Source organism: Iodidimonas nitroreducens (assembly GCA_000710935.1).
Lineage (GTDB): Bacteria > Pseudomonadota > Alphaproteobacteria > Sphingomonadales > Rhodothalassiaceae > Iodidimonas > Iodidimonas nitroreducens.
Window position 1 is genome coordinate 1 of record BAYV01000102.1, and the last position, 50,424, is coordinate 50,424.

The 50,424-nt window shown below is 55.5% G+C and carries 48 protein-coding genes, 1 tRNA gene and 2 pseudogenes; 20 read left to right on the forward strand and 31 right to left on the reverse strand.

The features are described 5' to 3' along the window. Positions 1 to 2: 2 nt before the first annotated feature. The 11 genes and pseudogenes from AQ1_RS15555 to AQ1_RS15565 all read right to left on the reverse strand — a co-directional run bounded on the left by AQ1_RS15555 (position 3) and on the right by AQ1_RS15565 (position 7,653). Entirely contained in the window at positions 3 to 395 is a 393-nt protein-coding gene (locus tag AQ1_RS15555) for a hypothetical protein (RefSeq protein WP_462687146.1), read from the reverse strand. 23 nt (positions 396 to 418) lie between these two features. Continuing rightward, positions 419 to 568: pseudogene (locus AQ1_RS15560) on the reverse strand (helix-turn-helix domain-containing protein); the annotation flags it as partial. After that, positions 568 to 1,743, reverse strand: a complete 1,176-nt coding sequence (locus tag AQ1_RS12560; protein ID WP_042087921.1) for a phage portal protein — start codon at positions 1,741 to 1,743, stop codon at positions 568 to 570. The gene AQ1_RS12560 and the pseudogene AQ1_RS15560, both read right to left, overlap by 1 nt. Next, on the reverse strand, positions 1,740 to 2,276 hold the full coding sequence (locus AQ1_RS12565) for an HK97 family phage prohead protease (RefSeq protein WP_042087923.1): 537 nt from the start codon (positions 2,274 to 2,276) through the stop codon (positions 1,740 to 1,742). Before AQ1_RS12565 ends, AQ1_RS12560 begins: the two co-directional genes overlap by 4 nt. 3 nt (positions 2,277 to 2,279) lie before the next feature. Next, the gene (locus AQ1_RS12570; RefSeq protein ID WP_042087926.1) at positions 2,280 to 3,569 is read right to left on the reverse strand and encodes a phage major capsid protein; all 1,290 of its coding nucleotides are present in this window, start codon (positions 3,567 to 3,569) and stop codon (positions 2,280 to 2,282) included. Between the two features lie 160 nt (positions 3,570 to 3,729). Continuing rightward, entirely contained in the window at positions 3,730 to 4,491 is a 762-nt protein-coding gene (locus AQ1_RS12575; protein WP_042087927.1) for a hypothetical protein, read from the reverse strand. Between the two features lie 92 nt (positions 4,492 to 4,583). Continuing rightward, positions 4,584 to 6,179 carry a terminase large subunit gene (locus AQ1_RS12580; RefSeq protein ID WP_462687145.1) on the reverse strand — a complete coding sequence of 532 codons (1,596 nt, stop codon included), beginning with the start codon at positions 6,177 to 6,179 and terminating at the stop codon, positions 4,584 to 4,586. A 118-nt stretch (positions 6,180 to 6,297) separates the two neighbouring features. Further along, positions 6,298 to 6,594 (reverse strand): HNH endonuclease, encoded by a 297-nt coding sequence (locus AQ1_RS12585; RefSeq protein ID WP_052371272.1) that lies wholly within the window; start codon positions 6,592 to 6,594, stop codon positions 6,298 to 6,300. Next, on the reverse strand, positions 6,594 to 6,770 hold the full coding sequence (locus AQ1_RS15355; RefSeq protein WP_161760613.1) for a hypothetical protein: 177 nt from the start codon (positions 6,768 to 6,770) through the stop codon (positions 6,594 to 6,596). The genes AQ1_RS12585 and AQ1_RS15355 overlap by 1 nt, the downstream gene beginning before the upstream one ends. Continuing rightward, entirely contained in the window at positions 6,767 to 7,522 is a 756-nt protein-coding gene (locus AQ1_RS12590) for a hypothetical protein (protein WP_042087930.1), read from the reverse strand. The genes AQ1_RS15355 and AQ1_RS12590 overlap by 4 nt, the downstream gene beginning before the upstream one ends. Next, entirely contained in the window at positions 7,519 to 7,653 is a 135-nt protein-coding gene (locus AQ1_RS15565; RefSeq protein WP_313982054.1) for a hypothetical protein, read from the reverse strand. The genes AQ1_RS12590 and AQ1_RS15565 overlap by 4 nt, the downstream gene beginning before the upstream one ends. A gap of 365 nt (positions 7,654 to 8,018) precedes the next feature. On the opposite strand from AQ1_RS15565, the gene mobC reads away from it, so the two are divergent. From mobC to AQ1_RS12605, 3 genes are all read left to right on the forward strand, one after another. Continuing rightward, entirely contained in the window at positions 8,019 to 8,405 is a 387-nt protein-coding gene (mobC, locus tag AQ1_RS12595) for a plasmid mobilization relaxosome protein MobC (RefSeq protein WP_042087971.1), read from the forward strand. Further along, on the forward strand, positions 8,402 to 9,832 hold the full coding sequence (locus AQ1_RS12600; protein WP_042087931.1) for a relaxase/mobilization nuclease domain-containing protein: 1,431 nt from the start codon (positions 8,402 to 8,404) through the stop codon (positions 9,830 to 9,832). Before mobC ends, AQ1_RS12600 begins: the two co-directional genes overlap by 4 nt. 286 nt (positions 9,833 to 10,118) lie before the next feature. Next, a complete protein-coding gene (locus tag AQ1_RS12605; protein WP_042087933.1) occupies positions 10,119 to 10,298 on the forward strand; it encodes a hypothetical protein in 180 nt (59 codons plus the stop codon). A gap of 167 nt (positions 10,299 to 10,465) precedes the next feature. Here the strand turns inward: AQ1_RS12605 and AQ1_RS12610 are convergent, their stop codons facing one another. The 3 genes from AQ1_RS12610 to AQ1_RS12620 form a co-directional block, all read right to left on the reverse strand. Next, complete coding sequence (locus tag AQ1_RS12610) at positions 10,466 to 13,759, reverse strand: calcium-binding protein (RefSeq protein WP_042087934.1); 3,294 nt, start codon at positions 13,757 to 13,759, stop codon at positions 10,466 to 10,468. Positions 13,760 to 13,771: 12 nt separating this feature from the next. Continuing rightward, positions 13,772 to 14,284, reverse strand: a complete 513-nt coding sequence (locus AQ1_RS12615) for a hypothetical protein (protein ID WP_150007341.1) — start codon at positions 14,282 to 14,284, stop codon at positions 13,772 to 13,774. A 394-nt stretch (positions 14,285 to 14,678) separates the two neighbouring features. After that, entirely contained in the window at positions 14,679 to 15,578 is a 900-nt protein-coding gene (locus tag AQ1_RS12620) for an ArdC family protein (RefSeq protein ID WP_042087936.1), read from the reverse strand. A 465-nt stretch (positions 15,579 to 16,043) separates the two neighbouring features. Here AQ1_RS12620 and AQ1_RS12625 point away from each other — a divergent pair, with 465 nt between their 5' ends. Continuing rightward, positions 16,044 to 18,524: a DEAD/DEAH box helicase family protein gene (locus AQ1_RS12625; RefSeq protein ID WP_042087972.1), complete on the forward strand. Its 2,481-nt coding sequence runs from the start codon at positions 16,044 to 16,046 to the stop codon at positions 18,522 to 18,524. Positions 18,525 to 18,533: 9 nt separating this feature from the next. Here AQ1_RS12625 and AQ1_RS12630 read toward each other — a convergent pair whose 3' ends face one another. The 7 genes from AQ1_RS12630 to AQ1_RS12660 all read right to left on the reverse strand — a co-directional run bounded on the left by AQ1_RS12630 (position 18,534) and on the right by AQ1_RS12660 (position 28,947). Next, complete coding sequence (locus AQ1_RS12630; protein WP_042087937.1) at positions 18,534 to 19,946, reverse strand: argonaute/piwi family protein; 1,413 nt, start codon at positions 19,944 to 19,946, stop codon at positions 18,534 to 18,536. Then, on the reverse strand, positions 19,943 to 21,715 hold the full coding sequence (locus tag AQ1_RS12635) for an SIR2 family protein (protein ID WP_052371273.1): 1,773 nt from the start codon (positions 21,713 to 21,715) through the stop codon (positions 19,943 to 19,945). Before AQ1_RS12635 ends, AQ1_RS12630 begins: the two co-directional genes overlap by 4 nt. Positions 21,716 to 21,741: 26 nt before the next feature. Beyond that, the gene (gene hsdR / locus AQ1_RS12640) at positions 21,742 to 24,072 is read right to left on the reverse strand and encodes an EcoAI/FtnUII family type I restriction enzme subunit R (RefSeq protein ID WP_042087939.1); all 2,331 of its coding nucleotides are present in this window, start codon (positions 24,070 to 24,072) and stop codon (positions 21,742 to 21,744) included. Beyond that, on the reverse strand, positions 24,069 to 25,892 hold the full coding sequence (locus AQ1_RS14725; protein WP_052371274.1) for a restriction endonuclease subunit S: 1,824 nt from the start codon (positions 25,890 to 25,892) through the stop codon (positions 24,069 to 24,071). The genes hsdR and AQ1_RS14725 overlap by 4 nt, the downstream gene beginning before the upstream one ends. Continuing rightward, the gene (locus AQ1_RS12650) at positions 25,889 to 27,334 is read right to left on the reverse strand and encodes a class I SAM-dependent DNA methyltransferase (protein WP_042087975.1); all 1,446 of its coding nucleotides are present in this window, start codon (positions 27,332 to 27,334) and stop codon (positions 25,889 to 25,891) included. Before AQ1_RS12650 ends, AQ1_RS14725 begins: the two co-directional genes overlap by 4 nt. Then, the gene (locus tag AQ1_RS12655; RefSeq protein ID WP_042087976.1) at positions 27,327 to 27,509 is read right to left on the reverse strand and encodes a hypothetical protein; all 183 of its coding nucleotides are present in this window, start codon (positions 27,507 to 27,509) and stop codon (positions 27,327 to 27,329) included. Before AQ1_RS12655 ends, AQ1_RS12650 begins: the two co-directional genes overlap by 8 nt. Positions 27,510 to 28,380: 871 nt before the next feature. Next, positions 28,381 to 28,947 (reverse strand): recombinase family protein, encoded by a 567-nt coding sequence (locus tag AQ1_RS12660; RefSeq protein WP_042087940.1) that lies wholly within the window; start codon positions 28,945 to 28,947, stop codon positions 28,381 to 28,383. 245 nt (positions 28,948 to 29,192) lie between these two features. On the opposite strand from AQ1_RS12660, the gene AQ1_RS12665 reads away from it, so the two are divergent. Next, positions 29,193 to 29,849 carry a hypothetical protein gene (locus AQ1_RS12665; RefSeq protein ID WP_152550438.1) on the forward strand — a complete coding sequence of 219 codons (657 nt, stop codon included), beginning with the start codon at positions 29,193 to 29,195 and terminating at the stop codon, positions 29,847 to 29,849. Positions 29,850 to 30,067: 218 nt separating this feature from the next. Here the strand turns inward: AQ1_RS12665 and AQ1_RS12670 are convergent, their stop codons facing one another. Further along, the gene (locus tag AQ1_RS12670; protein ID WP_042087942.1) at positions 30,068 to 30,562 is read right to left on the reverse strand and encodes a hypothetical protein; all 495 of its coding nucleotides are present in this window, start codon (positions 30,560 to 30,562) and stop codon (positions 30,068 to 30,070) included. Between the two features lie 734 nt (positions 30,563 to 31,296). Continuing rightward, positions 31,297 to 31,860, reverse strand: coding sequence for a helix-turn-helix domain-containing protein (locus tag AQ1_RS12680; RefSeq protein ID WP_042087944.1), 564 nt, complete (start codon positions 31,858 to 31,860; stop codon positions 31,297 to 31,299). A 156-nt stretch (positions 31,861 to 32,016) separates the two neighbouring features. On the opposite strand from AQ1_RS12680, the gene AQ1_RS12685 reads away from it, so the two are divergent. Continuing rightward, positions 32,017 to 32,403 (forward strand): hypothetical protein, encoded by a 387-nt coding sequence (locus tag AQ1_RS12685; protein ID WP_313982038.1) that lies wholly within the window; start codon positions 32,017 to 32,019, stop codon positions 32,401 to 32,403. Between the two features lie 11 nt (positions 32,404 to 32,414). Here the strand turns inward: AQ1_RS12685 and AQ1_RS12690 are convergent, their stop codons facing one another. Next, positions 32,415 to 32,912 (reverse strand): hypothetical protein, encoded by a 498-nt coding sequence (locus AQ1_RS12690; RefSeq protein ID WP_150007338.1) that lies wholly within the window; start codon positions 32,910 to 32,912, stop codon positions 32,415 to 32,417. A 167-nt stretch (positions 32,913 to 33,079) separates the two neighbouring features. Between AQ1_RS12690 and AQ1_RS12695 the strand changes: the two genes are divergently transcribed. From AQ1_RS12695 to AQ1_RS15575, 8 genes and pseudogenes are all read left to right on the forward strand, one after another. Beyond that, positions 33,080 to 33,376 carry a hypothetical protein gene (locus tag AQ1_RS12695; RefSeq protein ID WP_042087980.1) on the forward strand — a complete coding sequence of 99 codons (297 nt, stop codon included), beginning with the start codon at positions 33,080 to 33,082 and terminating at the stop codon, positions 33,374 to 33,376. Positions 33,377 to 33,401: 25 nt separating this feature from the next. Continuing rightward, positions 33,402 to 33,524 carry a hypothetical protein gene (locus AQ1_RS15570; RefSeq protein ID WP_313982033.1) on the forward strand — a complete coding sequence of 41 codons (123 nt, stop codon included), beginning with the start codon at positions 33,402 to 33,404 and terminating at the stop codon, positions 33,522 to 33,524. 69 nt (positions 33,525 to 33,593) lie between these two features. Beyond that, positions 33,594 to 33,770, forward strand: coding sequence for a hypothetical protein (locus tag AQ1_RS15360; protein ID WP_161760615.1), 177 nt, complete (start codon positions 33,594 to 33,596; stop codon positions 33,768 to 33,770). A gap of 3 nt (positions 33,771 to 33,773) precedes the next feature. Beyond that, positions 33,774 to 34,058 carry a hypothetical protein gene (locus AQ1_RS12700; protein ID WP_042087946.1) on the forward strand — a complete coding sequence of 95 codons (285 nt, stop codon included), beginning with the start codon at positions 33,774 to 33,776 and terminating at the stop codon, positions 34,056 to 34,058. Between the two features lie 4 nt (positions 34,059 to 34,062). Next, entirely contained in the window at positions 34,063 to 35,670 is a 1,608-nt protein-coding gene (locus AQ1_RS12705) for a type IV secretory system conjugative DNA transfer family protein (RefSeq protein ID WP_042087947.1), read from the forward strand. 15 nt (positions 35,671 to 35,685) lie between these two features. After that, positions 35,686 to 35,934, forward strand: a complete 249-nt coding sequence (locus tag AQ1_RS12710) for a hypothetical protein (protein ID WP_042087948.1) — start codon at positions 35,686 to 35,688, stop codon at positions 35,932 to 35,934. A gap of 727 nt (positions 35,935 to 36,661) precedes the next feature. Then, positions 36,662 to 36,922 carry a hypothetical protein gene (locus AQ1_RS12715; RefSeq protein ID WP_150007337.1) on the forward strand — a complete coding sequence of 87 codons (261 nt, stop codon included), beginning with the start codon at positions 36,662 to 36,664 and terminating at the stop codon, positions 36,920 to 36,922. A 17-nt stretch (positions 36,923 to 36,939) separates the two neighbouring features. After that, positions 36,940 to 37,953 (forward strand): annotated as a pseudogene (locus AQ1_RS15575) (recombinase family protein); the annotation flags it as partial. Positions 37,954 to 38,446: 493 nt separating this feature from the next. Here AQ1_RS15575 and AQ1_RS12730 read toward each other — a convergent pair. The 6 genes from AQ1_RS12730 to AQ1_RS12755 all read right to left on the reverse strand — a co-directional run bounded on the left by AQ1_RS12730 (position 38,447) and on the right by AQ1_RS12755 (position 43,666). Then, positions 38,447 to 38,523, reverse strand: a tRNA-Arg gene (locus AQ1_RS12730). A 110-nt stretch (positions 38,524 to 38,633) separates the two neighbouring features. Beyond that, the gene (locus tag AQ1_RS12735) at positions 38,634 to 39,107 is read right to left on the reverse strand and encodes a TadE/TadG family type IV pilus assembly protein (protein WP_042087953.1); all 474 of its coding nucleotides are present in this window, start codon (positions 39,105 to 39,107) and stop codon (positions 38,634 to 38,636) included. Between the two features lie 31 nt (positions 39,108 to 39,138). Then, positions 39,139 to 39,639, reverse strand: coding sequence for a TadE/TadG family type IV pilus assembly protein (locus AQ1_RS12740; RefSeq protein WP_042087954.1), 501 nt, complete (start codon positions 39,637 to 39,639; stop codon positions 39,139 to 39,141). Between the two features lie 25 nt (positions 39,640 to 39,664). After that, positions 39,665 to 40,972 carry a TadE/TadG family type IV pilus assembly protein gene (locus AQ1_RS12745; RefSeq protein WP_161760617.1) on the reverse strand — a complete coding sequence of 436 codons (1,308 nt, stop codon included), beginning with the start codon at positions 40,970 to 40,972 and terminating at the stop codon, positions 39,665 to 39,667. 130 nt (positions 40,973 to 41,102) lie between these two features. Further along, complete coding sequence (nadB, locus tag AQ1_RS12750) at positions 41,103 to 42,722, reverse strand: L-aspartate oxidase (protein WP_042087956.1); 1,620 nt, start codon at positions 42,720 to 42,722, stop codon at positions 41,103 to 41,105. Positions 42,723 to 42,724: 2 nt separating this feature from the next. Further along, a complete protein-coding gene (locus AQ1_RS12755) occupies positions 42,725 to 43,666 on the reverse strand; it encodes an ABC transporter ATP-binding protein (RefSeq protein ID WP_042087958.1) in 942 nt (313 codons plus the stop codon). Between the two features lie 210 nt (positions 43,667 to 43,876). Here AQ1_RS12755 and AQ1_RS12760 point away from each other — a divergent pair, with 210 nt between their 5' ends. The 6 genes from AQ1_RS12760 to rfbD are packed head-to-tail and all read left to right on the forward strand — an operon-like array spanning position 43,877 to position 49,837. After that, on the forward strand, positions 43,877 to 44,068 hold the full coding sequence (locus tag AQ1_RS12760; protein ID WP_042087982.1) for a zinc-finger domain-containing protein: 192 nt from the start codon (positions 43,877 to 43,879) through the stop codon (positions 44,066 to 44,068). Next, complete coding sequence (polA, locus tag AQ1_RS12765) at positions 44,065 to 46,836, forward strand: DNA polymerase I (RefSeq protein ID WP_042087960.1); 2,772 nt, start codon at positions 44,065 to 44,067, stop codon at positions 46,834 to 46,836. Before AQ1_RS12760 ends, polA begins: the two co-directional genes overlap by 4 nt. Next, positions 46,833 to 47,480, forward strand: coding sequence for a LysE family translocator (locus tag AQ1_RS12770; RefSeq protein WP_052371275.1), 648 nt, complete (start codon positions 46,833 to 46,835; stop codon positions 47,478 to 47,480). The genes polA and AQ1_RS12770 overlap by 4 nt, the downstream gene beginning before the upstream one ends. A 37-nt stretch (positions 47,481 to 47,517) precedes the next feature. Then, a complete protein-coding gene (rfbA, locus tag AQ1_RS12775) occupies positions 47,518 to 48,408 on the forward strand; it encodes a glucose-1-phosphate thymidylyltransferase RfbA (RefSeq protein ID WP_042087962.1) in 891 nt (296 codons plus the stop codon). Next, entirely contained in the window at positions 48,405 to 48,950 is a 546-nt protein-coding gene (rfbC, locus tag AQ1_RS12780; RefSeq protein ID WP_042087964.1) for a dTDP-4-dehydrorhamnose 3,5-epimerase, read from the forward strand. Before rfbA ends, rfbC begins: the two co-directional genes overlap by 4 nt. Further along, complete coding sequence (rfbD, locus tag AQ1_RS12785) at positions 48,947 to 49,837, forward strand: dTDP-4-dehydrorhamnose reductase (RefSeq protein ID WP_042087967.1); 891 nt, start codon at positions 48,947 to 48,949, stop codon at positions 49,835 to 49,837. The genes rfbC and rfbD overlap by 4 nt, the downstream gene beginning before the upstream one ends. A 78-nt stretch (positions 49,838 to 49,915) precedes the next feature. Here the strand turns inward: rfbD and AQ1_RS12790 are convergent, their stop codons facing one another. After that, complete coding sequence (locus AQ1_RS12790) at positions 49,916 to 50,200, reverse strand: GIY-YIG nuclease family protein (RefSeq protein ID WP_042087969.1); 285 nt, start codon at positions 50,198 to 50,200, stop codon at positions 49,916 to 49,918. Positions 50,201 to 50,424: the final 224 nt, after the last annotated feature.

Genomic DNA, 50,424 nt, shown 5'->3' on the forward strand with positions numbered 1-50,424 from the left:
TTTTAAACCCCCTTAATTACAGGGGGGATTACCACCCCACGATGCCGTCGATAAGCTTTGCAGGTCTCCTGCATAATAGAAGCGACCGTCTGTTCACCCCAGAAGCCTAGCAGCGCCTCAATAGCATAGCCGATTCGTTCAGGTGATGCCGTATCGGGCGCATGTTCTCTCCCGTAAAAGTCCAGCGCATCGGCTATCATGTACGAATCTGGAAAACTTGGCCCTGTTGGTTTTCGCCGATCCCGGATGAATTCTGCGAGCGCTTCTTCAGCTTGTTGGCTGTTTGCTGTGCCAGTGCTACGTTCGCAGCTACGCCCGGCTTCTGTCCATACGATGTAGTACTTGCCGCGCTTCTTGAGCCAGCGCAGGCGGGGCCCTTGGTTTGGTCTTGGCATGGAATTAACATCCTTTTCACATATTCATCCACGGCCCACTCGGGGTAACACCATCCGCCCGGCACGCGGACGCAGGCTATCTTCCCTTCTCTTCGCAGCTGACTAACACCTCTCTTATTGGTGCGAAGAATTTCGGCGACCTCATCTGCGCGAAGCAGTTTATTATTGTCCATCAGCCCCCCCCCACGAATTGATTGCCATCATCGCGTGGATTCCAGCCTTCCACCTCTCGCACCTCGTTCGGCGTCAGTATCTTGTTCTTGACGGCGATTTCATGCGACTTCCACCGCGTTTCAGGATCGCCGCGCAGCAAGCCGCTCATATCGATTTCCAGTTCGTGCGTTTCCCGCTGCGCTTCGGTGAAAACGCTGCGCACGAATTCGGCTTCCAGCTTGCGAAGCCACCCGCTCAAGGTCGTTTGGGCAAAAAAGCGGATCAGGGTTTCGCTGTTCGTGAATGTGCCGTGTGTCAGGTCGCCAATGATCGGAGGCGGGCAGCCGAAGATGCGGGCCAGTTCTTCCCCAGTGAACCGCCGACTGGCCAAAAGCTCCGCGTCTTCAGGCGAGATTGACATAGGGTTCCATGCCACGCCCGCCTCTAGGACCAGGAATTTCGCCGCATTGCTTGATCCGGTGAGACTCTCGCGAATTTGCCTGCTGATCCGGTCATGTTGTTCTCCGGTCAACACATGGGGAAACTGCAAAGCGCCAGACGGTCGCGCGCCATTCTCCAGCAACGCATGACTAAATTCTTGAATAGAGAGGCCCGCCGCGATCACCTTGGCCGCACGCTGAAGGCGAGACTTGCCGACAATGCCATCGTCGGAGCGGTCCCGGATATGCAGCACCTCGCCTTGAAGCAGCCGTCGCCTGCGCCCGGCGGGGCCATGAAGGCCGTGCATTTCGGTCACGTCATAGGCCAGCCGCCCGCTCGCCAGCATTTGAACGGATACCCATTCCCACGGGATCGGGCGCAATTCCATAACCCGCCCGGCGCTATCGGTCACGATTTCGGCAAGGCCGTTGCCGCGCAGCATCGTGGAAGCTGCCAGCCATTCGATGAAGTCTGGCCATGTTTGATGGGCGTTCGCGCCACGCCGAACAATGCGCATGAGCGGGTGCGTCTCATCAAGTTCGCGCCCGCCTTCGGTGCGCCGATAAACCCATGCCGGTAAGCTGGCCAGTGAGGTACTGACAGCGGACACACATGCAAGGACGGTCGAAAGGTTTTCCGCCATGCGGGCGTTCACACCTTGCCCCGACGGGGAAAGCGCATGAAGCGCCTGCCAAGACGGGTCTTGCATCAGTTCTTCGGTCTTCGGTTTGAACATGCGCTGGATGATATTCATGTCAGCGTCTCCAGATAAAGCCGCGCCATGCGCAGCCGTTTAGGTTCGCGCATCCGGGCGCGGGCGATCACTTCGGTTCCCTCATAAGCCGGGAAGGCATGGATCACGCTGATTTCGCGCAGATCAACGCTGCGCAGTTCCCGGCGGTCGCCGGTCCAGATTTCCCCACCTTTGTTCACAAGGAACCCGAAAGACATGCCGCCAAGATCGCCCCGTTGCGCCATCGCCAGCACGTCGCGCCCTAGCGAGGTGTCTGGCATGTCGATGGAAAAGGCGAGGCCGGTTGCATCTTCGGAAAGCCGAAGCGTGCCGCTCCGTGTGCGCGCCAGAACCCTGCCGGGGTCATGATCCACCATGGCGATGATGTCCCCGCCAGCGCCCAAGCTATCGCGAAAGGCACCAGCGGCAATGGTTTCAGTGAAGGGGCCGATACGCGCTTCGGTCCCGAATTTGGCCGCGTACCCTTCAAGGCGGCGGCCAGCAACGCGAAGCTCGGTAGCTTCGCGCCGCTCGATATGATCGGCCCCCTTCATCGCTTAGGCCGCCGTGTCGATGTCGGTAATGGCCGCAAAGCTGGCCGCGTGCCGCACCACAATATCGGTTGTCAGCATCGCCCGAATTTGAACATTGCCCTTCTTGAAGGCCGTGCTTTCATAAGGATTGACCAGCAAATCGAATTGCGACCAGTAGCCGATAATCAGATCGCTCCAGTCGCCATAGATCAGCGTGGAAAGACCTGTTCCGGTCCCTTTGGCGCCATCGTCAGGAACCAGTGTTGAGAAGCTGCGGGCTTCGCCATGGAAGACGGTTTCAAGGCCGAAGGGTCGCCCATCTGCATCTTTCAGCTTCATGGTGGCGGTTCGCACTTTTTCCGATCCAAGGAAAGAGCGCCGGGCCGTGCCCGCATTGGCTTGGGTAACAGCGCCGATCAGGTCCGCCGTGGCGTCAAGTGTCAGCGCGCCGCCATTCGTGCCCATCGCCACCGAACCAATGCCTGCGGTCTGCAAGATGCCGGTCGGTTCATTGGTGCCGCCGCCATCAATCGCCACGCTATCCACCGCTTCCGCCAAGATGGCCGCGAAGTCGCCGCGAACAAGGTCTTCAATGTCCGGTGACGATTGCTGGAGCATGTTGCGCGAAAGTTCGGTGATCGCCCCGGCGTGTTTCGGGGTTAGGCTTACCTTGTCGAATTGATGATCAGACAGGGTGAGCGCTTGGTTCTCTGCAATCCAGCCGCTCGATGCCGATGCCTTCAATTTTGGAATATCCACATTGCCTGAAAGGCCGTTGAGCACCCGTGCACCAAGCTGATTGATGACCAGCGCCGCTCTAAGCCGGTCGATAAAATCCTGCCCTCGATGATCCGTGGCAATGATGTTGGAGCCGGGGCCGCCTGCCGGTGATGTGCTGGTCAGAACGCGCTTTTCGAGCGGCTTGTGAAAGACTTCCATCGGAACGAAGATGCCCTTCGGTGCACGTCCGCTGCGCTTGGCCAGTTCGCGGGAAAGCTCCCGTTCGCGACCATCGTCAACGTCCATGCCGCATTGCCCGGCGATGGCACGAAGGATTGAGAAGCTGCGCAGTTCGTCTTCAAGGCGATCATCGCCCCGGCTTTCGATCATGTGGCCGGTGGCGCGGCGGTCTGCCTCATCCACGAAGGTTTGGCGTTCAAGGCGTTTTTCAAGGTTGGCAAGTTCGCCCTTCAGTTCGCCAAAACGTTTTTCTTGTGTTTCGGATAGATCACCGTCTTTTTCTGGTTTGTCGGCGATTGAGCGCAGTTCGGCAACAATGGTCGCCCGTCGCTCCTTTAAATCCATAATCTTCATAGTTCATTTTCCTTTTTGCTATCGTGAATCGGGCCTTTTTGGCCTCGTCATTAATCGATGTCGCGTTCGTGCGAGAAGGTTACTGGAAGCCCGCCACAGGCCCTCTCGCAGCTTGCGGACTGGCCGCGTGCCGGTCCTAATCTCCTGTGGCGGTATTCGGTCATATCTTGTCAGCCTTTCTTAAAGACTGCTTAGGTAGATCAGCCCATTCTTCATTTGTTTCTCGTTCGCCCGGCTCGCGGACACCCGCCAACACTTGCCCGATATTGATAAATTGCGGAGTGCCCACTTCGGCTTCTCGATTTATGCCGGACGAGTATCTTTCAAGAATGGCAAGCCAACGCTCGGCTACATCTTCATCATAGTTTTCAAGATCATTAATAGAATTGTGTTTTACATCTATAAATTCTGTTACCTGGTAAGAATATCTATAATTTCCGATTATCACCTGCCCTTGCAATTTAGTATCTTGAATTAGTGCCATAATAACTGGAAGATAAGGGCTTTTTGTTTTTTCTGTCTCAGCCTTTAATTTTTCTTGGAATTCTCTAACGCCGAAACCTTCGATAATTGCGGCGATGGCTTCTTCGTAAATGTGCTCATTAGGAACGCCGCAAAGAAATTGAAGGCTCGTATCTTTCCAGTTCATTTCTTTATTGTGAAGGTGCTCTGTGCAACGCATCTTGCCAAAGTCACGCACAGCCTGCGGAGAATCTTTTACTTTACCGCCCACCATGAGCGCGATTAGTAGGCGTGCAGCGTCTAGCGGTGTGGCGTGTGCCGCACCGCGCCCACGTCCTTTTTGGGATAATAGGCCGGCTTCTCGGAGCGCTCGCGCATAAGTGGCTACAGAGGTTTCCTCTATTTTACTCATTTCGCTTAGTTCCTTGACGACGCTGCTTATAAGAACCATTTTTTTCATCCGAATTTTTCTCAAATGAATTTACAACATAGTGAACAACGCCGTCAAATGAAATTTTTTCCGATGAATATCTTATGTTGTTTTCGTCCCATTCACGCGCTGATCACTCCAAGACGCCAAGCCGAATAATCGGGTGCGGCTGGCTCTCGTGCATGAAGGCCCACCGCCATGATGGCCGCGACAAGCCCGTCGATCCGTTCCCGGCTTTTGTCTTTGCGGGGCTTCCTGTTGCCTGCCGGGTCGGTTTCGATAACCGCATTGCCTACATTCCAGCGCAAAACGGGATGGCCGCCATGGCGCAAGCCCGCGCTAAGAACCAGCCGCTCGAAGGCGTCTACGCTTGGCCCCATATCCTTGAACCCTTGGCCATGCGGCTTCAAGGGCAGGGTTATGCCTTCCTCTGCCAAGATGCGTTCCAGTTCGGCCATGCCCCAACGGTCGAAGGCGATGCCCTTGATGTCGAAGATTTGCGCCAGTGCGGCCAATTTGAGCGCCACCGCACGCTTGTCTGTCGCGCGGCCCGGCGTCGTTTCGATCAAGCCATCTTTCGCCCATTCAACATAGGGCACCCGGTCCTTTTCAGCGCGGGCGCGAAGATTGTCTTTCGGAACCCAAAAGAAGGATAGCAGCGCGCCGCCATCCTCCGGGAAATACAGTTGCAGGCTGGTCAGGTCGCTGGTCGATCCCAGATCAAGGCCACCAAAGCATGGCCGCCCGCGCAGCAAGTCCGCGTCTGCCGGTGCATCGCATGAATCCCAATCCGCTGCCGCAATGAACCGTTCGTCGGCTTCCACCCGCTGATTGAGATAGAGATTGCGAAAAGCCGATTCCCGCGCCGGGATGCGCTGCGCCTGCGCCGCCGATGTCTCCATTTCCTCCAGTGAACGAAACACGCCAAGCGCAGGGTTCGCCAGTTTCCACGTTTCCGGGTTCCATGGGTCCGCATCCATGGGCGCGGCATAGACATGGCCCACGAAGGTTGGGTCTTCGATGGTGCCGTTGTTCACTTGCTCTGCATAATCCACAAGCTCGCTCATGACGTGATGCGGGTCTGCCGATTGTGTTGAGATTATCAGCCCAAGCGGTTCGGCACGTCCGCCGGTTGATGTGCTCAAATTGTCGTAAAGGTTGCGGTTCGGTGCCTGTGCAATTTCGTCATAGACAAAAAAGCTTGCAGACAGCCCATGCGCCTTTCGGGCGTCACTCGATAGCGAACGATAGGTGCTGCGGTTTTCCGCATCCTCCATGCGCTTGTGGAAACGCTGCACATTGAGCCGGGCGGCCAGCCAGGGTCGATCCTCAATCATGGCTTCCATCTCGCCGAAGATGATCGATGCCTGTTCCCGGTCGGAGGCCGCCGAATAACATTGCCCGCGCGCCTCGCTTTCCGGGCCGGATAGATGGCAAAGACAAAGGCCAGCCGCCAGCCCGGTCTTTCCATTCTTCCGAGCGATGGAAAGAAGCGCCTCCCGCACCTGCCGACGATAATCTTCAGTCTTCGGCCCGTAAACGGCGGCAATGAACCGCTTCTGAAAGGGCTGCAAGCGCATATTCTGGCCCGCCAAAGGCCCTGCATTGATCGGCAGCCACTCAAGGAAGCGGATCACCCGCATGGCCCGTGTCAGGCCCGGCTCATCCCATGGCAAAGGTGCATCATCCTCCTTGATGCGTTCCCGCGCCCGTTTCATGCGTGCCGCGCCCGGTCCCCTTAACCCCATTGGTTAAAATCCCCAATCAACGAACCGGAAACTAACTCAAAAGTTGCCCCCCCATGCGGTCTCGAAGCGTCAGCTATGAGAGATTTTTTCATTTCAGCCACCAATGGTTAGGGTCTGTCGGCGTGCCGTCGCGGGTGCATCCGCCATGCACCTTGCTCGTTGCCGCTGCCCCACGCTTGTCGATCCGGGCTGTTTTCTTGCTGTGGCAGCTTGCGCAATAGGAGGTGAGGCCATCCAGCGCCGGGAAGGGATGGCCGCCATCGCTGATCGGCTTCACATGGTCCACCGTATCGGCCATGCGCCCGCATCCGCAAATCGGATTGCTCATCAGCTTTAGCCGCCGAAGCCGCTTCCATGTGCCTGTGGAATAGGGCCATCTCGCCATCAGTTTAGCTCGCCTTTAGTCGGCTTGTAGCTTCCTTCGTGAACACCTTTGGCGACGCATTGCAGCGCGTCTATGGCCATGTTCGGATCAAGGCCTAAAGCGAGTGCATGGCCAACTGTTTTGCCAATGGCTTGCGCCAGCATCGTTGCCATATAGATTTGATTTGCGTCTGTCATGCCGCAGCCTCTTGCTCATGATGGATGATAAGAGCGTTCAGGATGGCAGCCCCAAAGAACGCCCGTTGCACAGGGTTGAAAACTTCGCGCTCGAATTTTTTCATGCTGAAATGCGACTTTTTGCGATCTAAGCGTGCTGATCGTCGTAAATCATGGGTTTTTTCATCAGACATTCTCTGCCCCCTATCTGGTATATTTATAAGTGGTGCTCCCTCGGCACCTGTAGGAACCTGCAAAAGGTGCTTTACGGGTGCTCTCACAGCACCTGTGGGGTCGTTATTGGCCTGAATTTGAGGGTTACGGGTGCTCTCACAGCACCTGTGGGGTGCTCCCACAGCACCTGTGTTTTGTTTTTGGGCAGATCGCCAATGTTTAAAGTCACGCGATGGCGGGTCGCCGTTGCATTGCTCGGCGGTCAATTCCCATTCTCGTGCTTCGCGCGTTTTCAGACTGAAGCTTGCGTTCCTTGCCAGCTTTATGAAGCCTTTATCGATTAGCTCGTCAAAAGCGCCTGCCGCCCGATGCTCCCCGCATTGAAGCAGTTTCATGGCTTCGCGGCGGCTGTATGGAATGGCGCCATTATTGCGGCCATCATGGCGGCGCCATATACCTATGAGCAGCTTGCAAGCTTGAGGCGTCACATGCGCAAAGGCTTCGCTATTGAGAAGGCCATGATCAAGCTTGACGAAAGGCGCATCGCGTTTGCTCCGGCCCTTGCCATCAGCGCCGCGCCCGCGTTGACGCCCCTTCATGATTGCACCTTTTCCGGTCGCTCCAGCATGGCCGCCAGAGCATCCCGCAGTTCCACCGTATCGGGCAGCATCGCAAGCCGCTCGATGGCGCGCAGCAAAGTTGCATTGCGCGATTGTCGCGGGCTCATCATATTTTGCCCCCTACTGATTTGTGCTGACAGGAAAGGAAGGCAGTGAGATCTGCTGGATTGTATTTTGATGCCCAAGCGCACCAAAGGCAGCCGTCAATTCGGGTGCCGACGCCCGGCGTCATAGCAAGGACGTTTCCTGCGGAAAGGCTTCGCAGGGCCTTTGCGGCCTCAAAATAGAGGGCAAATTCCACTTCGTTACGCGGACATTCTGCGGACAGAGTGGCTGGAAAGGCTTGAAAAATGGCGCACCCTGAAGGAGAAAATTCGAACACCTTGTTTGATATTCTCTCCCAATGGAATCAGGTGCTTAGCGCCATTCAAAACCCTGCAAATGACCCTGAACGGGCTATTTGCCGGGTCTCGGAGTGACGAAAAAGACACCACCCTTCTCCCTCAGACTGACTTTTGAAGAGCGCGCTCGGCTTGAAGAACTGGCCGGAAGCGAGCCACTTGGTACCTACATCAAGCGTAAGGTCTTCAACGGGAAAGGCGCTGGCAAACGACGCGCTCGCTCTCGACAGCGTAGGCCGATCAAGGACGAACAGAAGCTCGCCCAAGTCTTAGCGATGCTGGGCCAGTCTCGTATCGCCAACAATCTGAACCAACTCGCCAAGGCCGCGCATATCGGCACGCTCCCCGTCCTGCCCGATACCGAACGGGAAATCCGCAAAGCTTGTGCCGATGTCGCGCTGATGCGACGCGAGTTGCTACGCGCGCTCGGTCACCGCACCGATACGGAGCCGTCGTCATGATCCTGAAAGGCTCACAGCGCGGCGGTGCAAAGCAGCTCGGGCTCCATCTGCTCAAGACCGAGGAGAACGAGCATATCGAGCTTCACGATATTCGCGGCTTCATATCCGACGATGTAGTCGGCGCACTCCGCGAGGCAGAAGCCATCGCTAGGGGCACGAAGTGCCGCCAGTTCCTCTTCTCGGTTTCCCTGAACCCACCTGAAACGCAAGTCGTTCGGGTTGAGACCTTCGAAAAGGCGCTGCAAGCCATTGAGAAAAGGCATGGGCTGACCGGACAGCCGCGTGTCGTCGTCTTTCATGAAAAGGAAGGTCGTCGCCATGCCCATGCGGTGTGGAGCCGGATCGATGCCGAGACGATGACGGCCAGGCCGCTGTCCTTCTACAAGAACAAGCTGCGGGAAGTCTCCCGCCAGCTCTACCTCGAAAACGGCTGGCAGATGCCGCGCGGCCTTGTCGATCCGAAGGACCGCGACCCGCGTAATTTCTCGCTCGCCGAATGGCAGCAGGCAAAGCGGATCGGGCGTCATGCGGGAGAACTGAAGGGCTTGATCCAGGAGGCCTGGGCAATCTCTGATTCCCGTCAGACCTTCTCTCACGCCCTCGAAGAGCGTGGCCTGTATCTCGCTCGCGGGGACCGGCGCAGTCATGTTGCTGTGACCTTCGAAGGCGAAGTGATCTCGATTGCCCGTGCGACCGGAAGAAAATCGAAGGATGTACGGGCGAGGCTGGGGAAGCCCGACGAACTGCGCAGCATTGAAGATGCCCGCAAGCGGATCGCCGAGGACATCCTGCCCCGGATGAAAGCGCATCTGGACAAGGCCCGTGCCGACGCCAAACAGGAACTCAATGCACTGAACGCTCGCCGCGAGGCGATGGCGCGTGCTCATGCGGAAGAACGCGCGAAGCTCAATGCCGGACAGAAAGCCCGCTTCGAAGCTGAAGCCCGCATGCGGGCGGAACGGTTCCGCAAAGGCATGGCGGGTCTCTGGGACCGGCTGACCGGCAAGCGCCGGGAACTGGAAAAGCAGAACGAGCTGGAAGCGCTATGGGCGTTGCAGCGTGATCGCGATCAACGACAGATGATGCTCAATGCCCAGCTTCGCGAGCGGCAGGACCTCCAGACCGAAATCAAAGCCACGCGCACCAGGCATGCGCAGGCCCTTCGCGAACTGCATGTCGATACCGCCAATTACCGCCTGATGCAGCGCGGCCAGGAACCGAAACCTCAGCCGACATCGAAAACGGCCTTCGACCGGCTCGACGCCATGCGCGAGCAACCGGAGGCGATGCCACAGCGCCCGCGTTTTGACCGCGTGAATGAAAAGAAGCCTGACGCGGGATCGAGGCGCATGTCTTCGGATGAACGTCTGAAACGCCTGCGCGAACAGCAGCAAATGCCGCCGCGCGGACCTGAACTTGACCGCTAACGAGGGGGAACCGCCATGCTTGTTGACATCACTGCCTTAGTATCAAATCCCGCCTTCTGGTTCGGCATAGGGGCTGCCATGGCCGTCCTCTGGCCGTGGTTTAACCGCTAAGCCGTCTATTCCCCCTTTTCCGAATGCCGATCTCTGTAACGCGCTGCCATCTGCGCGTCCTTCCTTTTGCATCGAACTGACCTCCGTCCATCAATCGCCTTTCCTTCGCGATGATGGGGACCGGGGCCTGGAAAGGCTCCGATGGTCGGGGCCTCCGATAGCAAAGGAGGACACGATGTCACTCATCACACAAACCGATCTCGTCTCGAAGAGTAGCGACGAACTGCGCGGCCTGCTGGCTGCGGCCTTCATGGCAGCGGCACAAGTCGAACCCGGTTCGAAAGCACAATTCGAAGCGCAGGCGCTCGTTGATGCGATCAAGTTCGAACTCGCCGTTCGCGACTACACGCTATAGGCGTTCATCCCCGCAAGGCGGGCGCATTGCCGGTCCGCCTTGTGTCATTCTAATCGGTTAAACGGGCGCGGACTGCATTGGAAAAGGACGGCCTGGCGGGCCGCCCTTTGGTCGGAAAAGCGCTTTCATGTTCTGGGGAGAATTAGGGAGGTTGCTTTTCGTGAACTTTATGCTGCGATCAGATGGCCGCTGGAAACCAGCGCCGCTTCATCGGTCAGGCCGGTCACGCCTTCAATGGTCGCGATCTTCGTCCAGGCTTCGATTGTTCCAGCTCCATCCTGATCAATGTAAAGCTCAGTGTTCGAGCCTGCATTGACCGCCCACACGAAATCTTCAATTGCGTCGGTTAGCGGATCGTAGCTCGCCAGAAGATCGGCGACATCGATCATATCACCATCTGTCAAACTGAAGTCTTTGATTCTATCAACATCGTTGAAGGCGGATATGGCTTCAAACAGGAACGTGTCGGCACCAGTACCGCCATAGAGAGAATCGACGCCATCGCCACCGATCAGGACGTCGTCACCGCCATAACCTTGAAGAGTGTCGTTTCCGCCCAAGCCAACCAGTGTGTCGTTCGCTTCGCTTCCCTTAACATATTCGCCAGCGCTCGTGCCGGTGAGAGTGAGGTTGTTCAACAGGTCCAATGTGGTGCTGTCCTCAAACGTGGCCGTTTCGACCTCTTGACCATATGTTGCATGGAAGTGGTTTTTCACTTTGATGCTCTCGCTGCCAACGTAAGCCATCAAATCGTAACCGCTTTTCCAAAACCGAACATCATCGACCGTAATGTTGGGACCGAACGCGAGTACGTCCGCCGTACCACCGGAATCGTCTACCGTGTCGACGCCATCCCCGATGTTCCACACATAGATGTCGTTGCCCGTGTATCCCCGCAAAGTATCGTTACCCTCCTTGCCGACCAGCGTGTCATTGGAGTCATGCAGACCCAAAACATATTCGCCCGCGCTTGTGCCAGTGAAAGTGAGGTTGCTCAGCAGGTCAATTACCGTATCGTCGGTGAAGGTCGCCGTTTCAATGCTATTACTGTATGTGGCGTGGAAGTGGTTATCTATCTTTATGCTCTCGCTACCGACATAGACCATCAGGTCGCTGCCACTTTTCCAGAACCGAACGTCGTCAGCCGTGATGCCTGGGCCGAACTCAAGTACATCTGCTGTCCCGTCCTGGTCTTCAATCGCATCATTTCCGTCACCGATATTCCAGACATAGGTATCATTGCCCGTATATCCGCGCAGGGTGTCATTCCCGCCCATGCCAATCAGCGTGTCATCGGAATTGTTCAAACCAAGAACATACTCTCCACCAGCACTCGTCCCGGTGAAGGTGAGGTTCTCCAGCAAGTCAAGTGAGGTGCCATCGGAGAAGGTCAATGTTTCGACCTCGTTGTCATAGGCGCTCTGGAAGTGGTACTGGATTTTGACGGAGGCGGAGTGGCCATCCATGTAAAGATACAGGTCGCTGCCAGATTTCCAGAGGCGGACATCTTCTGCGCCAATGCCATCGGCAATGACGATTGTATCTACACCTCCTGCATCGCTGATTGTCTTCGCACCCTCGCTCGGCGTGTAGAAGAATATTTCGTTGCCGGAACTGCCGGATACGGTAGATGAAAACGCGTCAGTGACGATGAAGTCGTCAACATCGGTATTTGTAAGAGAGGCGCTGGCAATGTCATATCCGGCACCTCCTGTGAAAAGCGTTGCCGCACTTGTCTGCGCTAGGATATGACCAAATACATGTGCCAATGCGGCTGAGAAGGCAGCATCCAAGTCATCCGCTTGTCCCGCTTGCGGATTAGTTTGTCCGCCAGCCACCCATTCTCTTCCCAATATTTCTTCGATGAACTCCATTTTTCGAGCATCTATGTAGCCACCTCGGCCAGCGGGATCGATGTCATCAACACCGGCCCAACGGAACAGAATATCCTCGATTTTCCCCTTGATGTCGAATGCCAAACTCAACATCGTCTCTACATCCGCCGCAGCCACCTCCTTGACCATGCTCAGCAAAGTTGCGTCCTGGCTCATAGCGATGTGCAAGTCCGGCAGGCTCCCGAAACCGCGCAAGCTCGGCAGGAATAGCGTTTGGATATCAAGTTGATAGTCCCCAGCATAAACTGTATTCGTTTCATCGTAGGTGAACCAAGCATCAACGACATCCCGTGTCTGGCCGTTGATTACGAACGTGCTTTCCTGTTTGATCTCGTTGCCGTTGATCGTGTAGTTCACGCTGGAGTAGTTCAGACTGATCGACGTGATGCTTAAGTCGTCCAGGGTGTGCAATTCAGCGCTTTCGCTGCGGCCGTCGCCATTCGCATCGATCCATACGAGCAAATCATCGAATTGTGCGTCGGCGCTCGTAATTGCTGTATCGGAATTGCTGTCATAAGCCGCAAGCGCTGCAAAGCCGTTTGAGCTTCCGGTTTGGTCGCCGAAAAGCTCTGAGTGATCATTAATTTTGCCATCAGCATTCAAGTCGATGGCCAGCAATCCATCCCCACCGGCAATCCAGCCGGACGCCTCTCCGAGATCGTCCAGATCGATGTCCCAATAAACCGAACCTGTACCATTCAGAGCGGCAAGTTCGATGCCGTCACCATCGATATCCAGAACCAAAGGACTCGCAGCGGCGATTAGATCATCGAAAACTCCGAGCAAATCCTGCAGCCAAGGGGGCAGTTCCCTTATAACAGCCGTAGGATTATTCCACGCCCAACCATAGTCATCGGAAAGTTGCTCATAGAGTCCTGCTGCATCCTCGGATATCTCACCAAGAATGTCTTGAACACCATTATTCTCCCATATCTCCCGAGCTGCATCAAAGAGATCGGCCATTTTTCTTTCGCCTGCCAAGAGATCGACAAGCCCCTCTCCCCCGATGAACACTCCTTGCTTGGACAACACGCCTACATGCTTCGCAACCTGCTCACCGATATTCAACCCCTTCTCCCAAGTCGCCGATTCCGGGTCATTTAGAATAAGGGCATCAAGGGTTGGGGTGTCGAACAATATGTACCCGATCATCGTCCCTGGAAAATCTTCAGGGTCTGTACCCATCTCCTGAGAGCCGGTTGCTATATCGATGAGAATGATATCTTTTGGCGTGGTTGGAACTTCTCCGCTATTGAGGACACTGCTTAATACCGACTGGGCTATTACGTCTGAACCTGCTTGGAACTGTTGGTCTGTTAGGATGGAGCCGTTGATGAGTGAGCCTAACTTGGCCATCTCGCGCGCATAATTGTTTATAAGGGTGTCGTAATCACCATTGATGTGCTCGGCCCACTCGAACCAGCGTTGAGTCTCGCGGGACACTTGTCCAGTTTGTACGGCCCCGTCGATTTGTTCAGCAATATATCTGTAAGCGAGATGATAATCTCCGGAACTCATCAAATAGTCTATGTAGTCCTTCTGGTTCTGATTCAGTTGATAGCTCACTGATGCCCCCCCTTATGATTTATGATGAAACTGTAGAATAAGATCGTGAAGACCTTGGTCTATCTCTATTGCTTTCTCAAAGTATGAAATATTATATTGATAGTTAATCTGGAGATTATCAAGAAATCGCACCCGACCTATGCATAACGGATTTGACAACTGTGACCTTTCTCTGCACTCCAAAACTGTTGTGTGCTTGTCATCAGATAAATTCTTAACGGTATAGACGTGTGCGGACTCTACCTGTTCGCCGGAAAAGCCGTGGTCGCAAAGTTCTATATTTTTATCTGCATAATGAATATGGCTGCAGGAGACCTCCGGAAGGTTTAAAGCTTCGTCTTCATCAGTCCAGTAATAGCCTCGATCCATATTTGATAGTGGGCCGATTTTTACAGAAAGATTCTTCTTTTTTTGTTCTAGGGTATCAGAATTATGAGGCTCTAAAGTCTCAACGTTCAGACTAAGTCTTAGCCAGCTTTCCTCGTCGTAAAAACTCCACCAATGGACATGTGTTTCTTGCGGCATAAGGAAGGTATTACCCGCTATGGTAATTTCCTGGTATGTTGGGTATTCGTCGTCACATGCGGAGATTGCCAACGGTATTACAAGCAGTGCTAATGTAAGTAATCTTCGGACAAGCACAATCTTTCCTTATTAATATAAATAGAACAAATCATTTATTACTTTCTTCTGAAGATAATTGAGCAAGATGCGATTTGGAATAGTTATTATCTTTGTTGTTCCTACGCTTGTGGATAATATGCTAGCCTGTATTACTGAAGCAGCTTGACATGCAGTGTTGCGCATCTTTTCTTTCTGCCAGCGATCGTAAGTTTCGCTTCCGAAGCGGTCGCATACGACCAGATGCAGAAACGGCACGGGCCGGAATGGCCCGTGCCGAAAACTTGAAACCATTACCTCACGCCACCGCCTGGGCTGGTACTTCCTCTGACTGGAGGCTGTGCAGATAGTCGGCGGCACGCTGTGCATGTGCGGCGGCGCTGAAGATTGCGCGCTTGTCCTCTTTCAGCACCTTAAGCCAGCTTTGAATATACGCCGCATGATCGGCGCGCGGTTCGGGCGCAAGTTCAAGGTCAGCGCATAGAAAGGCTGCACCAAGTTCGGCGACAAGCTCTTCGCGCGCATAGCCTTCATCGCCCCAACGCTTGCGGCCAAATTCGCGGTCTAGGCGCTTGGGGTGTTTGGTCCAGTGAGTCAGTTCGTGCGCCAAGGTTGCATAGTAGGCTTCGGCACTCCTGAAGGTCTCGAAGTACGGCATTTGCACATGGTCACTGCCGCCGCTGTAATGGGCCGAGTTGCCGCCGTGGCGGATGTCTGCGCCGGTGGCCGCAAAGAATGCGTCCGCACGTTCGATGCGCTGCGCGGGATCGATCAGCGGCTCGGGTTTGACGTAGAAGCGTTCGGGCAGGCCTTCGATCTGCTCGACATTGAAGACCGTGTATCCCTTCATGAACGGGATCGTCCGCTCTTCCTCTTCGCCGTTTTCCGTCTCTTCGGTTTTCGTGACGGTGTTGGCATAGACGACCAGGTTGCCGCGCTCGCCCTTCTTCACATGTGCGCCCATCTCTTTGGCCTGCTTGTAGGTCATCCAGTACGGCGAGAGAAACCCGCCTTCGATGGCCGCGCCCCACAGCATCAGGACATTGATACCGCTATAGGGCACGCCGTTATGGCGTAGTGGCTTGGTGATTTTGCCGTCCATGTTGACCGCGCTCCATGGCTTCAGCCATGTCAGTTCGCCCTGCTCAAGATCGGCAATGATCTTGTTGGTAACCCTTTCATAAATGTCGGTTTTCATCTGTGTCCCCTTTCTTGGGTAGTCGGTTGCGCATGCAACCGGACTAGGCCCGCGCCAATGAGCGGGGGGACGGCCGTCCAGACCGAAAGCTATGGAAAAGGTGCGGGCGCAGCCGCAGGCGAGCCACGGGCCATGGCTTTCGCCCGAAGCCAAAGCGAAGGGCTTGGTCTTGACGGAGGACGGGGCCGCAGGCCCACGAAACAAAAAAAGATGTCAGCCCTTCAGGGCTGTCAGAAGATGCGCAAGGGATCGAAGCCGAATGGCCGAGACAGCTCGCTGGCTCGGTTCACGAGAGCCTGGTCCGGCTATGCCGGATGCGCCAAACTGAGTACGATTCGGAGAATCCATTTGTTTTCGACTCAAGGTGGCCAAATCTGTATATTGGTCAAGCACATAGGGAAGATACCGGACACTCTGATGAAGCCCGGATCAGTAAAACCGCTGAAGAGTAAAGAGAAACGACGGATGCCGATAGATTTCGATGACCTTCTGGATGATGACGATTCAATCGTCATCGATCCTCGCGACATCTTCCTGACCTTGGACCGCGATAAGGCATTCGCATTTCCGCGCGATATTCAGACCGAAGTCATGAAGGACTGGTTCGGGCAGCGGGGCCAACCTGACACGGTTATCAAGCTGAATGTCGGCAGCGGAAAAACGCTGGTCGGGCTGTTGCTGTTACAAAGCTCGCTGAATGAAGAAATCTCTCCGGCTGTTTACATCGCGCCTGACAAGCAACTGGTCGATCAGGTGCTTGCCGAAGCCGAAGCGCTTGGTATCGAGGTTACGGACGATCCGCATGATACGGACTTCCAGTCGGGCGACAGAATTCTGGTCACGACCATCCACAGACTGTTTAACGGGAAGTCGGTATTCGGCGTCGGCGCAGAAGGTGTGAAGATCAAGTTGGGGGCAGTCGTGATCGACGACGCTCATGCCTGCATCGCAACTGTGACGGAGCAGTTCAGGATCGAGCTTCCCAATACGCATGCCGCCTATCAGGAAATCTTGAAGACCGTTGAACCTGACCTCAGACGGCAAAGCCATGCCCGGTTCCTTGATGTCAACTCAGGCGATCCGCGTGCCATGATGGAAGTGCCTTATTGGGCGTGGATCAAGGCTCAGGAAGAGATCATGCAGGCCCTGCACGGTCATAAGAACGATGACGAACTGAAATTCTCCTATCCGCTACTTCGGGATATTCTGCCGCTTTGCCGCTGCGTGATCAGTGGCCAGAAAATGGAAATCGAACCGGACTGTCCGCCGACCGACCTTGTGCGGTCCTTCTCCCGCGCCAAGCGCAGAATCTATATGACGGCAACGCTTGCTGACGACAGCGTGCTCGTCACCCATTTCGGTGCCGACCCCGAAAAGCTCTCCGATCCGATTGTTCCGACGTCCTCGCAGTCCATGGGCGAGCGCATGATCCTCATGCCGCAGGAACTCAACCCGGAAATCACACTGAAAGAGATCAAGGCGCTGCTTATCGATCTGGCGGAAAAGGAAAACGTTGTTGTTATCGTACCCTCAAAGAACGCTGCCAAAGACTGGGAGGATGTCGCAGATCAGACGCTCATGGCTTCGAATGTCGTCGCTGGCGTTGAGAAGCTGCGCGATGGGCATGTCGGGCTCACCGTCCTTGTGAACAGGTATGACGGCATCGACCTGCCGCACGATGCGTGCCGCGTTCTGGTGATTTACAATCTGCCTGAAGTGGCATCGTTTTCCGACTTAACGGATATGGCGGTTCTAAGCGACTCCCAATCCGGCTTGCGGCGTCAGATGCAGCGCGTCGAACAAGGCATGGGGCGCGGCGTGCGCTCCAACGACGATTATTGCGTCGTACTGCTTGCCGGATCGAAACTTACGCGCCGGGTAAAATCGCCGGACGGCCTCAAGCTGTTGACCCCTGCCACGCAGGCACAGCTCGACCTTTCGAAGAAGATCGCCAAGCAACTCGACGGGGTCGATATCAAAGGGATTGCAGGTGTCATCGACCAGTGCCTCAAACGCGATCCGTCATGGGTCAAGGTCAGCAAGAAAACGCTCCTGAAAGCGCAGGCCAAGACGGGTTTGGTTCTCGACAAGGCCAGCGTCGCCGTGCGGCTTGCCTTCGACACGGCCCGTTCCGGAGATTATAAAGCCGCCGCTGATCTGCTCAGCGCCGCCGCGAACGCCGCGCAGGATGACGATGAAAAGGCCTGGCTCATGTCGAAGCTGGCCGCCATGCAACATCACCTGAACCCGGCTGCGTCCCAAAAAACGTTGCTGGCAGCGCATAGACTCAACCCGAACGTTTTACGCCCGATAGAAGGTATCGCCTATCAGAAGCTCGCGGCCCAGAAAGGTGCGCAGGCGGCGGAAGTGCAATCCTATCATCAGGAACGCTTTCTCGAAGCTGCCGACCGGATACTAGAAGTCAATCAGCTTACGGATGATCTGCGCTTTCAAAGCGTGACGCCGGATAAATTCGAAGCGGCTATAGATGCCGTTGCCCGATTCATCGGATTGCATTCCCAGCGCCCCGAGAAACAGTTCAACGATGAAGGGCCGGACAATCTGTGGGCGCTCCCCGATGGTTCGTTCCTGGTCATAGAGTGCAAGAATAACGCAACATCCGAGAAAGGCATTTCCAAAACCGATCTGGGCCAGCTCGATCAAGCTATGTCATGGTTCTTTGGGAAGTACACGAAGGCTGCCACCGGCACGCCCGTCATCATCCACCCCCTCCGGACACTTGGCGACGGTGCATCCGAAGTTGAGGGGATGCGGATCATGACGGAAAATGGGCTCAAGAAGCTTCGCAAAGCGCTGGCCGATTTTGCGAAATCACTTGGCGATCCGGACATTCTCAACAGCCAGAAGCAGATAAACGAACTGCTCGCCACTCACGGCTTCAACGGAGTGGAATTTCTGAAACGGTACACCACAACCGTAAAGTGAGCTTACGCGTCACATAAAATTGCGGAAATCGTAAACACTATCAACCATGTCCTTGTTTTGCTGAATGATGTCCGCAAACGCCTTGGAGTAAACAAGCGTAACTGGCAGCTTCTTGTACAAAGTGTTGTTGTTCCAATCCATTTTGGTCAGACCAAGAATTCCCAAACAAGTCTCGTGCCACCCGCCTGCACCTGAAAAACGACGTACCAGAACCGGCGAAGGAGTGGGTTTCAGAGCCCCTTCCTTATAGACATTGTAATTGGGATTCTTGACGTTGACTCCGGTTACGCTACCTTGCGTCCACAGAAGAGCCTCATTGCCTTCAATTGGAATATAAGTTCCTCGAACGACGGGATATCCGTGAGCATTGGGAGGCTTTTTGTTGTCGAAGCGAATACCTTTCCAATTCGAGCCTTTGACTATCTGGACAAGCTCAACATCCGTGCCATCGCGAAATGTGTCGAGTGCTCCCAATATCTCCTGTTCCTGAAACGGTGTGTTCTTGTGGACCGTGATCTTGCGCGGTACGCGGCCAAAATGACCGCTTTGGTATATCTCCAGACTCCGTGAGAGTACCGATTGCATCTCATAGTATGAAAGATAGGGGTTCTTTTTGCTGTCCTGCGTGAATTCACGTGCATCATAGGCCACAAATCGGAACCCTGTTCCGTCCGGGTCAAAAACTTGGCTGCAACAGGTCGTGTAAAGATTGCCAGTCTTGTCCGTTTTCATAGCATAGCTGATACCGATGAACGCCTCATCCTGGTTTAGCCCAGTGAGCTTCCAAGGCACACCTCCCGCCTTGGCATAGATTGCCACGCTAATGCCCCACATTACATTGGCGCGACACCTGCGCTGAAAGCTCTTCTCACGGACGATCTGGATCGGAATATTTGAGGGTGCGCAGTACGCTTTAAGATAATCGTGGAAATCGAAGTTTTCGCCCTCGAAGCACGCGGCCCAGCTTTGCGGCAAGTATACAAGCGCGATGTCAAAATTGCTGCGCACGCTACGAAGCTGGGCGATGCATTGGAACAAGCCTTTTGCGAGTTCAGCCTTCTGCCCGGTCTGTGCATGCCTATCAAGTTCATCGGGAAAAGAGATAATCAGGCCGTCATCTTGATCAGCGACGGGAATGCGAAAAAGCGCTTCAAAACCGGGATATTCGGGATAGTAGTTTGGTGCTTCGTGCACCTGCGCTGTGCCCTTGAGTTCCTCCACCAGCCCGGTGAGCTTACCCATATTCGCTTTGGGAGCGAGAAGTGCCAGACGAAGTTTGGCGGGAGCACCGAATTTCAGGCCGTAAGGCCCGTGATCGATCAGCCCTTTCAACGGATGCTTCCCGGTTCGGCCACCCGCGAAGACAAGCTCGGGTTCAGGCAGGGTCGCATAGCCGCTCAGCTCTCCTACGCTCGCGATCATGATACCAGCCTCCGTGAGAAGGCCGTTCTGTTACCTATGCGAAAACAAGGGTTTTCAACGTGATTCCCCTCGGAGAAAGGCTTTACCAAGATTTCCGAGTTTCGCTCATCCGTATCAAAGAGCAACTGAACCCATGCATCCAGAAGCGCGTTGAACTTATCATTCCTCCGGTCGCTGCGCCTTCTATCGAGAAAGTCACGTGCATTGGCACGGGCACGAGGCGGCCATATCCAGATGTCCGGATCGATCATGAGCCAGAGACTGCCTCCCTTCTGATCGACGGATATCCGCAGCGCTTCGGCCCAATCGACCTGTTCGGATTTCGGCTTTTCGGGGGTGGGCACTGTGAAGACGCCCGGCACCTTGCCAGATGTTTTACCAACAAGCTGGAACAACGGATCGAGGCCGCCAACATCGTCGGCATGCTGATCGACAATCAGGAACACCGATCCATGGCGGGCACGGACGAGCAAGGGACGCTCGCGTGCCAGAGCGTATCCTAGAGCCTCCTCGATAAAGCCTTTTAGATGCAGGTTTCCCGGTGTGCGGATATCACCCGGTAACGCACGGGGTTCTACGGTCTCGACGGACCCTGAGAATCCTCGGCGAGCATCGTCTTCCTTCCCCCAGCACCACACCGTATCGGATTTGCTCAGAATCAGAGTTTGCTCCGATGCGCTTGCGACCCTTCTGACTTCATCCCACTCAACAGGTTGCTTGAACGACAGCGACAAGCATTCGGAGGGCATATCCAGTATGGGAAGGGCATTAAGCCGCAGGAGCGGTTGTTGCTGCCCAGACGACGGGAGCGGAATGTTCACTTCCGACAGATGGGCCTTTCGCACCTTCGCATCCATGTCGGGCGACTTGGTTTCGATGTTGCGCCACAGGCGAAGCATCAATGCATCAAACGTCTCAATCTCGACAAACTCGGCGGTCACGCCTTTCTTCTGCGCAGCCGCAAGCAAGTCCGTCACCGCAGGATGTACAGCACCGCCCTTCAAGCCGGTCCAGTAGAGACCGTGAGGGAACGGATTGGACGTTTCGAGGGCTTGCCTGAACAGAGCCATGACGCTCTCATCACGCCCGCTATAACCGGCTACGACAAAGCCGAACCGGTTGGCTGCGTTGACGAGACAAGCGGAAAGTTCCCGATTTTGTCTTTCAAGATCGACACATAGGTTCTTGATGCTGTCATAGCGAAAATCACCGTGCAGCTTACAATAAATGGGGAATTCTTCGTTGTTGAGCGCGTTATTGGCTGCATGCGATCCTTCGATGTGAAAGGCCGTAAGTGACCGACTGCCGACTTCGGCGACCGATTTCTCGACGACGCTATCAAAATTGGTCGTAAATACTATCCGGCACATTCCACTGGCGAGCAACGCGCCGAGCACACGGTTCCCCACCGACAATGCAACTTTATCTTCGGACAGCATAGCGCTCATATACTGGCGCTGACGTTCCTTATCATCGCCGAAAATTTTCTCGAAATAAGTTGTATATTCCTGATCCGCCCACAATTCTGGGAAGCCGTGCGCATCCATATAGGTTTGAATGCGCTCTTTGACGGCATCGCTTTGAATGTCCTGGCGTGAAATGTCCTGATTTTCTTCACGGCAATAGTGGCGGCGTTTGAGATCCCAGATGATATCAGTCGCTGTTGCTAGGCCCGCACTGCGAGATGCCCCTGCGCCGAGAAAAAACGCAAAGTTCTGAGGCCGAGCAGCATATAGCGCTGTTATTTCAGACTGACTAGCCAAGCGCACCTCTAGGGCCTGGGAGTGGCGTATTTTCAGAAGACACTTGATTCCCCTTCAAACAAATACTTTTGGAAACCGACAAAGGCCTCACGAATACGGGGCGCGCCTCCAAGCTCCTTGGCGGCATCCGCGACGGCGCGATATTTTAGTTCCAATAGCGCAGGTAATTTTTCACTATCGAGTTCATCAACACCGCGCTCCACGTACTGCGCCAGTACGAAATCAAGGAATGCTTGCAGCTTCTCATCATAAGACGAGAGAACAGACGTCTTGCGGCTTTCCACCCGTTCAAAACGCGTGATCGTTGGCAAGGCGAATGCGATGTAGGCGAGCACATCGAAGATGTCGCTCTTGTCGGCGCTTATCATTTTCCTAATTTCGAGTAGCTCTTCCCGCCCGTATCCGCGCTCGCTCAAACCATCGAGAAGCGCTTTCCGCGCGGACGGATCGCCCCAAAGCTGGCGAAGTTCCGCTTCGTCCTTGAAGAGGGCGGGAAGTTCCCCAAACAGCCTTTCGATGAATTCCGCCGCCGATAGCGGCCTGCCGTCAGGGCTGTAGAACATAGTCGAGCTGATATGCTGAAGCGTGCGCTCTTTGCCGTCGGCCAGCTTGATTTTGATGCGCTGCGGACGCGGCTCAGGTTCTCCGCCCCCATCATCGCCACCTTTGGGCTGGCCCGGAGCGCCAGGTGCGCCCGGCCCGATGGGCTCAGTTGGCTCCAGCGGTTCGCCGTCCCATTCGGGATCGGAGAAATGCGCGTAGGCCTTCACGAAATCATAGATCGTGAAGTAGTCTTTCCCGTCATAGAGACGCGTTCCGCGCCCGACAATTTGCTTGAATTCGATGATCGAGTTCACTGGGCGCATCAGCACAATGTTGCGCACGTTCCGCGCATCGACGCCGGTCGAAAGCTTCTGCGATGTCGTCAGGATCGTCGGGATCGTCTTCTCATTGTCCTGAAACGCGCGCAGCCATGTCTCGCCCGCCGCGCCGTCGTTGGCCGTCACACGCACGCAGTAATTCGGGTCTTTGGATGACTTCATCTGGTTGATGAGGTCGCGTACAGCGGCGGCATGGTCCTGCGTCGCGCAAAAGACGAGTGTCTTCTGGTTCTGTTCGATCATGTCCATGAAGGTCTGCACGCGGTACTTTTCGCGCTCAGCGATTTCGATGATGCGATTAAAGTCCGCTTCGGTGTAGCGGCGACCTTCTTCGACCTCGCCGTCCAGCACATCATCATCGCGCGTGTAGACATAGTCATCCAGCGTGGTGGCGATCTGCTGCACCTTGAACGGCGTCAGGAAGCCATCATTGATCCCTTCGCGTAGCGAGTAGATGTAAACCGGCTCGCCGAAATAGGCGTAGGTATCGACGTTGTCCTTGCGTTTGGGCGTCGCCGTCAGGCCAAGCTGCACTGCGGGTTCGAAATATTCCAATATCCCGCGCCAGTTGCTTTCGTCCTTCGCGCCGCCACGATGACACTCATCGATAACGATGAAGTCGAAAAAATCAGGCGGGTAGTCAACGAAAGATGGAGTCGGAACGCCATCCGTGTTCGTCCCGCTCATGAAGGTCTGGAAGATGGTGAAGAAGACAGAGCCATTTTTCGGGACGCGCCCCGTCCGCCGCACTTCTGACGGCACGATGCGCACACGGGCGTCATCTGCAAAGGGCGAGAAGGCGTTGTAGGCCTGATCGGCCAGTATGTTCCTGTCTGCCAGAAACAGGATGCGTGGACGGCGCTTAGGTTCGCCCGTCAAGTTCCAGCGGCTGTGGTAAAGTTTCCAGGCAAGCTGGAAGGCGATGAAGGTCTTGCCCGTTCCGGTGGCCAGCGTCAGCAGGATGCGCTTATCGCCCTTGGCGATGGCTTCCAGCACGCGCTCGATGGCAATATCCTGATAGTAGCGCGAAGCCCAGGAGCCGCCCTTGTCTTCGGTCGGCACGGCGGCGAAGCGCTCGCGCCATTCATTTTCTTCCGCAAATGTCGCCGCCCACAATTCGTCAGGGGTCGGAAAGCCGGAAGCATCGCCTTCCGCCCCAGTTTCCATGCACGCGCGATAAACCCCGCGCCCGTTTGTGGAGTAGCAGAAGCGGACCTGAAGCTTTGTTGCATATGCCTTGGCTTGGCCCAGCCCCTCGGTCACATGAGCATCTCGTTTCTTGGCTTCAATGACGCCCAGCCGCTGGCCCTTATAGACGAGAATGTAATCAGCAATTTCAGCCTTGCCGCGACGCCCTGCACCTTCGAGACGTCCGGCGGTGATGTGAAACTCACGCGAAACCCGGCTGCCTTCGACAACGCCCCAGCCAGCGGCGGCAAGTGCGGGATCGATCAGCTCTGCACGGGTCTCAGCTTCGTTCAAAACAGGGACTCCTGCCTTGCACGTACAGCTTTGGCGGAGCCGTCCGGAATGATGTTGTTTTGCCGAATGAAGCGGATCGCCTCTTCAAACCTCGCGGCGGGGATCTCCAGCTTGCTCGCTGCCCAGTTTTCTCTTGCTTCAGCGATAATCGCATTTCGCGTCGGTTCGACGCCGTCGATGATCAGGTTGTTCCATGCCGCATGGACCGTCGCAAGAACTTCTGCCTCCTGAGAGTCCAACGGTATAACCAGATCGATGACCTTCGCGATTTCATCTTTATGAGCAGACAGGCGGGCATATGAGCTGGCGAGCGTTTTCTGGTAATTTCGTCCCGGTTTGAAATCGTAACCGCCCGTTCCACGCGCCTCGAAAGCGAAATAGCCTTGCTGCGCCGCCCAATCTTCGGCGCGGCGCATATGGGCGCTATCATTTGGCCCAGCGGCGTCTTTGATCGGATCACGTCCAAGATCGACGCCGGCAACGGCCTCCACGAGGTGCAGAACTTTTTGCCCCTTCACGCGTCCAAAGGTACGGTCACGCTGCGCAGCGCGGTGCTTGGCAAATGCGAATGCCAAGACATCGGCTGTGTACTGCGGCGATGTGGTGGCAGCCACAGCATTGACATTCGCCCTGCGTTCATTGGCGGAAGTGAGTTCACCGGAGAAGGCTTTTTGAAGAAGCGTTTGCCGAAGTTGCGAGAGTGCGCGGAGTTTCGAACGATATACTTTGGATAGTTGGCTACGCGCGTTCATCGTGCTGTCAATTTTCGCTGCCGCTTCTTTCTGCAATTCCAAATCCGGAAGCCTTACACGGTATGCAAAGAGGTGCTTGCGGTTGACCTTTGGCATCCCAGCCCGGCCAGAACCTTCCACGGCGTAGTCGGTGAATCTCTTAGAAAGTAGTAAGAAATATAGGTAGTCCCGATCCAGAATGCCCTTGCGCGGCTTTAGGGGATAAACATCGGCGCTGCACAGCCCCATGAAATCAGGCCGCGAAACCTTCATCAAGTAGGGTCGAATTTTGCTGTACAGAACTGTTTCGCGGTCGAATAAAAACTTTCCTGAGATAAGTCCTTCTTCCTTCGCGGTCCTCAAATCGATCAGTTCGTCCGACTTGGTGACCATGTTCCCGCCACCAATGTGGAGAAGGTCGGCGAACTCAGCCGCCTTCGGGTCTATGAGCCTGGACTCAATCGAGCAGACATCAGACAACTCATACTCAGCCCCGTCCTGATCGTCGAATATGGACTGAAGTTGACTGTCAAAGAGTTCCTCAGAGTTCGCTAAATTCCGCTCGGCGTTGGCGGTAGCCTTGGCGATGCCCTCGAACGCCTCGTCGAGAATGGCGGCGATCCTCTTTTGCTCTTCGAGCGGAGGAACAGGAATTTGAACGGACTTCAGTTTGCCGCCAGAAAGTTCCTTGAACGTCGCTCCTGTGCCCAGTGAGTTCAGCAATTCGACGTTGGCGTGAAGAAAGTAAAATAGATATTTATGATGAAGGTTTTGCTTTGGAATGAGCCCCTTACACCCCTGATTAAATGACATCGGCACTGTGTTGATCACAAGATGTCCGATGGGAGCGCGAGACGAAAGAATGACGCTCATGGGGGGCAAAGGACGCGCCGAACTGTTCGCGACTCCAGCATCGGTCAATGTGCGTGCAGTTTCAGCAATGAACGGCGACTGGCGCTTGCCCATTTCGGCAGGCGTGACCCATTGATGGCCACCATCCCAATATTCTCTCACACCAGTCTTCGGTGTGCCGCCGTTGACGACTTCGCACACTTCTTCGATTGTTTGCGTCTGCCAATCTGACTTCACAGCATTCCCCTTATGCTTTGGAGAATGTCCGCACCTTCCGCATCTAGAGCGATCATTTCGTCGATGATGCTTTCGGGCGCGCGATAAACAACTTCCTCGTTCTTATTCGGGTTCTTGACCGACATATCGAGGCTGGTCTGGTCGAGGTCGGCGGCCTTGATGCTCCAGCTCTGTGGGCTTTCTGTACGCTTGGCGGCTAAGCGCACGAATTCATCGAAATCCGCATCGGTCAGAGCCGTCGTCTTGCCAAGGCTGCGACCGGGATCGAGCTGGTAGTACCAGATGTCGCGTGTCGGTGCGCCCTTTTCGAAAAACAACACGACCGTTTTGACGCCAGCGCCTTGGAACGTGCCCTGGGGGCAATCGAGCACGGTATGCAGATTACAGGTGGTGAGAAGTTCTTTCCTCAAGGCTGAGGCGTCGCCGTTCGAAAGAAACGTGTTCTTGATGACTACGGCGGCACGTCCACCGGGCTTGAGCATCTTTATGAAGTGCTGAAGGAACAAATATGCCGTCTCGCCTGTGCGGATTGGGAAGTTTTGCTGAATCTCTCGGCGCTCGGAACCGCCGAAGGGCGGATTGGCGAGGATTACATCCTTCTGGTCTCTGGGCTGGATATCTGTGAGCGAGCGCCCCAGTGAATTGTCATGCACGATGTCTGGCGCCTCGATGCCGTGCAGGATCATATTCATGATGCCGATGACATAAGCGAGGCTCTTCTTCTCGACGCCCGAGAATGTACGCTTTTGCAATGTCTCAAGGTCTTTCGTGCTTTTGGCGTTCGGGCGCATGTATTCGAAGGCCTCGCACAGGAAGCCCGCCGAACCGACCGCGCCGTCATAGATGGTTTCGCCGAGCTGCGGGGCAACGACCTTGATCATCGCGCGGATGAGTGGGCGCGGCGTGTAGTATTCTCCGCCATTGCGCCCCGCATTACCCATGCGTTTGATCTTGACCTCATAGAGGTCTGACATCTCGTGCTTGGCGTCCAGCGAGCCGAACTCTAACTCATCCGTGAATTCCAGCACGTCACGTAGATTGTAACCCGAATTGAACTTCGGTTTGATCTCGCTGAAAATCTGCCCGATCTTGTACTCAATCGTCTGCGGGTTGGACGTCCGCTGCTTGAAGCCGCGAAGGTATGGGAACAATTCGTCATTCACGTAGGTAATGAGGTCGTCACCGATCAGCGCGTGATCCCGATCAAGCTCGCCCTTGGCATTCTTTGGAGCCGCCCATTTTGACCAACGATGCGCTTGATCGATGATGTAGCTGTAGGGCTTGCCTTCCAGCTCGGCCCGTGTCGCACGCTCGGCCTCCAAGTCATCAAGATATTTGAGGAACAATACCCATGACGACTGCTCTGTATAATCCAGCTCAGTCGTGCAGCCAGCCTCCTTGCGCAGTGCGTCGTCGATATTTTTAAAAGCCTGTTCAAACATCATGCTGCCGTTTCTTATGATTTTTCTGTCTGGACGCCGATTCGTTTGCTTCGACATAAGTGCGCATGAACTCGCGGAGCACTTGTGCCGCTGGTCGGTCCTGCTGTCGGCAGATTTCGAGAAATTTCTCTCGAAGCTCCCGCTCGACCCGAATGCGAAGTCCTGAATCCTTCATGCATTGAGTGTAGCCAAGGGATACACATATGGCGAGGGAAAAAGCGATAACGCGCAATCCATCCAAGGTTGGTTTCGTGATCGTAGTCCAGCGGCGAAACGCTTGCGCGTATCCAACCTGCGTAAGGTGGCCCATGTTTCCAAAGAGCACGGTGAGGCTCTTGGTCGTAGGTATCGGGTCGCGATAGACCTGATCGGCATCCAATCCGCGCAGGGTTGGTCTCCATGAAATGGTCATGGGGGTATCGGTGGGAGCAGGAACGCTCCCCTGATTGGCGGGTGTCGGGGGTCATTACCCTGACGAGTGGGATTCAAGGGGCGCGATAGCCCCTGATCTTCCTGAAGGGATCGATGGGTGCAGGGAGAGCGAAGTCTCCCGCGAGTGGTTGATCGGCGATACGATCTGATGGCTCGGGTTGGGTTCAATGCCCAGGAAGAGCCAGGGCCGGAGGGATGCAACGGGAGCGCGCAGCGGGCTCCCTTGCCAAGATTGCGGTGTAGTACACCGCACATCTTGCGGTCAGAACTTATTGAGATATTAGAGAAAAACGGTGAAACATGGTGCATGGCAGCATCCGAAGGAAGAGACCGCGCTAGTTCGGCCTATCCTCATTGTCTTGCGAAGAGACAGTCGGACATACGACCTGAGAGGATGACCCGTCTTTGCCGTCCTCGTCACTTCCCATCACGAAGCACCCATTCTTTCGTTCCTCGACGCCTGTCATCTCGGACAGGTTCAAAGGCACTGTCGGCTGTGCCGGTGATCCTGCCCCGCTGCTGCAAGCGCCCAGAACGCCGAACAAGAACGTGACCGTACTGCGCTTTGCATACCTATGTATGTTCATCAAGAATCCCTCGATCCGTTCCATCGCCTACACCAACCCGGCCTCACTAATACTGCGCCGCAGGGTTTCTTCATGCACGTTATAGTGATCGGCAAGCATGGACCATGACGCGCCATGCAACCGTTCCTCGGCGATACTCCTGATCTGGGAAACATTGAGCTTTCGCGGTCGCCCTGGATAGCAACCCCGCTCCGCTGCGGCAGCCAGCCCTGCCTTCGTCCGCTCGCGGATGATCTCGCGCTCAAGCTGGGCGACCGCACCCAGAATATGAAAGACGAACTGGCCTATGGCGGTCGAGGTGTCGATCTTCTCAGTCAGCGATTCGAGGAATGCGCCGCGTGCGGTCAGCGTCTCGCTGATCTCGATCAGGTGGCGAAGCGACCGGCTCATGCGGTCGAGCCGCCAGACGACCAGGGTGGTGCCGGGACCGACAGCATTGAGGGCGTGGGTGAAGGCGGGGCGGCACGTTTGCGCTCCCGACACACCATTGTCCCGGTGAATTACATCGCAGCCCGCGCCGCGCAAGGCGTTGATCTGAAGATCGAGGCACTGCTCGACGGTGCTGACGCGGGCATAGCCGATTTTTCGGGGCATAGCGCAGGTATCCTTGCCGTGTGGTCGGTTTGCGGGGGTGCCCGCAAAAACGACCGTTTTCGAGGATTCGGCTTATCGCCAAACCAACACGGCCCTATCACCTGCCATAATGGCCGTTTATCAACGGCTTACTTATTGAAACGAAACGTAGCACAAAAACTATGTACAAATCAAGAAAAACGGTCCTTTTTACTGCGTTTAGCGAAACAATACGTGCCATAATGAAGACGAGAAAGGCAAGCACAATGGCTCTTCCTAAATTCGGACCGAAAGTATTCCGCAACGCCGCTTTGGGCTTGAGTGCTCTGGCGATGGCCAGCCTGCCGTTCGCCGCGCCGTCCAGTGCCGGAGACGACAACGCCAACCAACCGACAATCTCCGCGCCAGCCATGAGCGGCCAAGGCCTCAGCATGACAAATGCCCATCGTGCAGTCCTGCGGGACACGCCGCGTACCGAGGCGGCACCACAGGGACAAGCCGTCAAAACCGAGATCGCCGACACAACGCAGGTAGCCTATACATCGCCAATTTATGGCAATGTCACTGAGGCACGCAGAGCAGCACAGGAATATGTGCGCGAAACAGGCGGCTTAGGCTTCATAATAAGCTACGGAGAGTTTGAAAACGCGATTGATCCGCAAGAACTCGGACGAGTATTTCAGCAGCAGATTACACAGCGCGGGGCGGAGTCGCGTTATTTCATCGGGCACAATGATACGCCTGGTGTAGCGATGGCCTTTTTCAATGGTCACACCATCGAAGGTCCGATGGGGCCACGGGAAGCTGCCAGTTCAATATCCGATATTGTGGGGCAACATCTTTTCTATAAGCGTCAACTCGGATCGCTGACCCCTGAAGCAGGGGAGCCGACACTGGCGGCAATAAGCCCAGATAATCTATAACTAGGAAAAACTAAGGTTACTTGTGCTGGTCACATCCATTTGATGCGCATGGTCAAGTTTAGCGTCCTCCGCCTTTACGATAATCTCGTCGGATGAAGGGTCATCTAATTCTTCATCGAAGCTGGCTGTTGTCGAATATCCGCTCTGCTCAAGCTCCGCCTGCACTTCCTCAACAACTTCATCGGGAACATTGCCACCATTCTCAGCATGCGCTCTCGTTAGCCTTTGAGCAACTCCCGCCCTTTAGCAACCTGTGGCTGAGTGTCATGCAATTTTTTCACCCATTCGCCCGCTTCCGTACCTTGATACTCGTCTTTGACCGTACCGTCAGGATTCAGGTACTTGTCGTACATTAACTGCGCGCGCTCTGCGTCCGTTTCGACGGAATTATATTCTTCCTCGCTCAGGAAGCGCTGTGCCATAGCGTTAATGTAGTCGTCGCCGAATTCGTCTCTAAACGGCCGTTCCAGTGCGTCGATCTCTGCCTGGATTTGATTGAGCAGATCGAGCCAAGCCGTCGTGCTGGCCCGTTCTTTTTCGCGGCGACGCTCTTCGTTCACGACATCGCTGAACTTTTTGGATGCAGCCGCAGAGCGGTTGGACACGCTCTCCACAGAGCCACCCTGCAAACCCATAAGCTCGACGTTTTCGCGGAATAGATGAATTGAATGAACCGCGCCTACCGCGTCTTTAAATTCCTGGCCGTATGCCATATTGATGCCCCCGTTACACGCTATTTTTTTGCTTTTGTTTTTGTTCTAATTACAAAAATTACCCATGAGACTCCCCGCACAGGTCATGCGTTATTCGTCCGCACACTGATAATGTATACTTTTATAGTTAATTTATTATGTAAATTATTTTGGATTTAATACAAATTTTATTTGTATTCTATGATTTTGACGGCAACGACTTGAGCGCATCTGCAACATAGGCCCATTCCGTAGGGTCAGCGCGCTTAACTCGCCCTGTGCGCCAATGGGAAATCTTGATCTCCGTAAGACCGTTTAGCGAGGCCGGGCGGCCACGGAATAGCGAGGCAGGGCCTGCGCCCGTGCGGTCGAACTCCGCGCACAACTCGGCGCGCATTTCATCCGTGATCGGAACGTAGTTTTTGACTGGACGGCGTTTCGAAGCCTCTCGCCGGGCCGTCAACGATCTGGCGGGTGCGGCCCGGTCCACACCTTTCCGCAGCGCGGCCCCAATGTGACGGACGGAACGACGCAAATCGCCATAGTCGTTGTTCTCGATTACGGAGATCGGGAGTGACCATATGAGCGAATCTTGAAAACACATTCGCTAATTATGTCACGATTTTCGATTTGGAGAAATTCTTCGATCAAAAGATGATCTTCAAGGGCATAAAATCTCGTCGAGTTTTGATGAGATTTCCGAATACTTTCTAAAAACTCATACTACTTAACTCGGCAACTGGTTCCGATCCCAATCAGGGGATGATTTTAAGAGGATATCTTTTCCCGGCAGTCGTTGCCTGTGTTCCATCCTCAACGTGAACGAACAGGATTTCGTTGCACTTCCGTAAGTTCTCGGTAACAGCTGGCGAGAGCGGTAGCCCCGCCGGTCGCCTGCGCCCGCTTTCCTCCAGGCACACAAACATCTTCTCTTCCAGAAAATACTCTGCGCGTTTGATTTCGACCTTGAGCCAGCGGTTGTGGAACAGCACCGCTTTACCGGAGTCGTTGGTTGCCACCTCAACGTCCACGGAGCCCGTTCCGTCCACATCGAAGAAATCACACAGGTTGTCGATCACATGAGGATGAGGTTCCAGGTTCAGGATCGCGTTCAACTCGTCATCAGATATGTTCAGGGCGACGACGAGCGCATCGATGGTTTTGGTCTGTGGCTTGGAGACCTTGCCGTTCTCTAGCTCGGATATGCGAGTCTTGCCGCCCTCATCCCCGAAGGCTGCGACGGCCAAGGCTTGCTGAGTCATCCCCTCGATTCCCCGCTTTGATCTGATCAACTGGCCGAATGCCTGCCCGAACGCCATGGTTTTCTGGTTCCGTAACTTTCCGGAACGCCCGCTCCGGTTGGTCCTCCTAGCTTCGCGGACATGGTCTCGGCGCACAAGCGCTACGGCAAACCGCAAAGTCTCGGAGGTTTGAGCATGTATCTTTGTACGAACTGCTTTATAGCTGGATATTGCATGAAAGAAACGACGAAGCTCGTTTCTGATATTCAAATCGAAAACCCGAATTTTCTGAGTGATTTGCGCTTGTTCACTTCAGAACTTTCGATCAGTCCCGATCACTGGCTTAACTACCTGGTCGATGCCTACAGGGACTATCGGGGGCTCGTCGTCTTCAACGGCGAAGAGGTCTTCCTCAATATGGAAGTTTTCGAAACAGATGGTATTCGCGAGTGGTTTCGTGATTGGGCCTGCGCACCGGTTCCCGAAGGTGTGAGGCCGCGCCTGCGCGAGGAATCCCGCGAACGCATCCGCGCACTGGCGACGATCCTGTCTACGCGGTTTCCGTTCGAAGCGAGCATGTGGGGTGTGCGCGCGGTCAACGATAACCGGCCTCCGGCGTGACAGAAATGATCTCAGAAAGGCACATCCTTGGCGTCGATCATTGAGGTTGTCCCATCCTCCTTGATCAGCGCCGCCTTTGTCAGCTTGTTGGTATCGTCGTCCATCTTCGCCTGATATTGCTCCGAAACCGTCACGCCATAGATGGGTTTAATCCCCTGCCGCCACTCCTGCGCTTCCACCCGTCTGTGCCACGCAAAGGCCTGATCGAAGGGAATGCCGCAGTAATGATTCATGAAGAGTGCGCACATATTGGCGCTTAGTGCCGGGTGCAGGCAGTTTGCCTTTGTCAGCGTCGGCCAGAATTTCTCCTTATCCTTTTCTTTCTGGCGCTCTTCGAATTCATCGCTGCAAGAAATATAGCCGACCATTCGCATATACCTGCAATACGCGATATTGAGCGTCGGACACAGCTCGGGGATTAATCCGAACACCTCGATCTCCGCCCTGCTGATGCTTTCAAAATCGAGCGGGCTGCGCTCGTCTTCAGAATCCAGAATATTCACGTTCATCTGCTGACCTCCGGCACCCATCTTCGCCGGAGCCACGCTTGCATGGCAAGTCGGCGCGGATCGCGGCCGCAGAAAATTTTCACATAATCCCCCCGGATCAGCATTGCAGGGCTGCAATGCTGCGAATGTCGGCAATCGGTTCGACGACCAAACCGGAGGGACAGACCATGTTGCCCAACAAGAAACATCAAGATGCAGGCCGGTCGATATTCATGTCGTCCGTGCAAGGTCTCGCGAACACGCTGGCGGTTGTCGTCACCTTCTTCGGAGCGCCACCGCTCTACAGCAAGTCGGTCGGCTGGATTCAGAGCTTTACCACCCAGCACTACGGCTACGGGTTTGAAGACATCACATCGATCATCTGGGGCTGCACTTGCGCCGCCCTGATCTTCTTCATCTCCCGCGCGTCGATCTCGACAGCGCTGGTCATGGGCGGCCTCGCCGTCGCAACCCGTTTTCTTTGAGAAATCACAGCAAAGGAGCCTGATCATGTTCAAGAAAAACCGCCATGTCGGCAACGTCTACAAGAAGGAAACCAACTGGAGTGCTGTCGTCGCGGCGATCTTCTGGGGCGTTGTCCTGCTGGCCATTCTCGGCTCGTTCGCGAGCTGATCCGAACCCCCAACAACAACCAAGCCTGGATTCCGTTGATCGGAATTCAGGCGCTTAAGGAGACACACAATGGAAGACCTTCTTGGACAGGCGATGGATGCGTTCCATGCCTTTAAGCGCGCAAAACAAGAGTTTTTAGGTGAAATCGAGAAACGGCTTCACCCCGTTCTTGAAGTTCTCGGCGCGCTCATCATGGCGGTGCCTGTGATCGGCATCGCCCTCTGGATTCTCGGCGCGGGGAAGTAGCCGATGGGCACGCTCCACATCGATTTTGTCAAGCCGGAGATGCAACCCATCTTCGAGCGGTTCAAGCAGCATTTTGGCCCCGGATCACCCAAATCCGACATCGCTGCGGATGTGAAAATCTGCGTCTGGATACGGATGATCAACGCCTTCCATCCGACCGTAAAGCCCCGCCAAATCCGCGCACATTTTATCAAGAGCTTTCACCCCGATGCGGGAGAGCACGTTCTCACTGTGCCCGAGAAAACCGCGATCATGTCGCAGCATGATCGGATATTTAAAGGAGCGTAGACTTATGTTCAGCAATGAAGAGAACCGCTTCGGCTCGGCCTCGTGGTCTGACCATCACGAGTTGGCCCGCGCGGGTCTGCTCGGCGGCAAAGGCCTGCAAGTCGGCTATGCCGGAAACAAGCCTGTCTGCCTCGAAACCGATGCGCCGATCATCACCATTGCTGGCGCGGGTTCGGGAAAGATGCGCGATCTTCTGGCACTGGCGGTTGCGCGCAACGCAGGAAACCGCAACTTCATCCTCGATCCGCGCGGTGAAATTGCTTCGGTCACCATGGTCAATTTCGTGATGACGCGGAGCTTCCTGTACTGCTGGAACCCCACCGGCATGCGGGGTCTTCCGCAACATCGAATGAACCCGCTCGATATCCTCAAACTCGACGACCCCCATTTTCACGCGGACTGTAAGTTCATCGCCGAAAGCCTGATCCCGGCCTCCGGCTCATCAAGTGGTCGCTACTTTGAACTTCGTGCCCGCGAATGGGTGGAGAACATCCTCAAGATGCTGGTCGAGCGCGATGGCGGCGTAACTTTCCCCGCGCTCTATCGTGTCATCAACTGGATTGAATCAGACACGTCTCGCTGGGCTGACTGCCTCGAATTCATGCTGCGCTCTTCAATGGACAGCGTGCGCCGTACAGCAAGCGAAATGCTGACCAAGCAGCAGGAGAGCGAGAAAGAGTTTGGCAGCATCATCGGCGAACTCTACGCCTATCTGAATTTTCTCGACGATCCGATTCTGCAATCATCGCTTGAGAGGGCCGATGCCAGTCTTACCGATACGTGCAACGCAAATCAGGCGTCGAGCTGGGCAATCAATGTTCCCATCGAATATGTGCAGCTCTGGTCGCCGATCCTGCGCACCATGTTCACGGTGCAGATGCTCTACAAATCGCGCGCACCCTCGGCCCCGCCGATCAACATGATCATTGATGAGGCCGGTCAGCTCGGCAGCTTCGAAGCTTTGCTGCGCGCCTTCACCTTCGGACGCGGCGCGGGCGTGCGTACTTGGGCGCTGTTTCAGGACGTTGGCCAGATCGTGCGCAACTATGGCGCTCCGGCCCTGCAAGGATTCATGGGGTCCGCAGCATTGCGTCAGTTCTTCGGTGTGCGCGACTACCAGACCGCACAAATGGTCTCTTCGATGCTCGGCACCGAAACGCTCGAATATGATGATCACCTACGCCAGGCGGATGCGCGACGGCAAAAGCGTCATGCGGCTATGAGCATCATGAACGGCGGCGATCCGTTCTCGACCTTCGCCGATATGAAGTACCATGCATTTGCCGAAGACCACCGCACCAAACAGGCGCGCGCGCTGATGATGCCCGAAGAGGTGCTGGCAATGCCCGAAGATCGGCAGATATTGTTCGTCTCCGGCAAAGACCTCAAACCGATCTATGGCGAAAAGCACCCGTACTACACGCGCGGTGACTTCGCAGGGCGCTTCCTGCCCAATCCGTTTCATCCGCCGCACGATTCCGTCCTTATCCCCTCAAGGTGGGGGCAACGCCATGCAAGGATCATCACGGAGCCCGTGCCGCAGCAATTTGCGCACTACCCGCAATACGCCTCCGGCCACTGGTCCTATGTCGAGGGCTATCGGCCCTCCTAATTTACGGAGAAAACCATGAGCGAACGTTCAGAGAAAAAGATGCCCAGCTTCGAAGCCTTCCATGCGAAGGACGGCCCCGAGGACAAATCCTATTTCAACCGCATCGGCGCGGCATTCCCGCACAAGGACGGAGAAGGTCACACCATCGCGCTGGACGCCGTGCCGGTCGATGGCCGCATCGTGCTGCGGACGCCAAAAGAGCGTTTGGAAGAGGCTAAAAGCGAGAAGCCGCGCAAGCGCAACAGGGACGAGCGAGACCGTTGAGGAAATCCGCCTCTGGTGATCCCGGCCACTGCGCAATATCCAGCAAGGCGGAGTTGCTGCATAGACTCCGCGCCCGCCCGAAACCCGGCATGCAGCTACAACTCACACCGGATGGTGCGGATGCGCAGCACAGCCAAAAAGCTATAGACCGCGAGAATGATCGACGGATCGCACACTTGCGGAACGCACTGGGAACCGCACACGATACGCTCGAAGCGCAACATAGTTTTGCGAGGCTCAGCGGATATGCTAAATCAGGGTTTTCGCGAGAGCGTTAATTTGGAAAATGTATAGTAACTTTAATAATACAATAGTCACGTAGAATATTTATTGTTGAAATGTCGACTTCAATGGCTCATGGTCGTGATAACGACTGGCCAATTTCCTCTTCTCCCCTGAATAGCCTTTGGTCAGTTCACATGAGTTGCAGACCAGCTCATATTGAGGATGCCCTGATCTCCCGCCAAGAGATCAGGGTTTTTCTTTTCCCCTTAAACAACACGAAATTATTTCCGTAATAATTATGGGGTTAGTCTTCGCAAAACAACCATGAGTTTGCGTTTCAGGGATTCTGTGCGGTATAATTAAAGTATATAGATACGCATCATTTCTGTAGCGATTATTCGCCTTAATCACCCGAGATGGGTGAGCCGGTGCTCTATTATCAAATAAGAAAATCAACTTAATCGACCAGCAATGCATGGTTGAAACGGGCGGAGTTTGCCCCATGAAAGAGATACTGAAAAAGCACCGACAATCCTTCACGGCCCTCGGCTATTCCGAGGAGCAAGCTGATGACCTTATCCACAGAATATCCAAGATCATGCTGGCCTTCATCGAGGCCGCATGGGGACTCCATCCGGCACAACTTGCCAAGCAGGCAGGAGTCAAGAAAAGCCTTCCTGTACGCGGGCAATGTGCTAAAATTGGAACGAAAGCGAAACAAACTGATAGAGAAGACTCCGCAGGCGAAGCTGCGGATGGATGAGGGATTCGATGAAGACTATGAAAGGAAACAACAAAGCCGTCATTTACTGCCGCGTTTCTGACACCAAACAGACGACGCGTGGCACCGGCCTGCAATCGCAGGAAACACGTTGTCGGGAGTATGCTTCCTTTCGTGGGCACGAAGTCGTGCAGGTTTTTACTGACGACGCTTCAGGTGGTCTGATCAACCGGCCAGGCATGCAGGCCATGCTGAGCTTCTTGCGCAAGCAGCGCCGTAAGCCCCATGTAGTCATCATCGACGATATTAGCCGCCTTGCGCGCGGTGTGCAGGCGCACCTTGAACTAAGGGCTGCCCTCAGCAAGGCAGGCGGATTACTGGAATCTCCATCGCTTGAGTTTGGTGAAGACAGCGACAGCCAGCTTATCGAAAACCTTCTTGCCAGCGTCTCCCAGCACCAACGACAGAAGAACGGCGAGCAAACGCTCAACCGTATGCGCTCGCGGGCGCTCAATGGGTACTGGGTCTTCCAGGCCCCGGTTGGCTACCGCTATGAGCGTGTCTCCGGACAAGGGAAAGTCCTACACCCTGACGAACCGACAGCTTCAATTCTTACCGAAGCCCTTGAAGGTTACGCCTGCGAGCGCTTTGCGACACAGGCTGAGGTCAAGCGTTTCCTTGAATCGCATCCCCAGTTTCCGACGAACGCCAACGGAGAAGTTACCAATCAGCGGGTCAACGATCTTCTGAATCAGCCTCTGTATGCCGGATATCTGGAACTGCCCAAATGGGACGTATCATTTCGTCCGGGCAGGCATGAAGGTCTGATCACGCTCGAAACCTTCAAGGCGATTCAAGATCGCCTGAACGGGATCGCTCGCGTGCCTGCGCGCAAGGACATCAATGAAGATTTCCCTCTGCGGGGATTCGTCCTGTGCGGGTGCTGCGGCAACCCTCTGACCGCCAACTGGTCCAAGGGTAAGGCTGCTCACTACCCCTACTATCTATGCCGCCACAAGGATTGCGAGGCTGCGGGGAAATCGGTTCGCCGCGAAGTGGTCGAACAGGAGTTCGAGACGCTGCTCAAATCCCTGCGCCCATCAGACGAGCTTTTCGACAGGGCCTCTGCGCTGTTCCGCGATCTGTGGGAGCAATTTGCACTCACGGTCAAAGCCCAAGGGCAATCGGTAAAGGCGGAGGCCTCCCAGATCGAGCGCAAGATTGCGCAACTGATGGATCGACTGGTCGATGCGGACAGCGAATCCGTCATCCGAGCTTACGAAAAGCGCATTGGTGATCTTGAAACCGAACGCATGGTGCTCCGTGAACGGATCGAAAAATGCGGGACTCCGTTGGACACCTACGAGGAGACGTTCGAACACTCAATGATGTTTTTGGCAAACCCTTGGAATCTTTGGGAAAATGGCAGGATTGAGCACCGTCAGACGGTCCTCAAACTCGCATTTGCGGACCAACTAGCATACTGCCGCGAAACAGGTTTTCGAACACCAAATATATCCTTACCATTCAAGGCGTTAGGGGATATTTGCAGTGGAAATTTTAGAATGGCGCACCCGACAAGATTCGAACTTGTGACCTCTGCCTTCGGAGGGCAGCGCTCTATCCAGCTGAGCTACGGGTGCCAAAGATGGCCATCGGGGCGTCAGCGCCCCGGCCATTCATGCCAAGCGGGCGGACACTAGCTGAAAGAGACCCTTTTGCAAAGCCTAATATGCCCAATGTTCCGCATTGATCAGGATGTAGCCGTTCCCGATTGCGGCAAAACCGGGGGAAAGGCGATAAACCCACGGGAACTGGCCGTGAGCGTGAGGGTTTCGTGCCCGATATAAGGAAAGATCGGGGTGAAACTATAGCGGATATTGACCGTATATTCGCTGGTGTTCACAGTGCTGTTGATCGGCGATTCCACCGTTACCACGGCCAGATCCCCTCTCAAACCCACCAGACGCCCGGCGGTAAAATCGCGGATTTCGCTATCGCTCACTTTTCCTTCACGCACAATGGCAAAACGGGTGGCTTCCTGAACGGCAAAATAAAGTGCGGTTTGGCTGTAAACCAGCCGCCCGCCCTCGATCACGGTAAAAAGGGCAATGAGGTAGATTGGCAGAACAACCGCAAACTCCACCGCCGCCGCCCCCCCGCAATCTTGCGCGAACGCCCTCAATGAGAATGGCTTTTTGGATTTCATCCGCCAGATTTTATGCATCGCGCTTATGGCTCCCCACAATCAAGGCTCCTCAATTCAACCGCACCGCACTATTTGATGCCATCGACAAACGCTGGCCCAATCCCGGATAGGCAAAGATCATTTCATAATCATGCTCAAGCCTGATTTCGAGATAGGTTTGCCGATCCGTGCAGGCGAGGGTGGAGATCGCCGTAGAGGTGCAGGCCACAGCCGTGCCATCGGGGCATTGGCAGGAAAAGCTGACTTCGAGCTGCGCCCCCGGATCGGCATCGAGGAAATCGGCCGCCCCCCATACGGCATTGCGCACATCCTGTGCCACCACAATGCCGCTGGCGATTTCGCTCATGCTGGGGTGGCGGGCAAGGCCGAATTGAACCCCGGCGCGCACGGCATTATCCATTTCCGCCTTCCGCACATAGGCCATGCCAAAATCGATGGACCCCAATGCCAAAAGTCCCAGAAAGCTCACCACCATGGCGGTTTCGATAAGGATACTGCCTTTGCGGTTTGCACAAAAACCCCGCCACCAACCGCGCCTATGATTTGTCATCAGCCTTATCATCTGCCCTGATGCCTCATTCCAATAGCACCACCTGTTTTTGGGTTGTTCCACCCAAAATCAGGCCTAAATCCGCGCACACAGCCGGATCATTGCGGATGAAGGAATTGCCCGTAAAGGTTACCCGGTCAGAAACGATCTGCAGGCAATGATCGGGATTGGAAGCGCCGCCCGAAAATTCAACCAGACTTTGGGGCATATAGATCGCACCATCGAGTTGCAGATCCACCCCGCCATTGAACAGGCTTCGGTCAGGCGATAGGGCTTTTTGATCCTGAAAGAACAAAACCCCCTGATAAGGCCCGGATTGCGGTGCTGAAAGCTGCATCTCGGTATTATTATTGAGCGCCACCCGCCCCACATCGCCGGGCTTATCGCCGGTGAGAATGAAGGAAAGCTGATCGCCGGATATATCGGTGCCGCCACCGGTGGAAACATCCCCGTTTCTGATCACATAAGTGGCCGAAGGAAGCGTGATATTGCCGCTGAAATCAACGCCACCGCATAAGGTGATCAGGCCATCGCCATCCACATCCACAAGCTGGCTGCCCGCATTGATCTGCACTCCCTTATTGCCGCTTCCGCTTTGATCGCATGATGATAAGGGGGGAACGCTGAGATTTTCAAAAGGATCGGGCACCCGTGGGGAAAAAGGCAAAGGCGGCAATTGCGAGATCAACTCCCCCGAACCTTCGATGGCTACATCCCCAAAAGCCTGCGCTGGATTGGCCATCAGAACAGCACTGCCGCCGATAAACAAGGCTTCATCGCTATCGGAATTAGACGCCACGCCGCAGCCGATATCCGCCGTTGTGCTGCCGGTGAATTCCACGGCGCGGGCGGCGGTTTCATTCAGCGCGATGATGCATTGCGGCCCCAGATTGCGCACCCCTGCTACAGCCCGGGCGCTGATGGGGATATGGGTACCGGGAATCAAAAGACCGGCAAAATAAAGCGGCACCTGCCGGCTGATGGTGACATCGACCAAAGCTGTGGTGCCGGGATCGATGGAGCTGGACAAGGGTTTGACAATCAGATCATTGGCGGGCAGCGGCTCGAAGCCGTTGCGCACGGCTTCTGTTCTGACCACATCATCAACAGTGCCGTCGGGTTTCTGCTCCAGCCGGGCATAGGCACCGGCCACGGCAGCGGCATCGACCATGCTTTGGGTGGATCGTCTTTGCGCATACCAATGCGCCCCATCCAGCGCCAGCCCGGAAAAGCCGATCACCGCCGGAAACACAACCGCTGTGAGGGCCAATGTGCCCCCCATTTGATTGCGCGCCAATCGGTGCAGAATTGCCCACATTGTTTTGCCACTCACTGCTTTGCCCGTTCTTGCTTTTCTCGATGAAAGCAACCTCAGCATAAGCGGCAAGTGCTAAAAATCGCATAAGAGGCGCATACAATTTAAGTGAAATTCAGGGCGAAAGCATCGCTTTTCCCGAAAGCTATCAGGCCCCGCGTCGGGCGGCAAAGGGCGGGGTCAGGATCGTATTGTCGGCCTGGGGCAAAAGATCGGGATAATCGGTGGTGAAATGCAGGCCGCGCGATTCCTTGCGGGCCATGGCCGAACGCACGATCAATCCCGCCACATCCACCAGATTGCGCAATTCCAAAAGATCCGGGGTGATACGGAAATTGCCGTAATAATCATGGATTTCCCGGCTGAGCAGCGCCACACGATGCTGCGCCCGCTCCAGCCGTTTATTGGTCCGCACGATCCCTACATAATCCCACATGAAACGGCGCAATTCCGCCCAATTATGGCTAACCACGATTTCCTCATCGGAATCGGTGACCCGGCTTTCATCCCAGGGCCGGGCCGCCCCCGGCGGCGGCAGATCGGGCAATCTGCGCAAGATATCATCCCCCGCCGCATGGCCATAAACCAGACATTCCAGCAAGGAATTAGACGCCATGCGATTGGCCCCGTGCAGGCCGCTGTGCGAGGCTTCGCCGATACAATAAAGGCCATCGAGATCGGTGCGCCCGGCCTGATCGATCAGCACCCCGCCGCAGGTATAATGGGCGGCGGGCACCACCGGAATGGGGCCACGGGTGATATCGATGCCATAATTGAGGCAGCGGCGATAGATATTGGGGAAATGGCCAATCACGAAATCCGGATCGCGATGGCTGATATCGAGCAACACATGATCAAGCCCCAGCCGCTTCATTTCATGATCGATGGCCCGGGCCACCACATCGCGCGGGGCCAGCTCGCCACGCGGATCGAAAGCCTGCATGAAGGGTTCGCCATTCGGCAGGCTGAGCTTTGCCCCTTCGCCGCGCAGGGCTTCGGTGATCAGAAAGGTTCTGGCTTCGGGGTGAAACAGGCAGGTGGGATGAAACTGGTTGAATTCCATATTGGCCACCCGGCAACCCGCCCGCCACGCAATGGCAATGCCATCGCCTGTCGATCCATTGGGGTTGGAGGTATAAAGATAGACCCGGCTTGCCCCCCCGGTTGCCAGCACCACCGCCCGCGCCGTGATCACATCGACAAAACCGCTTTCCCGATCCAAAAGATAGGCGCCATGGCAGCGTTCCGGGCCATCGCCATCCTTTAAAAGATGACGATTGGTGATCAGATCCACCGCCATATGATGTTCGAGCACGGTGATATTGGGGGCCGCCCGGGCGCGGATTTCCAAAGCCTGCTGCACCGCCCAGCCGGTGGCATCATCCACATGGATGACCCGGCGCACGGAATGGCCGCCTTCCTGAGTGAGATGATAGCCCGAGGCGGTGGCTTCCTCATCGCTACGAGTGAAATTCACCCCCAATGAAATCAGATCCTCGATCGCCGCCGGGCCGCGCTCCACCACGAAACGCACGGCTTCGGGATCACACAGGCCGGCGCCTGCGGCCATGGTATCCGCGATATGGCTTTCGATGGTATCGCCCACCGATAAAACGGCGGCAATGCCGCCCTGCGCCCATTTCGTGGAACCCGAAGATAATTTCCCCTTGGACACCACCGCCACCCGCAGATGCGGGGACACCTTCAGAGCGAGGGACAAACCGGCGGCACCGGCCCCGATGATCAGAACATCAAAATTCATATCCATGATCAGGCCGCATCATTGTGGGGCGCACGGGTGAGTTGCAGAAAAATATCTTCCAGATCGGTATCATTGGTGGAAAGATCGCGCACCCCAAGCCCCGATGCCGATAAAGCGCTTAAAACCGCCCCCACATCATTGCCCTTCCTTGAAACCTGCACCGCCAATCGCCGAGGCCCATCCAAACGCGCCCTGAACCGTGCAAAATCGGCGGGGATCTGGTCGAGATCGGATTCCAGATCCACCAGAATTTCTTTTTCATCGATTCGCGCCAAAAGCTGCGTTGTCGGCTCGCAGCACACCACATCGCCATGGTTGATGATGGCGATGGTATCGCACAATTCCTGGGCTTCTTCGAGATAATGGGTGGTGAGCACGATGGTCGTGCCCCGGGCGTGCAATTCCCGCACATACGTCCATAAAAGCTGACGCAATTCGATATCCACGCCCGCTGTGGGTTCATCGAGAATCAAAACCGGCGGCGTGTGCACCAGCGCCTTTGCCACCAGAAGCCGGCGTTTCATCCCGCCTGAAAGGGTGCGGGAATAGGCATCGCGCTTATCCCATAATTGCACCACCCGCAGCAGTTCCTCGGTGCGGCGTTCGGCCTTGGGCACGCCATACATGCCGGCCTGCACTTCCAGCATTTCCCATGGGGTGAAAAAGGCATCAAACACCAGTTCCTGCGGCACCACACCGATGGAAGCGCGGGCATTGCGGGGATGGGCATCGATATCAAAGCCCCAGATGCTGGCGCTGCCCGATGTTTTATTGACCAATCCCGCCAGAATATTGATGAAGGTGGATTTGCCCGCGCCATTCGGCCCTAAAAGACCAAACATCGACCCTTGCGTGATATCAAGATCGATCCCCTTCAGGGCGCGTTTGGGCGCCGGTCCGCCATAGGTTTTTTCAAGGGATCGAACGCAGATTGCTGAAGGCGCAGTCATCGATGATATCCTTATCCGAAGAAGATCGAGAGAATGGTCTGAAGATCGAGAGAAGGGCGCAAATTTGCTATGATCCTTATCGCACAGCGAACCGATCATGGGCTAGCATCCGCAATGGGCTTGGTCAATGCGCTCTCAGTTGTGCGAAAAGGCCGTGCAGTCTATATAGGCAATCAAAATCAAACCGCCAATGAAGAAGGACAGAGAACCATGAGCATTTCCCCCCCCGAAACCCTGAAGGTTGAGAGCACAACCGTTTCATGCGATGGCGGCGGCGCCCTTGGGCATCCCCGGGTTTATCTCAATCTGGGTGATGAAGGCCGTGTGGAATGCGGCTATTGTGATCGAGAATTCATCCTGAAGGGCGGCCCCGCCGATCAAGACAGCTCCCGCGCCGCATGAGCAGCCAGCCGCATCTCTATCTGATCGATGGGTCGGGCTATATTTTCCGCGCCTATCATGCTCTGCCCCCCATGAGTCGCAAGGATGGAACCCCCGTCAATGCGGTTTATGGCTTTTCCAATATGCTGTTCAAGCTGTTGAAAGATGTGAATGAGGGCGAGGCACCCACCCATTTTGCGGTGATTTTCGATGCGGCCCGCAAATCTTTCCGCAATGATCTTTATGCCGATTATAAAGCCCATCGTCCCGATGCCCCCGAAGATCTGGTGCCGCAATTCTCGCTGATCCGCGAAGCCACGAAAGCCTTTAATGTGGCCGGGCTCGAGCGCAGCAACTATGAAGCCGATGATCTGATCGCCACCTTCACCCAGCAAGCCCGGGCCAAAAATTGGCGCGTCACCATCGTTTCATCGGATAAGGATCTGATGCAGCTTGTTGATGATGGGGTCGATCTGTTTGATAGCATGAAAAACCGGCGCATCGGCCTTGATGAGGTCCATGAAAAATTTGGCGTTACCCCTGATAAAGTGATCGATGTGCAGGCCCTGTGCGGCGATAGCGCCGATAATGTGCCCGGTGTGCCCGGCATTGGCCCGAAAATTGCGGCCCAGCTCATTACCGAATATGGCGATCTGGAAAGCCTGCTTGATCGCGCAGCCGAGATCAAACAGACCAAAAGGCGAGAGAATCTGATCGAATTTGCCGATCAGGCGCGCCTGTCGAAAAAGCTCGTCACCCTGATGCCGGATGTGCCCCTCGATGATCTGTCCCTCGATGATTTTGCGGTGAAAGCCCCCGATGTGGCCCAGCTTTTGACCTTCATCGACGAGAATGGCTTTCGATCCCTGCGCGCCCGGGTGGTTTCGCATCTGGGCGATGGCAGGGATGGCACCAGCCCCCTTGAGGCGGAAACCACGGCGATCACCCAAACCCATTATGAAACGGTGGATGATCTCGCCGATCTGGAGCGCTGGATCACGCGCATCAAAAAAGCCGGGCGGGTGGCGGTGGATACCGAAACCACCGGAATTTTGCCGATGCATGCGCGCCTCGTGGGCATTTCGCTTTCGGTGGAAGCCGGGGCGGCCTGCTATATCCCCTTGCGCCATCGTGCCGCCGATGGGCTGGATTTCGGTAATCAAAATCTGAAACAGATCCCGGTGGATCAGGCGCTCAAAGCCTTAAAGCCGATATTGGAAGATCCGGCGATCCTCAAGATCGGGCAGAATATCAAATATGATATGGTGATATTGGCCAATGAGGGCATCCATATCAGCCCCCATGATGATACCATGCTGCTATCTTATGTGCGCGATTGCGGCCTCCATGGCCATGGCATGGACGAGCTTTCGCGCCTGCATCTGGGCATCGAGACCACCCCCTTCAAAGATGTGGCGGGCAGCGGCAAAAAGCAGGTGACCTTTGATCTCGTGCCCATCGATAAAGCCACGCATTATGCTGCCGAAGATGCCGATATCACCGGGCGGCTGTGGCGGCTGATCAAGCCGATGCTGCCCCAGGCCGGGCTTTTGCAGGTTTATGAAAGCATCGAGCGGCCTTTGGTGCCGGTGATCGCCGCCATGGAACGGGCGGGTATCAAGGTGGATCGGGCGGAATTGGCGCGGCTTTCGGCGGAATTTGCCGCGAGCATGGAGCGCCTTGAAAAAGACATCCACGCCCTGGCGGGCGAAAGCTTCAATATCGGCAGCCCCAAACAGCTTGGGGAGATTCTTTTCGATAAAATGGGGCTGCAAAGCGGGAAAAAGGGCAAATCCGGGGCCCTTTCAACAGGGGTCGAGGTTTTGGAAACGCTGGCGGCTCAAGGTCATGATCTGCCGGAAAAGGTGCTGGCATGGCGGCAGGTTTCAAAGCTTAAAAGCACCTATACCGACGCGCTCGCCAAAGCCATCAACGAAAAAACCGGCCGCGTGCATACCAGCTTTTCGATGGCCTCCACCTCCACCGGGCGGTTGTCGTCCAATGATCCCAATCTCCAGAATATCCCCATCAGAACCGCCGAGGGGCGCAAAATTCGCAAGGCCTTCATTGCCGAGGATGGGCATGTGCTGCTGGCCGCTGATTATAGCCAGATCGAATTGCGGATTCTGGCCCATATGGCCGATATCGATGCCCTGAAAACCGCCTTTGCGAAGGGTGTGGATATTCATGCTCTCACTGCCAGTCAGGTGTTTGATGTGCCCCTTGATCAGATGGACAGCGCCACCCGGCGCCGGGCCAAGGCGATCAATTTCGGCATTATCTATGGCATTTCCGCTTTTGGGCTGGCCCGCCAATTGGGGATCGGCCGGGATGAGGCGAAGGGGCTTATCGATGCCTATTTCAAGCGCTTCCCCGGTATTTTGACCTATATGGAAGAAACCCGCAAAAAAGCCCATGAAACCGGCCATGTCACCACCCTGTTCGGGCGGCGTAGCCATGTCATGGATATCAATGCCAAAAATCCCAATCAGCGGGCTTTTGCCGAACGCGCCGCCATCAATGCCCCCATTCAGGGCACCGCCGCCGATATCATCAAGCGGGCGATGATCGCGATGCCCAAAGCTTTGGCCGATGCCGGGCTTGAAGATGTGCGGATGCTGTTGCAGGTGCATGATGAACTGATTTTTGAACTGCCTCAGGATCGGATCGAAGCAGCCCAACCGGTCATCCGCCATGTGATGGAAAATGCCTGCGCGCCGGTTGTTGATCTGTCTGTACCCTTGATTGTTGAGATCGGAACCGGGGCCAATTGGGGTGAGGCCCATTGAGCGCCATTCTGCCCGATCCGGCGCAGCTTTGGGTTTTTGTCTCCGCAACCCTTATTCTGGGGCTGATGCCGGGGCCGGATATGATTTTGGTGATCAATCGCTCCCTTGGCATTGGTTTTGATGCGGGCCTCATCACCCTTGCGGGCATCGCGATGGGGGCGCTGGTGCATCTTGGTGCTCTGGCCTTTGGCTTTGGCGTGCTTTTGGCCCGCTATCCCGTGCTTTATGATCTTTTGCGCTATGCGGGGGCGGCCTATCTTTTATGGATGGCCTTTTCCCTTGTCCGCCATGGCGGCGGCCTTGATTTGAGGCTGATCGATGCGGGCACAAGGCAGCCGGTGTGGCGGCTCTTTCGTCAGGCTTTGCTGACCAATGTGCTGAACCCCAAAGTGGTGCTGTTTCTTTTGGCTTTTTTGCCACAATTTGTCCCCCCTTCGGCTGATAATCCGGTGGCACGGCTGTTGGCGCTGGGGGTGATTTTCTTTGCCATCGGCTTTGCCATCATGCTGCCTTTGGCGGCGGTGGCGGGCCGCCTGCGTCCATGGCTTTTGGCGCATCCCATGGCTTTGCGCGGGCAGGCTTATATCACCAGCGGTTTTTTGATGATGTTTGCCCTTGCCCTCATCGCTGGATCAAGGCCATGAATAAACTTCGGGGCAAAGGCAAGGATCAAGGGGTCTCATGACACAAGCCTATCGCGGGATCATTCTGGCTGGTGGATCGGGCACACGGCTCTATCCGTTAACCGTTTCGGTTAGTAAACAATTAATGCCGGTTTATGATAAGCCGATGATCTATTATCCTTTGTCCACCCTGATGCTGGCGGGCATTCGCGAGATTTTAATCATCACAACGCCCGAGGATCAGGCCCAGTTCAAGGCTTTATTGGGGGATGGGCGGCAATGGGGGATCAGCCTTAGTTATGCCATTCAGCCTCGGCCCGAAGGGCTGGCGCAGGCCTTCATCATTGGGGCTGATTTTATCGGCGATGCCCCCACGGCCCTGATTTTGGGCGATAATATCTTTTACGGGCAGGGCTTTGGCGATCTTTTGCGGGCCGCCACCCGGCGCCAGCAGGGGGCCACGGTTTTCGGCTATTATGTGAATGATCCCGAACGCTATGGGGTTGTCAGCTTCGATGCCAAGGGGGCTGCCGAAAGCATCGAGGAAAAACCCCAAAATCCCCGCTCCAACTATGCTGTTACCGGGCTTTATTTTTATGATAGCGCTGTGGTCGATGTGGCCCGATCGATCCGCCCCTCGGCCCGGGGTGAATTGGAAATCACCGATATCAATATGCATTATCTGAAGGCGGGGCAATTAACCGTTGAAACATTGGGCCGGGGCTTTGCCTGGCTCGATACCGGCACCCATGCCTCGTTGCTTGATGCCGCCGATTATGTGCGGGTGATCGAGGATCGACAGGGCCTGAAGATCGCCTGCCCCGAAGAAATCGCTTATCGCATGGGCTTCATCGATGCTGCGGTTCTAGAAAAACTGGCCGCGCCCTTGTTGAAAAGCGGCTATGGCGCTTATCTGATGCGGATTTTGCAGGGGCTGGGTGCCCGATGAAGTTGATCGATACAAAACTCGATGGCGTCAAGATTCTCGAACCCCGGCTTTTTGAGGATGCACGCGGCTTTTTCATGGAAAGCTGGAATGCGCAGCGCTTTGCCGCCCTTGGGATCGATGCCCAATTCGTGCAGGATAATCATTCGCGTTCGGTGGGCCCCATTTTGCGCGGGCTGCATTATCAGATCCAGCACAGCCAGGGAAAGCTGGTGCGGTGCACTTTGGGGCGGATTTTCGATGTAGCGGTTGATCTGCGCCGCTCGTCCCCGCAATTCGGGCAATGGATGGGGGTTGAGCTTTCGGCGGAAAATCACCGCCAGCTTTGGGTGCCTGAAGGCTTTGCCCATGGCTTTCTGGTGCTGAGCGATCTGGCCGAAGTGCAGTATAAATGCACCGATTTCTATGCGCCCGAACATGATCGCAGCCTGTTGTGGAATGATCCCGATCTGGCGATAGATTGGCCCCTTCTTGGCCGCACGCCTATTGTGTCGGCAAAGGATGCGGCCGCCCCCGGCTTCCATCAGGCCGAGACATTTCCATGACCGCCCCGCCCGAGAACAGCGCGCCCACCCGTGTTCTGATCACCGGAGCGGCAGGGCAGCTTGGCCGTGAATTGTGCCGCACCGCCCCCGATCATATGCAGGTGCAAGCCCTTGATCGCGCGGCCCTCGATATTCTTGAACCCGCCGCCATTCTTGATGCCCTAAAGCAGCATCAGCCCCATCTGATCATCAATGCGGCGGCCTATACCGCTGTGGATCAGGCCGAAAGCGAGCCGGAAAAAGCCTTTGCGATCAATGCCAAAGGGCCTGAAAATCTGGCACTGGCCGCCAGCCGCCATGGGGTGCGGCTGATCCATCTTTCAACCGATTTCGTGTTTGATGGGAAGGCCGGTTCGCCCTATGCCCCAAAGGCAGAAACCCATCCGATCAATCTTTATGGCATGAGCAAACGCGCGGGCGAACAGGCGGTGGAAAGGCTGGCGCCGCAAAACAGCCTGATCCTGCGCACATCCTGGCTTTATTCCGCCCATGGCAGTAATTTTGTCAAAACCATGCTGCGGCTGATGAAAGAAGGCCGCTCTTTGCGGGTGATTGCCGATCAGGTGGGCACGCCCTGCTGGGCTTTGGGTTTGGCCGAGGCTTTGTGGAAACTGGCCGATCTCAGGGCTTCGGGGCTTTTGCATTGGGGCGATGCCGGGGTGGCAAGCTGGTATGATTTTGCCGTTGCCATCATGGAAGAAGCTCAAACCCTGGGCCTGCTCGATCAAAGCCCGATCATCACCCCGGTGACCAGCGCCGATTATCAAACCGCCGCCCGACGACCGTCTTATTCCGTGCTGGATCGGAGCCGTGCCTGGGCGCTGGTTGGAACGCCGCCGCTCCATTGGCGGGCCGCCCTCCGCCTGATGCTGCAGGAACTGGCGTAAGATCATAGCCCCCCCGGGCTTTTTTTATTTTCGTCACCCCGGGCAGAGACCCGGGGTCCATCTTTGAAAAGCGATCATTCAAACAATATGCTCCCACAGATCGCGCCAATCGGGATTGGTAGCTTCGATCAGGTCGATTTTCCACTGACGTTGCCAGCGCTTGATGGATTTTTCCCGCGTGATGGCGGATGCAATATTATCATGGGGCTCGCACCAGACAAGGCGAGAGACGGCATATTTCCGGGTGAATGCCGAGCCCAATCCTGTTCGGTGCTGAAAGGTGCGTCGCGTGAGCGAGGTGGTTACACCTGTGTACAAGGTGCCGTTTCGCTTGTTGGCAAGGATATAGACCCAGCCGCCCATGAAGCGCCATTTCCTTTTATCTTGTTGGACTTGTTTGAAGTCTGGTTAAGAGTGGACCCCGGGTCAAGCCCGGGGTGACGAAAGAGGGGGTGGGGTGACGAAATAAAAGTGAGCCCGGGGTGACGATTCTTGTGGCCCCCTCACCACCGCGTCATCCCGGCCCCCGAGCCGGGATCCACTCTTTGGTGTGTTCAGCCCTGCACGAGATGGACCCCGGGTCAAGC

What these genes read in the sequence shown, in the direction of transcription:
- AQ1_RS12740 (WP_042087954.1), bottom strand. Translation starts at nt 39,639, where the DNA reads ATGACAAATCATAGGCGCGGTTGGTGGCGGGGTTTTTGTGCAAACCGC.
- AQ1_RS12625 (WP_042087972.1), top strand. Translation starts at nt 16,044, where the DNA reads ATGCCGATAGATTTCGATGACCTTCTGGATGATGACGATTCAATCGTC.
- polA (WP_042087960.1), top strand. Translation starts at nt 44,065, where the DNA reads ATGAGCAGCCAGCCGCATCTCTATCTGATCGATGGGTCGGGCTATATT.
- rfbD (WP_042087967.1), top strand. Translation starts at nt 48,947, where the DNA reads ATGACCGCCCCGCCCGAGAACAGCGCGCCCACCCGTGTTCTGATCACC.
- AQ1_RS12630 (WP_042087937.1), bottom strand. Translation starts at nt 19,946, where the DNA reads ATGATCGCGAGCGTAGGAGAGCTGAGCGGCTATGCGACCCTGCCTGAA.
- AQ1_RS12575 (WP_042087927.1), bottom strand. Translation starts at nt 4,491, where the DNA reads ATGAAAAAAATGGTTCTTATAAGCAGCGTCGTCAAGGAACTAAGCGAA.
- AQ1_RS12710 (WP_042087948.1), top strand. Translation starts at nt 35,686, where the DNA reads ATGAGCGAACGTTCAGAGAAAAAGATGCCCAGCTTCGAAGCCTTCCAT.
- AQ1_RS12620 (WP_042087936.1), bottom strand. Translation starts at nt 15,578, where the DNA reads ATGAAAACCGACATTTATGAAAGGGTTACCAACAAGATCATTGCCGAT.
- AQ1_RS12655 (WP_042087976.1), bottom strand. Translation starts at nt 27,509, where the DNA reads ATGAAGGATTCAGGACTTCGCATTCGGGTCGAGCGGGAGCTTCGAGAG.
- AQ1_RS12760 (WP_042087982.1), top strand. Translation starts at nt 43,877, where the DNA reads ATGAGCATTTCCCCCCCCGAAACCCTGAAGGTTGAGAGCACAACCGTT.
- AQ1_RS12665 (WP_152550438.1), top strand. Translation starts at nt 29,193, where the DNA reads ATGGCTCTTCCTAAATTCGGACCGAAAGTATTCCGCAACGCCGCTTTG.
- rfbA (WP_042087962.1), top strand. Translation starts at nt 47,518, where the DNA reads ATGACACAAGCCTATCGCGGGATCATTCTGGCTGGTGGATCGGGCACA.
- AQ1_RS12565 (WP_042087923.1), bottom strand. Translation starts at nt 2,276, where the DNA reads ATGAAGGGGGCCGATCATATCGAGCGGCGCGAAGCTACCGAGCTTCGC.
- AQ1_RS12560 (WP_042087921.1), bottom strand. Translation starts at nt 1,743, where the DNA reads ATGAATATCATCCAGCGCATGTTCAAACCGAAGACCGAAGAACTGATG.
- AQ1_RS12650 (WP_042087975.1), bottom strand. Translation starts at nt 27,334, where the DNA reads ATGTTTGAACAGGCTTTTAAAAATATCGACGACGCACTGCGCAAGGAG.
- AQ1_RS12695 (WP_042087980.1), top strand. Translation starts at nt 33,080, where the DNA reads ATGTTGCCCAACAAGAAACATCAAGATGCAGGCCGGTCGATATTCATG.
- AQ1_RS12615 (WP_150007341.1), bottom strand. Translation starts at nt 14,284, where the DNA reads ATGCCGCAAGAAACACATGTCCATTGGTGGAGTTTTTACGACGAGGAA.
- AQ1_RS12600 (WP_042087931.1), top strand. Translation starts at nt 8,402, where the DNA reads ATGATCCTGAAAGGCTCACAGCGCGGCGGTGCAAAGCAGCTCGGGCTC.
- AQ1_RS12690 (WP_150007338.1), bottom strand. Translation starts at nt 32,912, where the DNA reads ATGAACGTGAATATTCTGGATTCTGAAGACGAGCGCAGCCCGCTCGAT.
- AQ1_RS12570 (WP_042087926.1), bottom strand. Translation starts at nt 3,569, where the DNA reads ATGAAGATTATGGATTTAAAGGAGCGACGGGCGACCATTGTTGCCGAA.
- AQ1_RS12700 (WP_042087946.1), top strand. Translation starts at nt 33,774, where the DNA reads ATGGGCACGCTCCACATCGATTTTGTCAAGCCGGAGATGCAACCCATC.
- AQ1_RS12790 (WP_042087969.1), bottom strand. Translation starts at nt 50,200, where the DNA reads ATGGGCGGCTGGGTCTATATCCTTGCCAACAAGCGAAACGGCACCTTG.
- AQ1_RS12755 (WP_042087958.1), bottom strand. Translation starts at nt 43,666, where the DNA reads ATGACTGCGCCTTCAGCAATCTGCGTTCGATCCCTTGAAAAAACCTAT.
- AQ1_RS12705 (WP_042087947.1), top strand. Translation starts at nt 34,063, where the DNA reads ATGTTCAGCAATGAAGAGAACCGCTTCGGCTCGGCCTCGTGGTCTGAC.
- AQ1_RS12605 (WP_042087933.1), top strand. Translation starts at nt 10,119, where the DNA reads ATGTCACTCATCACACAAACCGATCTCGTCTCGAAGAGTAGCGACGAA.
- rfbC (WP_042087964.1), top strand. Translation starts at nt 48,405, where the DNA reads ATGAAGTTGATCGATACAAAACTCGATGGCGTCAAGATTCTCGAACCC.
- AQ1_RS15360 (WP_161760615.1), top strand. Translation starts at nt 33,594, where the DNA reads ATGGAAGACCTTCTTGGACAGGCGATGGATGCGTTCCATGCCTTTAAG.
- AQ1_RS15355 (WP_161760613.1), bottom strand. Translation starts at nt 6,770, where the DNA reads ATGACAGACGCAAATCAAATCTATATGGCAACGATGCTGGCGCAAGCC.
- AQ1_RS12670 (WP_042087942.1), bottom strand. Translation starts at nt 30,562, where the DNA reads ATGGCATACGGCCAGGAATTTAAAGACGCGGTAGGCGCGGTTCATTCA.
- nadB (WP_042087956.1), bottom strand. Translation starts at nt 42,722, where the DNA reads ATGGATATGAATTTTGATGTTCTGATCATCGGGGCCGGTGCCGCCGGT.
- AQ1_RS12590 (WP_042087930.1), bottom strand. Translation starts at nt 7,522, where the DNA reads ATGAAGGGGCGTCAACGCGGGCGCGGCGCTGATGGCAAGGGCCGGAGC.
- AQ1_RS12715 (WP_150007337.1), top strand. Translation starts at nt 36,662, where the DNA reads ATGAAAGAGATACTGAAAAAGCACCGACAATCCTTCACGGCCCTCGGC.
- AQ1_RS12580 (WP_462687145.1), bottom strand. Translation starts at nt 6,179, where the DNA reads ATGAAACGGGCGCGGGAACGCATCAAGGAGGATGATGCACCTTTGCCA.
- AQ1_RS15570 (WP_313982033.1), top strand. Translation starts at nt 33,402, where the DNA reads ATGTTCAAGAAAAACCGCCATGTCGGCAACGTCTACAAGAAGGAAACC.
- AQ1_RS15565 (WP_313982054.1), bottom strand. Translation starts at nt 7,653, where the DNA reads ATGATGAGCCCGCGACAATCGCGCAATGCAACTTTGCTGCGCGCCATC.
- AQ1_RS12685 (WP_313982038.1), top strand. Translation starts at nt 32,017, where the DNA reads ATGAAAGAAACGACGAAGCTCGTTTCTGATATTCAAATCGAAAACCCG.
- AQ1_RS12680 (WP_042087944.1), bottom strand. Translation starts at nt 31,860, where the DNA reads ATGGCGTTCGGGCAGGCATTCGGCCAGTTGATCAGATCAAAGCGGGGA.
- AQ1_RS12660 (WP_042087940.1), bottom strand. Translation starts at nt 28,947, where the DNA reads ATGCCCCGAAAAATCGGCTATGCCCGCGTCAGCACCGTCGAGCAGTGC.
- AQ1_RS12585 (WP_052371272.1), bottom strand. Translation starts at nt 6,594, where the DNA reads ATGGCGAGATGGCCCTATTCCACAGGCACATGGAAGCGGCTTCGGCGG.
- AQ1_RS15555 (WP_462687146.1), bottom strand. Translation starts at nt 395, where the DNA reads ATGCCAAGACCAAACCAAGGGCCCCGCCTGCGCTGGCTCAAGAAGCGC.
- AQ1_RS12735 (WP_042087953.1), bottom strand. Translation starts at nt 39,107, where the DNA reads ATGCATAAAATCTGGCGGATGAAATCCAAAAAGCCATTCTCATTGAGG.